We start from the raw sequence: 55,817 nt of genomic DNA, 5'->3' as shown, positions 1-55,817 counted from the left end.
CCCCGCCGCACCTCGCCCACGTCCGCCACCGGCCAGGCCCGGGCACTCCGACGTCGCACGGCACGCCCGGATAACCGCTTGCCCGCCGGACCGCCGCTCAGCAGAATGCGGCGGATGAGCGACATCCCCGAACGGTGGAGCAAGGCCGGCATCCACCCCGACATGTGGGCGGACCCCGGCGAGGACCCCCGCACCAACGACGAAGCCGGCCCGGACGGCGAGCTGGCGACGCTGCAGGAATACCTGAAGAGCTACCGGCTCACGCTGCGGATGAAGTGCGAGGGGCTGGATCCGGAGCAACTGGCGCGCCGGTCGGTGCCGCCGTCGACCATGTCCTTGCTGGGCCTCGTCCGCCATCTCGCCGAGGTGGAGCGTGACTGGCGCAACTGGATCGTGCCGGACGACCCGGCGCCCAGGCTGTACGGGGAGAAGGACGGCGACTTCGACGGAGCCCTCCCGGAGCGGGAGCTGGTCGAGAGCGCCTTCGCCGACCTCGCCCGCGAACAGGCGGCGACCGACGCCGCGCTGGCCGCGTATCCGGACCTGGGTGTGCGCATCGAACACGACAACACCTCCGTCAGGGAGCTGTGGGTTCACCGGATCGAGGAGTACGCCCGCCACTGCGGACACGCCGACCTGCTGCGCGAATGCGTCGACGGCCGGGTGGGGCAATAACGAGGGGACCGTCGCCGGGTGCCCCGCCTCCGAGACCATGAGCGACCCGCTGGCCAGGAGGCGGAGCCCGCCATGACCTGGGCCGATGGGTCGCCGGGAATTCACTGGATACCCGGGGTGGACGCTGTATCGTGCGTCTCGGGCGATCCCTTTTCGGGGATCGTGTGCGCGTACGCATATGTGGCTCGAACCGTATTTGCCCGGAAATAACGCCATCGATTGAGCGACGGCCTGTAGCGACGACCTTGGGGAGCTTCGTGGCGAATCTTGTGGAGTCGGTCGAGTCGATGGAGCAGCTCGCGCTGGTCTGGCGTGCCTTCGTGCTGGACCGGGACTCCGAGGCGGATGTGAGAGACCTCCCCGGCATCGCCGTCCGCTGGGCCGACAGCCCGTTCGCGTTCTGGAACTGCGTCACGTTGACGGAGGTCGGCGTGGACACGAGGCTCATGGAGCGGCGTCTGCGGGAGGCGACGGACGTCATGCGCGCCAAGAAGCATCCCGGGTTCCTGTGGATCTTCGAGGACCTCCTCGACAGCGACGCGCGCGCGTCGCTGGAGGCGGCGGCGGAGCAGGCGGGCCTCGCGTACGCCTTCGCCGGCACCGGCATGGCGGGAGACCTCCTTCCCGTCCCCGAGCCGGCCCACCCCGACCTGACCTTCGTGCGGGTGACCACCGACGAGCACGTGCGGGCCTATGCGGATCTGAACTCACGCGCCTACGGGTTCCCCCTGCAGAACGGCCGCGACGGGCTCGAAGGCTCCACGCTGTGGACCAACCAGGCGTACGCCTACCTGGGCGTGCGGGACGGCGTTCCGGTGACGTGCGCCGCGACCGTGGAAGCGGAAGGCCGGCTCTTCGTCGCGCTCGTCGCCACCGACCCGACGTGGCAGCGCAGAGGCTACGGCGAGGCGGTGACGCGGAAGGCGCTGTACGAGGGCGCGCGGGCCACCGGACTGACCCGCGCCACCCTGCACGCGACCGTCGCCGGAGCGCAGGTGTATCCGCGCATCGGCTTCACGCCGAACTCACCGATGCACTTCTTCGGCCTGAAAGGTTGACCCCACCGGCGCCGTCACCTGCTTTTTCTGGCCCGTCCGTCACCTGCTTTTTCTCGCCCGTCCTTTCCGTGGCGCTTTGTGTCGCTTGGCGACGCCGGCGGCAGGTGGCCGGCCGGGGTGGCGCGCCCCCGCCCGTCCATGCCATGCTCACTGTTATAGAACTCTCTTCAGAGTTATAGAACGAGGTGAGCGTGGCATGCGCGAGATGTCCGTCCCGGCGACCGGGACGATGGACGAGCCCCGGGCGCGGGGCAGGTTCGGCGCGTACGGCGGGCGGTACGCGCCCGAGTCCCTGGTGGAGGCGTGCCGGGAGGTGGACGAGGCGTTCCGGGAGGCACGGGCCGATCCGGGCTTCCGCGGCGCCCTGGCCGAACTGCTCGCCCTGCACGCCGGGAGGCCGACGCCGCTCACACCGGCCCGGCGGCTGTCGCAGGAGCTGGGCGTGCGGCTGTACCTGAAGCGTGAGGACCTCACCCACACGGGTTCACACAAGATCAACAATGTGCTGGGCCAGGCCCTGCTCGCCGCGCGGATGGGACGGCGCAGGCTGATCGCCGAAACGGGGGCGGGCCAGCACGGGGTGGCCACCGCGACCGCGGCCGCGCTGCTCGGGCTCGAGGCCACGGTCTTCATGGGCGAGCGCGACATCGAGCGGCAGGCGCTGAACGTCTTCCGCATGCGGATGCTGGGCGCCGAGGTGGTCCCGGTCACCACGGGCAGCCGCACGCTCAAGGACGCGACCAGCGAGGCCATGCGGCACTGGGTGGGCGCCACCGGCGACTCCCACTACTGCGTCGGCTCGGTCATCGGGCCGGATCCGTACCCGTGGATGGTCAGGGAGTTCCAGCGGGTCATCGGCGACGAGGCCCGCGGGCAGTGCGCCGCCGAGCTGGCGACCGGCGTGCCGGACCACGTGGTCGCCTGCGTCGGCGGCGGCTCCAACGCGGCCGGCACGTTCGCCGGCTTCGCCGACACCTCGGCGCGCCTGGTCGGGGTCGAGGCGGAGGGCGGGGCCGGGGCGGCCCGGGGCCGGCCCGGTGTCCTGCACGGCTGCCGCTCGCTCTTCCTGCAGGACGGCGACGGGCAGATCGTCGAGGCGCACTCCATCGCCGCCGGGCTCGACTACCCGGGGGTCGGTCCGGAGCACGCCCACCTGCGCGAGCTGGGCCGGGCCCGGTACGTCACGGTGACCGACGAGGAGGCCGTCACCGCGGCGGTGCGGCTGGCGCGCGCCGAGGGCATCGTCCCGGCGCTCGAATCGGCGCACGCCCTCGCCTGGGTGATCCGCGCGGCGGGCGCCGGCGAACTCCCGGCCGGATCGACGGTGCTGATGACGCTGTCCGGCCGGGGCGACAAGGACATCTCCACCCTGAAGGAGCTGGTGTGACGAACATCCTCGCCCCGGGCACGGTCGAACGCCACCTGCGTGCCCGCCGGGACACCGGTCGAGGTCTGCTCATGCCGTACGTCACCGGGGGAGTCACGCCCGGCTGGACGCGGTACCTGCACGCGTTCGCCGAAGCCGGCGCGGACGCGATCGAGGTCGGCCTGCCGTTCTCCGATCCCACGCTCGACGGCGTCACCATCCAGCAGGCGAGCGAGACCGCGCTGGCCAGGGGGGCGAGCACCCGCCGGATCCTCGCCGACCTGGCCGAGGCGGGGGAGCCGCGCGTGCCCCTGGTCGCCAGCACCTACTACAACCTGGTGCTGCACGACGGGCCCGCGGCGTTCTGCGCCGCGCTGCGCCGGGCCGGCGTCAGCGGCCTGATCGTGCCCGACCTGCCGGTGCACGAGGCGGACGAGCTGACGGACGTGGCCGCCGCGGCCGGGGTCGACCTGGCCCTGCTGGCGGCACCGTCGACGCCGCAGCCGAGGCTGGAGGAGATCTCGCGCCGTAGCCGCGGATTCGTCTACGCGGTGTCGCTGATGGGCACCACCGGCGAGCGGGCCGCCCTCCCCGCCTCCGCTGCCGACCTCGCCGCGCGGCTCAGAAGCAGCACCGACCTGCCGGTCTTGCTAGGATTTGGCATTTCCACGCCTGACCAGGTGCGGGAGGCCCGCCGGCACTGCGACGGCGTGGTGGTCGGCGCCGCGGTCATGCGGCGGGTGCTCGACGGGGCGGGGCCGGACGACCTGCGGGCCTTCCTCGCGACCCTGCGACGGGCCCTCGACCAGGAGTGACGCATCACGATGACCGACGCCGGGCACGAGGCGAGATACCGCGCCATCGCCGCCGACCTCGCCGCGAAGATCCGGTCCGGACACTACGCCCCCGGCGAGGCCCTGCCCCCGCAACGGGAGCTGAGCGCCTCCTACGGGGTGACCCTCATGACGCTGCGCCAGGCGTTGCGGGAGCTCAGTGACGAGAAGCTGATCGTGCAGCGGCCCGGCAAGGGCACGTTCGTGGCCCCGCCCCACCTGGCGTACGAGCTCGGCTCGCTCCGCAGCCTGGCCGACGACCTGCGGGACCAGGGTCACGACGTGCGCACCGTGGTGGCCGGGCGGGCGATACGCCGGGCCCCCGCCGGGATCGCGGCGGAGCTGCGGCTGCGTCCCGGCGACACCGCCCTGCGGCTGGAGCGGGTCCGTGAGTTCGCCGGCCGTCCCGCCGTGCACCAGGTGTCCTGGGTCCGCCGGCCGGTGGCCGACCAGATCCGCGACCGCGACTTCACCGCCGTCTCCCTCTACACGGCGCTCGCCGAAGCGGGAGTGGCGGTCGCCCGCGCGTCGGAGGTGGTCCGGCCCGGCCTGCTCGACCCCGCCGCCGCGCGCCGCCTGCACGAGCCGGAGGGCAGCGCCGTGCTCGTCAGCACCCGGATCACCTACACGCCCGACGCCGTCCCCGTCGTCTCCGACCATGCCACCATCCTGGGCACCATGATGGAGATCCGCACCGAACGCGCCGCGACCGGCCTGTCCCTCGCCTGGCGCGCCACCAGCTGAGCAGTTCGACATGGTGATGCGGGACCACCGGCACGAGGTCGTCAGCCCGGATCCGGCTGGGGACGCAGCTGGAGTTCGGGGGACCCCGCGCGGTCGAGCTCCAGGATCACCACCTCGTTGGCGCCCGCCCGCAGCAGCGGCCACGGAACGTACAGCGTCCGCTGCGGACCCCTGTCCCAGTAGCGGCCGAGCAGGAAGCCGTTGACCCACACGTACCCCTTGCCCCACCCGGGCAGGGCGAGGAAGCCGTCGGCGGGCCCGGTCACGTCGAGCGTGCCGCGGAAGAAGGCGGGCACCCGCGCACCCACTCCCGCCTCGTACGGAAGGGCGGGCAGCTCCTGCAGCGGGATCGGCCTCGCCGTCACGCCGTGCAGGTACTGCCGGTCGTGCAGGGGAGGCTCCAGGAGCCCCTTCCGCTCACCGAGGGCGGGGCCGTAGTTCGTCCTGCCCATCGACTCCACCAGCAGCTCCAGCGTCGCCGGACCGGGCACCTCCAGCAGCGGCTCCTCGCCGTCGCGCTCCAGCACCGCGGCGAGCTCGCCGTCCACGTACAGGTGGGCGCGGTCATGCACGCCGCCCACCCGAAGCCGGTACGGCCTTCGCGGGCCCGGCACCTCCACCTGGTACAGGACCAGACCGTGGACCAGGCCGAGGTCCTCGAACGACGGCGGCAGGGCGGAGGTCACCGCGGGTCCGGCCACGTCGTCGAGGACGTCGAACAGCGGCACGGACTCCTCCAGCGGCAGCACCGAGGGCGGGAGCGCCGGAGGCGGTTCGGGAACCTCCGGTGGCGACGGGTTGTATCGGGACAGGATCTCGCGGAAGCGCCAGAACTTCTCCGTCGGGGCGCCGCGCTCGTCGATCGGGGCGCCGTAGTCGTACGAGGTGACCGTGGCCCGGTACTCCCCGCGGGCCAGTTCCCCTTCCCGGTTGGCGCCGGCGCCGGTGCCGAAGCTGGTGCCGCCGTGCGCCATGTAGAGGTTCACCGAAGCGCCCGCGGCCAGGATCCGCTCCAGGCAGTCGGCCGCGTCGGCGGCGTCGCGGGTGACGTGCTCGTGCCCCCAGTGGTCGAACCAGCCGCACCAGAACTCCATGCACATCAGCGGGTCCCCGGGCCGATGCTCGCGCAACGCGGCGAAGGCGGCCTCGGGATCGCTGCCGAAGTTCACGGTCGCCAGCACGCCGGGAACGGTACCGCCGGTCAGGTAGAAGTCGTCGGCGCCGTCGGAGGTGAACAGGGGGACGTCGATGCCGCGCGCCACCAGGTCGTCGGCCAGCCGGCGCAGGTAGACGGCGTCGCTGCCGTAGGAGCCGTACTCGTTCTCGACCTGCACCATGATGACGTTGCCGCCCCTGGTGACCTGCCGCTCGACAACCAGAGGGATGACCTCGTCGAAGAAACGCTCGACGTGGGACAGGTAGGCCGCGTCCCGGGTCCGCACCCGGAGGCCGAGCTCGGCGGTCAGCCACGAGGGCAGGCCGCCGTTGTCCCACTCCGCGCAGATGTACGGCCCCGGCCTGACGATGGCGAGCAGGTCCTCCTCCGCCGCGGCGTCGAGAAAGGCGGCCAGCTCGTCCAGTCCGCGGAACTCTCCCACGCGGGGTTCGTGGAGGTTCCACGGCACGTAGGTCTCCACCGTGTTGAGCCCCATCGCCCTCAGCATCCTCAGCCGGTGCTGCCATTGCCCGGGCATGACGCGGAAGTAGTGCAGGGCCCCCGACAGCACCCTGAACTCCTCGCCGTCGAGACGGAAAGCGCCGCCGTCCACCGTCAGACGTCGCACCCGGCCCTGCCCGGCGTCACCCACCGCTACCTGCCCCGACCGGTTCCGGGGCGGCCCACGCGGACCGTACCGGCGCGGAACGTGTCCTGGGTGGGAACGGCCATGAGGCCGCTCGCCACCGGCGCGGCCGCGAGCGCGGCCAGGCGTCGATGAAGGCGCATGTTTCCTCTCTTGGGGGAGTCCAGGGTCGCGGGCGTCAGGCGGAGATCGACAAGGTGTCCGGCTCGACCGGATGCTCGAACGGCAGCCCCCGCGCGTAACGGGACAGTTCGTCGAGCGCGAGATCCGCCATGCGGGTCAGCTCGCCGCCCAGGGAGCCGGCGATGTGCGGGGTGACGAGGACGTTCGGCAGGTCGTACAGCGGCGATCCGGGAGGGAGGAACTCGGGCTCGGTGTGGTCGAGCACCGCGTACAGCCGTCCGGAGGCCAGCTCGGCGGTGAGCGCGGCCTGGTCGACCAGGGCCGCCCGCGCGGTGTTGATGAGCGTCGCGCCGTCGCGCATGGCCGCCAGCCGTCCGGCGTGCATCAGGTGGCGGGTCTCCGGCAGGTCGGGCGCGTGCAGGCTGACCACGTCGGAGACGGCCACGAGCTCGTCGAGGCCGACCCGGCGCGCGCCGAGGTCCTCCTCCAGGTACGGATCGCTGACCAGCACCTCGAAGGCGAACGGCTGCAGCAGCTCGATCACCCGCCGCCCGATCCTGGACGCGCCGACCACCCCGATCGTGCGCCGGTAGTTGCCGAAGCCCGGGAAGCGGGCCTCCCAGTCGTCGCTGGTTCTTGCCGCCCGGTAGGCACGGGCGATGTCGATCACCCGCTTGTTGGCGAACAGGATCGCCGCGAGCGTGAACTCGGCGACCGGCTCGGCGTTGGCCGCCGCCGCCGAGGACACCGCGATGCCGCGCCGCCAGCAGGCGTCGGTGACGTGGTGCTTGACCGAGCCGGCCGCGTGCACGATGGCGCGCAGACCGGGCGCCCGGTCCAGCACCTCGGCGGTGACGGGCGGGCAGCCCCAGGAGGTGAACAGGACCTCCGTGCGCGACAGGTCCGCGCGGGCGAAGTCGTCGACGATCTGGTGGACGTCGGCGATCCGGGCCAGCCGGCCGCGCACCGCCCCCCGGACGATCCGCTCGGCGACCTGGGCGCTCATGGCGACGACGGTCGCGGGCCTTGTCATGGTCTTCCCCCGGTCTTCGCTCACTTGACGCTGCCCGCCGTCATCCCGGCCTTCCAGAACCGCTGCAGGAACAGGAACGCCACCAGCAGCGGCACCACCGACAGCAGAGACCCGGTGATCACGAGGCCGTGGAACTCGGGGAAGGCGTTGCCCTGCTTCTCCCAGGCGAACAGGCCCAGGCTCAGCGGGTAGAGGTTCTGGTCGTTCAGCATGACCAGGGGCAGGAAGAAGTTGTTCCAGATGGCGGTGAACTGGAACAGGAAGATCGTCACGTAGGCGGGCAGCAGCATCGGCATCGCCACCGACGCGAACGTCCGCAGCTCGCCCGCGCCGTCCGACCTCGCCGCCTCCAGCACCTCGCCGGGCACGTACCCGGCCGACAGCACGCGGGCCAGGTAGACGCCGAACGGGTGCACCAGGACCGGCACGAACACCGACCAGAACGTGTTGACCAGCCCGGTCCGCGAGGCCAGCAGGTAGAGCGGCACCGCGGTGGCCGTCGTCGGGACGAGCACGCCGAGCAGCACCGCGCCGAACATCTTCTCCTTGCCGAGCCAGTGGTACTTGTCGAAGGCGTACCCACAGGCGACCGTGATCAGCGAGCTCACCGCCGCGCCCACGCCCGCGTACAGCACGCTGTTGAGGTACCAGCGGAGGAACACCCCGTCGCCCTCGCGCAGTACGGACTCGACGTTGGCGAGCAGGTTGAACTCGCCGAAGGCGAACCCGGGCGTCGCGTACAGGTCGGGCAGCGACTTGGTGGCGGCGAACAGCAGCCAGCTCAGCGGCAGCAGTGTGTAGAGGGCGGAAAGGACGAGCAGGGTGTTGACCGCCGTGCGCGACATCCACCTCATCGCCGGTTACCCCACTTCGTGACGGCGTACGACAACACGGCCGCGAGCAGCGCGAGCAGGATCGACGCGGCGCCGGCCTGCCCGATGTCGTTGTTGCCGAACGCCTGGTTATAGGCGTACATGTTGGGCGTCCAGGTGCTGACGATGCCGTCGCTGACGTTGTCCAGCACGGTCGGCTCGGTGAACAGCTGCAACGAGCCGATGATCGTGAACAGCACCGTGGTGACCACCGCGCCGCGGATCATGGGGATCTTGACGCTCCACGCGATCCGCGCCGTGCCCGCGCCGTCCATCCGGGCGGCTTCGACCACCTCGGCGGGGATGGCCTGCAACGCGGCGAAGTAGATGATCATGTTGTAGCCGATCCACTCCCACAGCGCGATGTTGACCACCGCGCCGAGGACGTTGCGGCCGTCCAGGAAGTCGGCCTCGCCCAGCAGGTCCACGATCGGGCTGATGCCCGGAAGGTACAGATAGAGCCAGATCAGCCCGGCGATGACGCCCGGCACGATGTGCGGCATGAACAGCGCGGCCTGGAAGAACCTGCCGAACCTGGCCAGCCCCGAGTCCAGCAGCAGCGCCAGCGTGAGCGCCCCGCCGATCATCAGCGGGATGTACAGCACGCAGTACCCGAGGATCACCAGGAAGCCGTCGGTGAACGCCCGGTCCTTCAGCGTGTCGAGGTAGTTGCCGAGCCCGACGAAAACGGTCTCCGCGCCGCCGAACCCCAGCCCCGACGACTTCTCGGCGAACAGGCTGAGGTACACCGCGTACGCCAGCGGCGCCACGATGACCGCCAGGAACAGCGCGAAGAACGGCCCGACGAACAGCAGGATCGCGCCGCGCCTGCGCCACGCGTCCCCGCCGTCCGCCCGCGCCCGTGTCTCCACAGTGGTGGTCGTCATCTCCGCGCCTACTGCTGGGCGACGTTCAGCCCGCGACCCTTGATCTCCTCGACCGTGGCCGTCTGAACCGTGTCGAGCACGGCCGGGATCGTGGTCTGGCCGGCGCCGACCTTGCCGAGCGCGTCCTTGAACGCGGTCAGCGTCTGCACCATGCTCGGCCCCCACGTCCAGCCGGGCTGGATGCTCCGGTACGCCTCGGAGAACAGCGCGTAGATGTCCTGGTCCTTGTAGAAGCCGGCGTCGAAGCTCTTGGCCGCGACCGGCACGAGATCGGCGACGGCCGGGAAGCCGCTGGAGGTTCCGGAGGACAGGCGGGCGGTCCACGCCTCCTTCGAGCCGGTCAGCCACTTGATGACCTCGACGGCCGCCTTGGTGTTCTTCGACCCCTTGCTCACGCCGAACGTGGTGCCGCCGAGCATCCCGCTCGCGGGGGTGCCCCAGTGGGGGACGGGGGCGATGGCCCACTTGCCGGCCTGGCCGGCGTGGTTGCCCTTCATGACGCCCGCGCCCCAGTTGGCGCCGACGTAGCCCCAGAGCGTGTCGTCCTCGAAGGCGGCGTTCCACTCCTGGCTGAAGGACGGCTGCACCTTCACCAGGTCGTCCTTGACCAGGCTCTGCCAGTACTCGGCGACCTTCTTGCTGGGCGCGTCGTTGATCGTCACCTTCCAGGCGTCGCCCTCGGTGCCGAACCACCTGCCGCCGGCCTGCCACGACAGCGCGGCCAGAACGCTCGGGTCGTCGGGGAAGAACGTCGCGATGCGCGCCTCGCCGTCGGCCTTCTTCACCTTCTCGGCGGCTTTCCTGAAGTCGTCCCAGGTCTTCGGCACCTCGATGGCGTGCTTGTCGAACAGGTCCTTGCGGTAGAAGAACACCTGGGGGGCGGCGTCCATGGGCAGCGCCCACGCCTTGCCGCCGAGCTCCACGAGGCTGAAGACGCTGGCCGGGTACGCGGACTTGACGTCGGCGACCTCGGAGGAGAGGTCCTGCAGCGCGCCCTGGTTCACGAAGTCGGGCAGTTGCGGGTACTCCACGGACATGACGTCGGGCGCGTTGCCCGCCTTGACGGCGTTGGAGAACTTCGCGTAGCCGCCCGCGTTGCCGGAGGGGATCTCCTCGTAGGTGATCTGGACGTCCTTGTGCGTCTTGTTGAAGGCGTCCACGACCTCCTGGGTGCCCTTGGCCCAGCCCCAGAACGTCACCTGGACGGGCTTGCCCGCCTGTCCCGCCTGCTGCTGTGCCTGCTCTCCGCCACCGCACGCGGCGGCGAACAGGCTCACGGCGGCCAGGACTCCGGCGATGCCGGCACTCTTGCGTCCCATCGATTGCTCCTCATCGCGCTTCGATCGAGATCGATCGAGACAGTATCATTCGCTCATACTCGATCGTCTGTCTAGGGTCGGAGGGCAAATCGATCAGTAACGAAATGAACGCGTAAACCGCCGCGCCCTGGAACGCGCGCTCGGCGAGGGCCGGCCGGGGCGTCAGCGCAGGGCGGTCGTGGACTCCCGGACGCGCAGCTCGGGCAGCAGTTCGACCTGGCGGGCCGGATACTCGGGCCCCTCCTCGATCCGGCTGACCAGCAGGTCGACGGCGCACTGCCCGACCGCTCTCTTGGGCGGCGCGACAGCTGTCAACGGCGGGTCGCTCAGCGCCGCGACCTCGTCGTCGTAGGCCACGATCGACACCTCGCCCGGGATCCGCACCCCGGCCGCCCGCAGGTGCTGCACCAGCAGGAGCGTGTCCTCGTCGTTGTGCACGAGCAGCGCCGTGACGCCGCCCCTGATGGCCGCCACCACCTCGGCCACCTGCTCACGGGTGGGCCCCTCCTGCGCCATGCCCAGGTGCGCCGGCTCCTCCAGCCCCAGGTCGCGCACGGCGGAGACGAACCCGTGGCGCACCCGCGGGGCCGTCGGGCTGACCCGCGACACCATGGCCAGCCTCCGGTGGCCGAGCCCGGCCAGGTGGCTGGTGCCGAGGTAGGCGCCATGGGCGTGGTGGGAGGCCGCTGCGTCCAGCAGCGAGGCCGGGCCGCCCAGCTCGGCCCGCCGCTCGACCAGCACCGCCGGCACCTCCAGCTCCGCCAGCCAGGCTTCGTGCGAGGCGTCGGGCTGTCTGCTGGGCGTCAGCAGCAGCCCCTCGATGCCGCCGTCCACGAGCTGTTTGACCTGCGTGCGGTCCTCGTCGTCGTCATAGCAGGAGACGCCCAGCACCAGCCGCGCCCCCAGCCGCTCCGCCCGCTCGCGGGCCCCCCTGATGACGGCGGGGAAGTAGTAGGAGGCCGAGGGGACCAGCATGCCGATGGCCAGCGAGCGCCTCGGGGAGGCCTCCGGCACGGTGTCCGGCCTGGTGATGCCCCCGTGTACGCGCTTGACGAGCCCCTGCGCCGCGAGCTGCTCGACGTCCCTGCGCAGGGTGACCATGGAGACGTTCAGCCGGTCGACCAGTTCGGCCAGGCGGACCGAGCCGCGCTCGCGCACCTCATGCAGGATTAGTTCATGGCGTTGCTCGGCGAACACGGCGGCTCCTTCTGGCTCGATGGAGCAATCCTAGCGGCAGCGCTTTCGATTGTGAACGAATACTTTCGTTCAATCAGAGCACCGGGGTGCGGCACGAAGCCGGTGCCTGCGGCATCACCATTCGGCCGCCTCGATCATTCCGGTTCTTCCACCCGCCTGCTGATCTGGTCGATCCGGCGGATCCGGCCGTCCGGCGCCAGCCGGCCGAACATGTAGATCTCCGCCACGAAGGTCCTGCCCCTGCGCAACCTGGTGCGCAGGGTCCACCGGGCGGCGATCCGGTCGCCCGAGACCAGCGCCTCGTGGATCTCGGCACCGGCCCACTCGTCGGAGGCCAGCGCCTCTTTGTCGACGTTCCTGCGGACAGGGCGGACGTGATCGATCATGCGCTGCCGGTCGATCACGAGCCCGTCGTTGCGGTACTCGAAGTCCGGGACGAAGTAGCGGTCGAGGATCGCGCCGGGGTCCTCGTCGGAGGCAGCCATGTCCCGGGTGTAAGTGATCAGAAAGTCGGCGAGGTCACGCTCGGAATTGATGCCCATGATGCTTCCTTGGTGGGAGAAGGTCGATGTTCGGACGTACCCGACGCGCCGTCGAGCGTTCCTACGCGGCGAGTGCGGCGGTGATGTCGGCCTCGATGTGGCTGACGGCGGCCATGGCGCCGTAGGCCAGCAGGAACACTGTGCAGTGGTCGCTGAGGCGCCGGTCGGTCGCGCGCCAGGCGGCGACCTGTTCGTCGGTCACCGCCTCGGGCGCCAGCCCCGCCAGGATCGCCACCTTCGCCCCCGCTCGCTCCTGCTCCGTCAGCGCCGTCAGCGGCCGGTCCACCCAGTCACCGGCGGCGCGGCGGCGGCCGCGGTGCTCGGCCATCGTCGTGGCCACCGCCCGCGCGGTGGCGGACGTGAGCAGCCCGGCGCCCTGCGCGGCGGTGGCGGCGAGGGCGGCGTACGCCGTGCCGATCGGCAGGCCGCCGGCCCACGCCGGCTCCTTGCCCGCAGGCAGCCCGTCCAACAGCGGCAGGGTGGCACCCGGGCGCAGGTCCTGGTCCAGGTCACGCAGGACCGGGGCGCCCTCGAACGGCGGTTCGTCGTCGGCGGCCATGCTGCCCGGGGTGAGCCCGGCGGGCAGCATGGCCGCCGCCACCCGGTTGATGAAGTGCGTGAACAGCGCCGTACCGACATACTCGGCGGTGCCGTCGCCGGAGAACGGCGCCTCCACCTGGTCACCTCCGGTGGCGACCGCCCAGCGGAGCAGGGCCGCCTGGCTCGGATCGGCAGGCCGGCCGCCACGCTCGACGGCGTCGGCGAGGTCCGGCCGCCCGAGGAGGCGCAGCACGGCCAGGAAGGCCTGGACGTCGTACTCCAGGTCGTTGGCCTGGGCCACGCCCAGTGCCACCAGGGCCTTGTCCAGTGCCGGGACACCGCCGGCCAGCTGGGCCTCGCGCATCAGCGACCAGCCGGCCGCCATCAGCTCAGGGGACGGGGACATCATCATCACGGCCGGGCCGATGCTGCTGAACTCGGCGTTGACCTGTGCGTAGACCTCGGCCACCAGGCCATGGGCGCGGTTCGGGGAAACGGGGATGACGTGGCGTACCAATGACGGCATGGATCGTGCCCTTCGACGGGTGGTGTGCGATCGCGGTCCCGATCGTGCCGCCCGTGCCGGCCGCCGTCGTCGTACGACCGAAGACGGTTCGCGCTACTCCCGCCGCCGTACGTCCCCCCACGGCTACGGCACCGGAAGTGCCCACATGGCGCGGCCGTCGCATCACGATGGCAAGGCAGATCGACACGTCACTGCGGAAGAGCCGCATCTCACCGGCAACGCACCCGGGGGGCAGCACGCGACGCACGCGCACGCAACAGCCAGTGACGGTGCTGTCCACGCCGGCCAGCAGGTTACACGACCGCATTCTCGGCGGACAGACCTGGCACGGTGGCCAGGTGGCGCCTGCGCCTGGGCAGGCCGAAGGTCGGGTGCGAGGTGGACCAGAGCGCTGTCTTGATGATGCCCTCCTTGACCCGTGCGGGTTTCCAGCCGCCCTCGTACTTCGGCTTCGGCTGTCCTCGGTCATCGAACGTCTGCAGGATCCCGTCCCGCCGCCCGAGGCTGATGTGGTTGTAGGTGTAGACCAGCTTGGTCCTGGTGACCTCGCGGCCGGTGAGTCGTGCCACGATCGCCTGGATGGCCTGATTGCCGGTGTACCCCGCCGAAGCGCAGGACATCGGGAGCGGCCGGCCGTTGTCGCCGACGGCACAGACGCTGTCGCCGATGGCGTAGACGTTCGGGTGCGAAACCGACCGCATGGTGCGATCGACGACGACCTGACCGTTCCTCGTGACCTCCAGTCCGGCGGCGGCGGCAATGGGGCTGACCGCGAACCCGGCCGTCCACGCGGTCGCGTCGGAGGCCAGGGCGGTGCCGTCGGAGCACAGCACCCGGGTCGCTTCGACGGCTTCGACGCTGGTGTGCTCCACGACGGTGACGCCCAGCCGGTCGCAGGCCCGGCGCAGGTGGCGGCGGGCTCCGGCGGCGAGCCGGGCGCCAAGCTCGCCGCGGGCGACCAGCGTCACCGACAGGCCTGGCCGGGACTCGGCGATCTCGGTGGCGGTCTCGATGCCGGTCCACCCGTCGCCGACGACCACCACGTTCCCGCCTTCGCGCCGCCTGTCCAGGGTGTCCAGGCGCTCGCGCAGGCGCAGCGCCGACGGCCGGGCGGCGACGTCGAAGGCGTGCTCGGCCACGCCGGGGACGCCGTGGTCGGCGCCCTGGCTGCCGAGCGCGTAGACAAGCGTGTCGTAGCCGAGCTCGCCGCCGTTGGCCACGGTGGCGACCTGGCGCTCGGGGTCGAGGGCGGTGACACGGTCCAGGCACAGCCGTATCCCCGTGTTCGCGAAGACGTCGGCGAGCTGCGGAGCCTTCACGTCCTGGCCGGCCACGAGCTGGTGCATCCGCATGCGCTGGACGAAGTACGGCACGGCGTTGACGACGGTGATCTCGGTGTCCGCCCGGGACAGCCGGCGGGCCAGGTTCCCGGCCACGTAGGCGCCGGCATAGCCGGCGCCGAGGACGACGATGCGGTGTTTCATGTGGTGCTCCTGTCCTTTGCTTTCGGTGAGTTGAGCGGGACGGGGTGAGGGCGTAGCCCTCTCTTGGCGCGAGCGCGTGGTCCGTCCGAGGCGCGCCTACTCCCGCAGGATGGACAGGGCTCGCGAGGGGCAGAGGGTGACGGCGTGCCGCGCCCGTGCCGCGGTCTCGTCGTCGGGGCGGTCGGTCAGCAGGACCACGATGCCGTCGTCGCCCTGGTCGAACACGGCCGGGACGGTCAGGACGCACTGGCCGGAGCCGACGCAGAGGCCGGTGTCCGCTTTGATCCGCATCAGGCCCTCCTCACCAGGTGACCGGGAGCTCGTGCACGCCGTAGATGACGGCGTCGCTCTTGAACGGCAGCTCGTCGACCGGTGCGGCGAGCCGCAGGGTCGGGATGCGGCGGAACAGCGTGTCGAAGACGATCTGCAGCTCCATCCGGGCCAGGTTCTGGCCGAGGCACTGGTGCGGGCCGAACCCGAAGGCGACGTGGTGGCGGGCACCGCGTTCGACGTCCAGCTCGGCCGGGTCCTCGAACGCCGCCGGGTCCCAGTTGGCCGACAGGATCGAAACGATGACGCCCTCGCCGGCTTTGATGCGCGCCCCGCCGATCTGCACGTCCTCGGTCGCCAGCCGGGAGGTGACCCCGTCGGCGATGGAGAAGAAGCGCAGCAGCTCCTCCACGGCCATGGGCGTCCTGTCCGGGTCGGCCTTGACCAGGGCCAGTTGGTCGGGATGGGTGAGCAGCCCGACCACGCCGAGCGAGATCATGTTCGCCGTGGTCTCGTGCCCGGCGGTCAGCAGCAGGAAGGCCAGGCCCACCAGGGCCGCGTGGTCGAGCGCGCCTTCCTGGCGCTGCCGGGCGATCTGCCGGCCGAACAGGTCGTCGCCGGGTTCGGACTCCTTGCGAGTGATCAGGTCGTCGATGTAGGCGCGCAGTTCGGCGAGGGCTCGCCGGCGGTCTTCCGGCGACGTCCGGCTGACCATCATGGCGGTGCGGCTCTGGAAGAAGTCGTGGTCGGTGTAGGGGACGCCGAGCAGTTCGCAGATGACCAGTGACGGCACCGGCAGGGACAGCGCCCGCACCAGGTCGACCGGCCGCCGGCCGGTGGCGAGCATGTCGTCGACGAAGCGGTCGACGATCTCCTGGATCCGCGGGCGCAGCCCGGCCAGCCGCCTCACGGTGAACTCGCCGATCACCGGACGGCGGGCCGCGGAGTGTTCGGCGCCGTCCATGCCGAGCATCAGCGGCGGCTGGCTGCGGAGCTGCCGCAGGGTCTCCGCGTCGAGGGTGAAGAGCGGGAAGCCGTCCCTGCGCCTGTCGGAGGAGAAACGGGAGTCGGCGAGAACGGCACGGGCCTGGTCATGCCCGGACACCCACCACGCCTCGCCGTCGCCGGCCAGACGGATCTTGCTGATCGGCGCCCGCGCGCGCAGCCGCTCGTACTCGGCGGGCGGGGCGAACGGGCAGCCACGTTCGACCGGCAGTTCCACATCGGCCGACTCGCCGGTGACGCTTTCCATCATCGATGACCTCCAGTGATAGACCTGACTGACGTGCAGTGCCCGCCGGTGACCTCGCCCACGTAACTCGTACCGGCCACCCCCGACCTGCCGGGCTGTCCCCGCACAGGACGACGACGTCCTCCTTCCGGGCCACATCCAGACCCCGAGCCGACCAGGGACCGCCGAGCGGTGCCCGGAGGGCCGTCAACCTCGCGGGGTCGCCGGCGCGTAGGAGTGGGGGGGTGCGGCCGTCCGCACATGTCGCGCCCCGACAGCGGGGCCGCGGCGTGCGCGCAGGCCGCCGGCCAGGCACAGCATCGCCCCGACCGTGAGCCAGGCCGCGAGGACGGTGACGGGGTGGGTGGCGCCATGGCCGTCGAAGAAGGCGGTGGAGCGCAGCAGCTGGCCGCCGGCCCCGGGCGGCAGCAGCTGACCGAGGACGCCGGACCAGCCGGGCAGCATCTCGGGAGCGGTCGCGGTACCCGACAGGGGATTGCCGATGAGCATCATGGTGACGGCACCGAGTCCGAAGCCGACGAGTCCGAACAGTGCCTCCAATCCGAGGATGCTGAGGGCGGTGGCCGCGATGGTCAGGGCGATGGCGCCGCTGTTGGCCCAGTAGGAGCCGGTGAGCGAGCCGAGCCAGAACTGCAGGATCGCTGCCGCGGCCAGGCCGCCGGTGATCGCGAAGGCGAGCGCTCCGGTGACCCTCCGGGCGGTGCCGCTGACGAGTCTGGTCAGCAGCAGCACGGCGAGCAGTCCGGCCATGACGAGGGGCAGGGCTCCGGCGGCCAGACCGGCGCCACGCGGGTCGTCGGCCGGCAGCGCGGCGAGATCGCGGACGGCGGCCGCCGGACCGGCGCCGGGCGCCTGCGCCTGGCCGAGCGCGGCCGCGACGCCCTGCAGGGTCTGGGCGACCGCTGCGCTGCCGGCGGAGGCGATGATGACCTGCGGGGTGCCGGAGCTGACGTCGATCGCCCCGTACACCTCCCGGTCGCGGATCAATCGTTCGGCGGCCGCGGTGTCGGCGACCTCGGTGATCTCGAAGCCGTCCGGCAGGCGTAGGTCCAGAGCGGTGCGGATGCGCTCGGCCGCGGCGGCCGGCCCGGCGACGGCGATCGGCACATCGTGCACCGACGCACGCACCGACGGCCAGGCGAAGGCGATGAGCATCACGGAGACGATCGCGGTGAGAAGGACGACTGCCCTGGCCACCGTCGACCAGGGCGACGGTGGCGTGGCGGCTGCCGGGGCGGCTTGAGCGGCCATGGCTACTCCTCCAGAAGAACGGGTGAGGCACGTGGTGACCGGGCGAGCCGGTACGCGCTTGCCCGATGGCGGGACGTCTCCCCGTGCTCGACTTTCACCACCTGATGACTTCATCGGTGTTGAATTCTACGGTAGAGCAATTCCACATGGTTGAATAGCCCCATGGCCGACGAACGTGGAAGACGACCGGGAAACCCGCAGACCAGGCAGGAGATCCTGGAGGCGGCGATGGAGTCCTTCAAGGCACATGGTTACGGCGGCACGACGATCAGGGGCGTGGCGCGGGCGGCAGGGGTCGATCCCGCCCTCGTGATGCACTTCTTCGGCAACAAGGACGGGCTGTTCAGTGCCGCGATCAACACCAGCCTGCCGGTCGCGCTGCTGGTCGGGGCCTTCGACGGCGACGAGGCGCACATCGGCGAACGGCTCGTGACGAAATACCTGGAGGTGTGGGAGGACCCGGCGCACGGCCCCGACCTCTCGGCCGTGCTGCACGCCGCCGCCGCCACGCCGGCGGCGGCCGAGCTGCTGAAGGAGCTGACGAGCCGAGAGCTGCTCGGCCCGGTCACTCGCCGCCTGTCCGGCGACCACGCCGAGATCCGCGCCCTGCTGACCGCCTCGCAACTGCTCGGCCTGGCCATGATCCGCTACATGCTCAAGGTGGACCCGCTGGCCTCGATGTCCGCCGGCCAGGTGGTGGCCGTGGTCGCGCCCACCGTCCAGCGCTACCTGACCGGCCCGCTCTCCCTGGACGAGATCGCGGGCACGGGGCGGCCGGGGTGACGGAGGAGATCGTGTGACGGGCTGTCCGTCGGCCCGGCTGGTCAGGGTCGATCGGGACGGCGGGTCAGCCGGTCGGGTCGTTGCGCAGGAGCACCCGCAGATCGGCGACCGGCTGGACTCCGGGAACCGGCGGGCGCCCGTCGATCACGAGGCTGGGCACGCTGGTGACGCCGTGCTGCGCCGCGCGGCGCCGGTCGGCGTGGACGTCGCCGGCGTAGTCGTCGCCGTCCAGGACCGCGCGTACGTCCTCGGTGTCCAGCCCGGCCTCGCCGCCCAGCCGCTGCAGGACCCGCGGGTCGGCCACGTTGTCCCCAGCGGTGTGGTACGCGTGCAGCAGCAGCTCCATCATGTGGTCGGCGCGGCCGTGGTCGGCGGCGAGCTTGACGAGGCGGTGCGCGTCGAAGGTGTTCACCGGGCGGGCCAGGTGGAGGTTCAGCTCCAGGCCTTCGGCCGCGCCGAGCGACCGGATCCGGGCGATGCGGACGGGCGCCTGCTCGCCCCACCAGCCGGTCATGGCCTCCGCGGCGGTCGGGCCCGGGGTCCGGCTCTCGTCCGGCGCCAGCTCGTAGCCGCGCCAGACGATCTCGATGCTGTCGCGGCCGGGCTGCCCGGCCAGGGCGGCCGTCAGGCGTCTCTTGCCGATGTAGCACCAGGGGCACAGCACATCGGCGTACATCTCGAGCTTCATGAACGTGGTCCCTCGCTCGCCCTCGAAGCCATCAAGGTGTGGTCGATGGTCGAGCGGAAACCTGAATCCGTGCTCACGGGCACACTCCTCACAAGGCCGGATGCGGGGGCGATGCCCCGGCCGCCATCATGCAAGCTCAACCACAGTTGAGATCAACCGTCTGTGCGGAGGGAGTGGCTTCGGGAGGCCGTACCGAGCCGGACGTCAAGGGGTAGGCGCGACGGCGTCGCGCGGCTCGGGGGTCGGCGACGGGGACGGCGCGGGGGCGGGTGACCGGCGCGAGAGCAGGTATCCCGTCAGGGCGGCGAGCAGGCCGGCCAGGCCGGCCGCCGCGAAGCCGCCCGCCGGCACGGACGCGTCGATCGCCAATCCCACGACGGGGGAGCCGAGCGCGAAGCCCGCGCTCAGCGCCGAGGACTGCAGGCCGGTGGCCTCGCCTCGCACGCCGGCCGGCGCCAGCCGGCTCACCGCGTCGGAGATCGTGGAGAGCGTGGGTGCGGTGAGCAGCCCGGCGGCGATGACGGCCGCACAGAGCCAAGGCCAGTCACGGGCGAGTCCGGCGGGAACCGTCGCCAGCCCGAGCAGGCCGAGCAGCAGCCACGTGGGCAGCGGCCGGGCCAGCGTTCCGTACACCAGGCCGCCCACGACGGACGTCACCCCGAGCACGGCGACGACCATGGCCGCCCACGAGACCTGACCCGCTTCCTCCAGGGTGGCGATGATGGCCAGGTCGATGCCGGCGAGCAGCATCGTGGCGCCGAACCCCATCGTCAGAACGGCGGCCATGCGCGTCCCCAGCCACTCCCGGCGCCGGGGCCGGTCCGCCGCGTCGCCGCCCGCCTCGTCCTCGGCCCGCAGCGGCGGGTCGAGCAGGGCGATCCCCGCCCCGCCGGCGACGATCGCGGCGCCCACGCCCCATGCCACCACGCCGGGGGACAGCGTCGCCGCGCACAGGATCACCACCGCCGGGCCCACCATGTACGACAGCTCGCCCGCCACCGCCTCCAGCGCGAACGCCGCCCGCCGCTGCCCCGCCGTCGTCATGGCGGCGATCGCCTGCCTGGTCACCGGTTGGACCGGCACCATCAGCAGACCGGCGGCGAAGGAGGCACCCAGCAGGATCGCGTAGGGCAGCACAGGCACGGTCAGCCAGAACACGATCTGCGGCACCACCGTGGCCAGCAGCACGGTGCGCAGGCCGCGCCGGTCGATCATCCGGCCCAGCAGCGGCCCGCCCAGCGCGACACCGGCGGTGAGCGCCGCCGCCACGCCTCCCGCCGCCGCGTAGCTCATGTCGAGGGCGAGCACGACGTACATCGTCAGCGCCGTCACGTCCGCCGTGATCGCGGCACGAGCGAGCAGCGAGATGCCGAGCAGGGGCGTCATCCCCGGCACCGCGAGCACCTGTCGAAAACTGGTCACCGGTCTGACGCTAGGTCGCCCCCCTGGCCATAGGAAGTCGTCAATCAGTTGGACCAGGCATAATGAATGCTTATGGCACGCGATCTCGAGACCGCGCTGCTGCGGTCGTTCGTCACGGCCGTACGAGCGGGCAGCATCAGCCGGGCGGCGGCGGCGCTCGGCCATACCCAGCCCGCGCTCAGCCAGCAGTTGCGCAAGCTCGAAAGGGCCGTCGGCAGTCCGCTGCTGCACCGGGCGCCGTCCGGCGTCTCGCCGACCCGGGCGGGCGAGGAGCTGCTGCCCTACGCCGAGCGCATTCTCGCGCTGTCGGCACAGGCGCTCGCCCAGACAGGGCGGGCGCTCACGGGGCACTGCGGCGTGGGGCTCCTGGAGGATCTCGCCGCTTCGCGCCTTCCGCAGGCGCTCGCCGACCTCGCGCGGCTGCACCCCGACGCGACGCTGGAGGTGCTCAGCCTGTCCAGCGCCACGATGCGGGAGGCCTATGACACGGGCCGTGTCCAGCTCGTCCTCGACGAGATCCCGGATCTTCCCTGGCCGCCGCGCTGGACGGTGCGTCTGCCGCTGGTCTGGGCGATGGGGCAGGGGGTCGCCGCCGACGCCGATCCGCTGCCGGTCGTGCTGTTCTCGAACGCGTGCGCCTGGCGGACGTCGGTGCTGGAAACGCTGGAAGGCGCCGGGCGCCGCTGGCGGGTGGCGTTCGAGAGCAACAGCCTCGTCGGCGTGCTCGCCGCGCTCCGGGCCGGGCTCGGGGTCGCGGCGCTCATGCCCGCCAACCTCGAGCCGGCCATGGCCTGCCACGACGCGGACGCCTTGCCTGCTCTGCCGGACGTCGAACTCGGCCTTGCCCGCCACCCCGGCACCGAAGGCGACGCGCTCGTCGACGCCGTGGAGACCGCCCTGCGACGGATGCTGTGAGCCGCGGTGACGTCTCACGCAGTACCTGATCAGGGGAGGCGGATGCGCGGGGGAATAGGATCGGCGGCATGGCAACGCGGCTGGTTCAGATTGCGATGAACGCTCGGGACGACTCCGTGGTCGGCCGGTTCTGGGCGGAGGCGCTCGGCTGGGGCGTCACCAGTGAGGGACCCGGCGTGACCAACGTCGAACCCGTGGACTTCGCCTACCCTGACCCGTCCGCCGTCTGCGTCGACGTCCTTCGCGTCCCCGAACCCAAAACGGTGAAGAACCGCGTGCACGTCGACCTCGCCACCACCTCCGCGGCCCATCAGGCGGAGCTGGTCGCGCGCCTTCGGGACCTCGGCGCGACGCCGGCCGACGTGGGCCAGGGGGACGTGCCGTGGACGGTCCTGGCCGACCCGGAGGGCAACGAGTTCTGCGTGCTGGAGCCCCGGCCGATCTATCAGGACACCGGGCCGATGGCCGCGGTGGTGGTCGACTGCGTGGATCCGCGGGCCATGGCCAGGTTCTGGGGCGAGGCGATGGACTGGGCCCTGCACGAGGTGACCGACGATCACGCGGTGCTGCGCTCCGCCAAGGGCGTCGGCCCGTACCTCGAGTTTCTCCGCTCGCCCGACGTGAAGACCGTGAAGAACCGCACCCATCTCGACCTCCGGCCGTACCCCGGTGACGATCATGCGGCGGAGGCGGCCAGGCTGCGGGCTCTCGGCGCCACCGACGTGGACCTGGGCCAGGGCGACGTGCCGTGGACGGTCCTGGCCGACCCGGAGGGCAACGAGTTCTGCCTCCTCACCCCGGCCTGACACCGCGCCCCCGGGCTCCGCTCGGGGCCGCCGAGGATGTCCTGTCAGTGGTGGTGGCCGCGCCGGCCGAGGGTCTGTACGGGCGTCGCGCCGGGGCGGGTCCACTGCGGCACGGGGCGGCTGGTCGCGCCCCAGGTGGCGTTCCCGTCCGCGTCCGAGCGCCAGTACCAGCACGGATGGCGACCCTCGGGCCATCCGTCGGGGTTGTCCTCCCACGCCTCGCCGCGGCCGTACGGCGTCATGTCGAGCAGGCCGAAAGACCCGTTGACCGGCTCGTTGCCACGGCCCGTCGTGGAGTAGGTGAGGAACACGCGGTCGCCGTCGCGCAGGAAGCAGGTGATGGACCCCATACTGCCGCCGACCGGCGCGTCCACGTCACGCACCGAGTACCAGGGCTGGGTGTAGCCCATGAAGTCCACGTAGGAGGCCACCTCGTCCCACCGGCCCGAGGTCAGGACGGCGAACGAGACGCCGCGCGCGTTGAGGTAGACGGCGTCCTTCAGGTGCCAGGCCGCGGTGGTGCAGCCCTCGCACTGACCCTGGTGCGGCGCGCCGTCGTACCACATGTGCTTGTAGACGACGAGCTCGTCGCGGCCCTGGAACAGGTCCAGGAACGGGACCGGGCCGCCGGGTCCGACGACCTCGACCGTCCCGTCGAGCTCCACCATCGGCAGCCGGCGGCGGGCCGCGGCGAGGGCGTCGCCCTGGCGGGTGTGGGCCTTCTCGCGGACCAGAAGCTCGTCACGGGCGGCCTGCCAGGTCGCCAGGTCGACGATGGCCGGCCGGCCGGGCAGCGCGGTGGCCGGGTCATGTGGGGTGGCCGTCATGGTGTCCTCCGTGGCCTCTCGTGGGGGGCGGTGTCGTACGACGCCCTGTGCGAGAAGAGACCCGCGACCCGGCCGGAACTCATCGCCGCGACCACGACGGCGTATCGGCGCGGCCCCTCGGAGCCGGCCGCTCCGCCACCTCGGTCGGGTGGTCAGCGCCGGGGCGGGCCGAATACCGCGATCGCGTCGTCGTCGTGCGGCTCGAGCAGGGCCTCGGCGCCGTTCTCGAGGCTCCGGGCCGCGTCCGTCGCGCGGGGGAGCATGGTCTTCTCATAGGTGGCGACGGCTTCGCCGACCGTGGCGGAGCCGGCCAGCGCGAGGGCGAGTTCGCAGGCGTCGAGCATGGCCAGGTTGGCGCCGACGCCGAGCGGGGGCATGAGGTGGGCGGCGTCACCGAGCAGGGTCACGGTCGGGGAGTGTTCCCAGGTGTGCGGGACAGGCAGAGCGTACAGCGGGCGATCGAGGTACGGTCCGTCGTTGTCGGCGATCATCCGCAGCATGGGGGTCGACCAGCCGGAGAAGGTGTCGAGCAGCCGGGCACGGATCCCGGCGGTGTCGTCGACGCGCAGACCGCTCGCGCTGATCCAGTCGGCGGGCAGGCGCTGAATGATGTAGACCCGGATGTGGTCGCCGCTGTTGCGCTGGGCGAACAGAGCGCGGGCGCCGTCGGCCGCGGTGGCGCTGCCCTGGCCGACGAGCGCGGCGAGGTCGGGGTGCGCGTGCTCGACGTCCTGGAACCAGGCCTCCAGGAAGCTGACCCCGGTGTACCGCGGCGCGGCCGGCGAAACAGCCGGGCGGACTCGGGAGAACGCGCCGTCGGCACCGATGACCAGGTCCGTCTCGACGGTCGTGCCATCGAGGAAGTGCACCCGCCGTGGCCCGTCGACCGGGCCACTGATCTTCTCGACGGCGTGGCCCCACCGCACGGTCCCGGGCTCCAGCGAGTCGAGCAGCAGATCGCGCAACTGGCCCCGATCGATCTCGGGCTTGTGGAGCTCGCCTTCGGCCGGGACGTGGTGGCCCACGATCCGGCCCCTCGAATCCAGCAGACGCATCTCCTGTCCCTCCGGACGTGCCAGCCGGAAGAACCCGTCGATCAGGCCGGCCTCGCGCAGGGCGAGTTGCCCGTCGTCGGCACGCAGGTCGAGGGTGCCGCCCTGGTTGCGCGCCGCCGGGTGCGGGTCGCGATCGTAGACCATCACGGGGATGCCGTGCCGCTGCAGGATGCGGGCACAGGTGAGGCCGCCGGGGCCTGCTCCGACGATGCTGATCCTCGCGGCGGCCGGTGCTGGTGAGTTCATGGAGGGGTTCCCTACTCGTTCATGACGGTGTGCGGGTCGCGGCGGGATCGCGGACGTGACTGACCGGGGCGCGTGGGGCTCGTCCCTCGGGGACCCCAGAGCTGGAGGCGACCCCCGCAGGCCCAGAAAAGCAGAACCAGTTAAAAAGTGCAACCAGTCCACTTATTTGCCGTGTCCGCGTTCTGGATAGGGTGGGGGCATGGACACGTCACCTGTCGTCGGTCGCCGTGAACGGAAGAAGGCGGCCACGCGACAAGCGATCGCCGACGCCGCCCTGCGGCTGTTCCTGGAGCGCGGCTACGACCGGGTGAGCATCAGGGACATCGCCGAAGCGGCCGATGTGTCGACCACAACGCTGTTCAAGCACTTCCCGAGCAAGGAGGCACTGGTCTTCGACCGGGACGAGGACCGGGAGGCGGGACTGATCGCCGCGGTGCGCGGACGCCCCGCCGGCCAGAGCGTCGTCGAGGCGCTCCGCCGGCACGTCCTCGAATCCTGGCTCCCGGTCGCGACCCATCCGCTACGGGCCGGATTCACCGACCTCGTGGACTCCACGCCTGCGCTGCAGGAGTACGCCGAGCGTATGTGGACCCGGCACACCGCCGCGCTCAGTACAGCCATCGCCGATGACGCCGGCGTCAGTCACGACAACATCGTCTGCCGCGCACTCGCCCGGTTCGTTCTGGACATACCGGCACTCACCCGTGGCCGGCAGGATCCTCGGACGGCCGTCGAGGAGATCTTCGACCTCCTCGCACACGGCTGGCGCCCGCCCGGCCGATGACCGCAGGGTCCGTGCGGGGAGGGGACACCGCCGACCTCGTGTCTAGCTTTTTGGTGAAATGACGGCGCATCGGCCGACATGTAGGGGATGTTCGATCGTCCCCGACAGAGGAGGCCGGCCATGGGGACCGCCCGTGGATGATGACCGGAAGACCCGGTTCGAGGCCGTCTACGCACAGACATATGAGCAGATCCTCGGATACGCGGTACGCCGCTGCGATGCGCCGGAGGACGCCGCCGACGTGGTGGCCGAGACGTTCGCCATCGCCTGGCGGCGCGTGGACGCGCTCCCGCCGGGCGAGCAGGCCCGGCTCTGGCTGTACGGCGTGGCACGCAACGTCCTGGCCAACCACCGCCGCGGCGCGGCCAGGACGCGGTCGGCGGTGCTCGAGGCCGACGTGGCCGACCTGTACTCCCACACCCCCGACAGCGTCCTCGAGCTGAGCGCCATAGCGGTGGCGTTCCGCCGGCTGCCCGAGGCCGACCGTGAGCTGTTGTCACTGGTCGCCTGGGAAGGGCTGGACGCGGGCCAGATCGCCCGGGTCCTCGGCTGCTCGCGCAACGCCGCGCGCATCCGCCTCTACCGGGCGCGCAGGCGCTTCTCCAAGGCGCTCGCGGGTGCGGGCGTCACCGTTCACATCCCCGTGGAGTCGACATGAACGAGCTGAGGCAGCTCGCCAGGGTCCGTGACGAGGACCTGGCAGGCCGGGCGTCCGGCGCGGGGGCGCGTACGCTGCTGGCGGCCATCACCGCCACCGGCGATCCCGGCGCCGTCCGGGAACGCGGCGCGCGGCCGCGGCGCCGCCGGGCCAGGCGTCTTCTCGCCGGCGCGCTCGTCACGGCGGCGGTCGTGAGCGCGGTCGCCGCCGGTCCCGGCCTGCTGGGCGAACGCGTGGGGACGGCCACGTCGTTCGCCAACGCGGCGATGGAGATCGAGTTGCGGGGCGACTACTGGGTCGCCGAGGTGCGCGACCCGTTCGCCCGGCACCACGAGTACGCGGAGGCGTTCCGGGCCGTGGGGCTGGACATCGACATGCGGCTCCTGCCCGTCTCGCCCAGCCAGGTGGGCCGGATCGTGCGGATGGGCTTCAGCGGTGGCCAGGGCCGGAGCAAGGGCATCGGCGGCGACCGGGAACCGGCCGGCTGCACGTTCGGGCAGGGGGAGTGCCGGCTCAAGGTGACGGTCGGCCGCGACTTCACCGGCAAGGGCGTCCTGTACCTGGGGCGGGCGGCCCGGCCGGGGGAGAGGTACCAGTCGTCCGGCGCGGCGACCCGGAAGGGGGAGATGCTGGCGGGCTTCCGGGTGGACGAGCGCCCGGTCGGGGAGGTCGTCGCGGAGGCCCGCCTGCGCGGCCTGCGCGTCGTCTTCCAGGTCATCGACCCGAACGAGGACGGCAACGGCTACGGCGTCGACCCGCGTGCGCGCCACGAGCCGGTGGCGGACGACTGGATCGTCTGGGAGGCCGAGGCCGAGCAGCCCGGCGTCGTCCGCCTGCTGGTCACCGAGAAGCGCCTGGCCAAGAACCCCGTCTACGGCGGCCCCAAGCCCCCGGAACTGACCGGCGGCTGACCGAGGACGGCCCGAGTGCCGCCGCGGCGCCGGCGGCCCGGCGGCGCGTGGCGGCCCCGCGTGCCCTGGCAGCTCGACGACCCGGCAGGACAGGCGTCGAGGCCGTCCGGGCCATCCGCGACGACATCCGCTCCCGCGTCTCCAGGCTGCTGGGCGAACCGCTGCCCGGCTGACCGGCCCGGAGGGTCGCCTTCCCGTACGGGGAGGCCGGCCGCGCACTTCACCGGAGGCCGGGCGCGGCCAGGCCGGCCGGCTGCTCGTGAGCCGGGCGGCGCGAGCGTCTCAGTCGCAGGCAGGCTGCGCGGAACAGTTCTCGGGTGGGCAGCACGCCTGCAGGCTGACCTGCAGATCGGCCAAGGCCCTGCCGATCCGGGCGGGGTCGGCGCGGTAGTGGACGGTCTTCCATTCCCGGCGCGCGACCAGTACCCCGCCGTCGCGCAGTGTGGCCAGGTGGGTGGAGGCGGCCGACTGTGCCAGCCCCATGCGCTCGGCCACCTCGTTGACGGTGAGCTCGATCCCGCCGGCGAACAGCATCAGGATCCGCTGGCGCGTATCGCTGGCCATCGCCTTGAGAAACCCGCGTGCCGCCTCGGTCAGCTCGATCCCGTCCGTGCTCATGGTCATAGCATCACCCCACCCCCATCATATTGTCATTTCTAGATTTGAGGATATGATGTGTGGCGTGGACATCATCGTCATCGGCGGCGGCCAGTCCGGCCTGGCCGCCGCCCGAACGCTGCTGGACGCCGGCCTGACGCCCGTGCTGCTGGAAGCGACAGAGCAGGCGACCGGCTCGTGGCCGCGCTACTACGACAGCCTCACCCTGTTCTCCCCGGCCCGTTACAGCTCGCTGCCCGGCATGGCCTTCCCTGGTGATCCCGACCGTTACCCGCACCGCGACGAGGTCGTCGACTACCTCGCCCGCTACGCCCGCGCCCTCCGCCGCTCAGGCGCGGAGATCCGTACCGGTGCCCGCGTCGTCGCCGTCGAAGCAGGCGGGAAGACCAACGACGGCGGATTCGTGGTTCGCCTGGCCGACGGCACCACGCTCAGCGCGCCCGGCGTGATCAGTGCCGGCGGATCCTTCGCCAACCCGTACCTACCGCGCCTGGAAGGCCAGGCCGGCTTCACGGGGCGGATCCTGCACGCCGCCGCCTACACCAGCCCCGAGCCGTATGCGGGCAAGCAGATCATCGTGGTCGGCGCTGGCAACTCCGCCGTCCAGATCGCCCACGAACTCGCCCGGCTCGCCACGGTGACGCTGGCCACCCGCGAGCCGATCCGCTTCGTCGACCAGCGCCCGCTCGGCAAGGACCTGCACTTCTGGTTCGGCGTCACCGGCTTCGACCGGCTGCCCGCCCGGCTGGTCAAGACCACGCCCACCGTGCCCGTCCTGGACGAGGGCATCTACCGCCAAGCACTGCGCGACGGGCGCCTGAAGCGACGCCCCATGTTCACCCGCCTCGACGGCGACACCGTGGTGTGGGCCGACGGCAGCCGCCGGCCCGTCGACGTCGTGCTGCTGGCCACCGGATACCGGCCCCACCTGCCCTACCTTGACGGGCTCGGCGCCCTCGACGAGCGCGGCCACCCACGCCACGACCGGGGACTTTCCACCACCCATCCCGGACTGGGCTTCCTCGGCCTGGAATGGCAGCGCAACCCGGCCTCCAACACTCTGCGCGGAGTCGGCCGCGACGCCCGCCACCTGGTCCGCAGGCTGCGGAGCCGCCTCGGCGCACGCCGATCTCGGGTCGGGGTGTAGCGGTGGACGGCTCACCTGCGGCGTCACTGGGAGTACGGGGCACCATCCCTGATCACGGCGGGAGGTCGCGCCAGCGTTCGGCCGACGCCAGAGCGTCCAGGCTGATCCGCTCCAGGAACGCACCGCCCCTGGCCAGGCGGCGTCCCACGGGCGTGTCGAGCCCGAGCGTCCGCCCCGCCGCCTTCGTGATCTCCGCCGCCGCGAGCGTCTGCCGCGCGCTGATCACCGTCGAGTGGTACCAGGCGTCGTCGTCGACCACGTAGATGTCGCGCCGCCGCTGCGGATCACGTTCGCGCCTGACCAGCCCCTGCCGCATCAGGTAGCCCACCGCCATGGAGATCGAGGCGGGACTGACCTTCAGCCCGCGCGCCAGCTCGGCCGCGGTGAGCCTGCCCTCCTCGCTCAGCCACAACCCGATGAGCACGCGCGCCACCATCTTCGGCAGGCCCATCCCGACCGCCAGCTCGACGGCTCCCTCTTCCACCTCCAAGGCCGTGCGGTCCTGGGGTTCGGGTGAACGTGCCGGGGTGCCGCGCCGTGCCCGCCGCGCCGCTGCGTGGTGCGCACGCTCGGGGCGGTAGTCGCTGGGACCGCCGTTGCGGCCGACCTCGCGGCTGATCGTCGAGGTCGGCCGGTCCAGCCGCCTGGCGATCTCGGCGTAGGAGCGGCCTTCGGCGAGGCCGGTCGCGATGCGCTGGCGCTCCTGCCGGGTCAACCTTCCTTCTGGCATGACGCCAGTATTGCGTTCGGTGCCAGACAATGCAACGTATCGTTGCATTCAGCCTCAGCGCCAACGCATCAATTTATTGGCTTCGACCTGGATTAAAGCGTATCGATTGATTGACGAAATTTTTGAAAGCAACGTAGCTTTCAATCATGTCAAACGCTAACTATGGCGTGGAGCCGGTCACTTTGTCCCTGGACCGTGCACCCGCGTGCCCCTTCGATCCCGCCCCTTCGCTCATCGCCCTGCGCGCAGAGCAGCCGATCGCCCGCCTGGCCGCGCCCGAGGGCGCCCCCGGCGTCTGGATGATCACCGGATACGACCTGGTTCGCCAGGTCCTCGCCGACCCGCGGTTCAGCTCCCGCTACGAGACCCACTACCACCCCCTGGCGGGCGGGCACCTGCCGCCCGCCCCCGTCGGTGACCTGACCGGCATGGACGCACCCCAGCACACCCGCTTACGCAGGCTGCTGGCCGGCAAGTTCACCGTCCGCAGGATGAACCTGCTCACCGAGCGGGTCACCGAGATCACCCGTGAGCGGCTCGACGCGATGGAGCGGCAGGGGCCGCCCGCCGACCTCGTCGAGACCTTCACGCAGCCGGTTCCAGCGCTGATGATCTGTGAGCTGCTCGGCGTGCCGTACGAGGACCGCGACCGGCTCCAGAGCTTCACCCGGGCCCTGTCGGACACCGCAGGCGCGCAGTACGCCGCCTTCGTCGAGCTCGGCGCCTACCTGCTGGAGCTCGCGCTCGCCAAGCGGGCCGAGCCGACCGACGACCTGCTCAGCGATCTGGCCACCGGCGGCGAACTGACCGACGAGGAGCTCGGCGGCGTGGCCGCGTTCCTGCTCGGCGCCGGGCTCGACACCACCGCCAACATGCTCGCGCTCGGCACCTTCGCCCTGCTGCGCAACCCGGCCCAGCTCGCCGCCCTGCGCGGCGACCCCGACCTGGTCGCCGGCGCCGTGGAGGAGCTGCTGCGTTACCTGTCCGTCGCCGCCACCGGCATGCGCGGCGTGCTGGAGGACGCGGAACTCGGCGGCAGGCAGCTCAAGGCGGGCGACACGGTCATCATCGCGATCAACGCCGCCAACAGGGACCCGGCCAGGTTCGCAGACCCCGACGTGCTCGATCTGCGCCGCTCGGCCGCCGGACATCTGGCCTTCGGCCACGGCGTCCACCAGTGCCTCGGTCAGCAGCTCGCCCGCGTCGAGATGCGCGTCGCGTTTCCCGCCCTGCTCACGCGCTTCCCGACGCTGCGGCTCGCCGTACCGGCTGAGGACCTGTCGCTGCGCACCGACCCCTCGCAGGTGTACGGCGTGCACAGCCTGCCCGTCACCTGGGACCAGCGGTGACGGCGACGCGGGCCTTCGTCTCGGTGACGGGGCTGCGCAAGTCCTACGGCGCCCACCGCGTCCTGGACGGCATCGACCTCACCATCCCGCAGGGCACCGTCTTCTCGCTGCTCGGCCCCAACGGCGCCGGCAAGACCACCACAGTGCAGATCCTGTCCACCCTGACCAAGGCCGACGCCGGCGAGATCTGGGTGGCCGGGCACGACCTGGCCAAGGAACCCGACAAGGTGCGTGCCACGATCGGCGTCACCGGCCAGTTCTCCGCGGTCGACAGCTTCCTCACCGGCGAGGAGAACCTGCGACTCATGGCCGACCTGCTCCACCTCGGCCGCGCCGAGGGCCGCAGGCGCGTCCGCGAACTGCTGGAGCGCTTCGACCTCACCGACGCCGCGCGCAAGCCCGCAGTCACCTACTCGGGCGGCATGCGCCGCCGGCTCGACCTCGCCATGACCCTCGTCGGCACTCCCAAGCTCATCTTCCTCGACGAACCGACCACCGGCCTGGACCCGCGCAGCCGCCGCACCATGTGGCAGATCGTCCGCGACCTCGTCCAGCAGGACGGCGTCACCATCTTCCTGACCACCCAATACCTGGAGGAGGCCGACGAACTCGCCGACCGTATCGCCCTGCTCAGCCAGGGCCGGCTGGTGGCCGAAGGCACCCCCGAGAAGCTCAAGCGCATGGTCCCCGGCGGCCACATCGTCGTGCGCTTCGCCGACCCCGACGGTTACCTCAGGGCGGCCTCCCACCTGAGGGCCACCTCACGCGACGAGGAGTCCCTCACGGTGCAGATCCCCGACACCGGCGTCAGCACGCTGCGCAAACTCCTGGAATGGCTCGACGCACAGGCCATCGACGTCGCTGAACTGTCGGTGCACACACCCGACCTGGACGACGTCTTCCTCGCCCTGACCGAGGAGTCCTCCCGATGAGAGCGATCACCGACTCCGCGACCATGCTGCGCCGCCAGATCAGGCACATGTGGCGTTACCCCACACTGATCCTCACCTACGCGGGCGTCCCAGTGGTGCTCCTGCTGCTGTTCGTCTACGTCCTCGGCGGCATCATGGGCGCCGGGATCGGCGGCGACCGCGCCGCCTACGCCGCTTACATCACCCCCGGCATCATGATCATGACGATCGCAAGCGCCGCGCAGGGGACAGCGATCTCGGTTGCCATGGACATGACCGAGGGCATCGTCGCCAGATTCAAGACCATGGCCATCGCCCGCGTCTCGGTCCTGACCGGGCACGTGCTCGGCGCGCTGGTCCAGAACTTCATCGCGATCACGGCGGTGACGCTGACGGCCCTGCTGATCGGCTTCCGCCCCGCCGCCTCCGCGCTGGACTGGCTCGGGGTAATCGGCGTGCTGGCGATGTTCACCTTCGCCATCACCTGGCTGTCGGCCGCGCTGGGCATGGTCACCAAGAACGTGGCCACGGCCAGCAACCTGCCGATGCCGCTGATGCTGCTGCCGTTCCTGGGCAGCGGCGTGGTCCCGCCGGAGTCGATGCCCGGCCCGCTGCGCTGGTTCGCCGAACACCAGCCGTTCACACCGGTCATCGAAACCCTGCGCGCGCTACTGGCCGGGCAGCCCGCGGGATCCAGCTTCGCAGCGGCGGCACTGTGGAGCGCGGCCATCGCGCTGGGCGGATACCTGTGGGCACGCAGGCTCTACAACCGGTGAGGACAGACGTGTTCAAACGCATTCTTCCAGCACTCGGCCTGCTGGTTCTCGCGCCGCTGGTCGGCGAGTACCTGCTGGGCAACATCGCCATCAACGCCCTACCGGTGATCATCGGGCTGATTCCGCTCTACGGCGGTGGCGCGCTGCTGATCCGTGAGGTCGCCCGCCGGTGGCGGCTGGGGTGGCCGGGGATCATCCTGCTCGGGCTCGCCTATGCCGTGATCGAGGAGGGCCTGCTCACCCGGTCGCTGTTCGATCCCGACTATGTCGGGCTGCGGCTGCTCGACTACGGGTTCATCCCGGCACTGGGCATCGGCGCCTACTGGACCGTGTTCGTCCTGGCCATCCACGGGGTGTGGAGCATCGCGGTGCCGATCTCGATGGTGGAGGCGGGCTCGCGCCGGCCGGACACGCCCTGGCTCGGCAGGGCCGGCCTCACCGGGGCAGCCGTCCTGTTCGTGCTGGGCGGCGCGGTGCCCATGGCCCTGGCTCCGGCCGGCTACCCGTTGTCGGCCGCTCAGATCGCCTGGACGCTGATCACAGCCGTCACCTTGATCACCGCCGCGTTCCTGTCCGCTCGATTCCGCCGCCCTCTCCTCCCGGCCGCACCGGCCGGCCCGTGGACCGTCTTCGCGATCACCATCGCGGCCGGGCTGGCGTTCTGGCACCCCAGCTTGCTCGCCATGGCGGGAATCAAGCTGGAGTCCATCGTGCCCGCGTGGATCACAGTCGGTTTCTACCTCGCGCTCTACGCCACGATGACGCTGCTCGTCCTGCGCTGGTCCCGGCGCACGGGCTGGGGACCCTGGCACAGGTTCGCCCTGAGCGCTGCCGGCCTGGTCACCTACGCATGGCACGGCTTCCCCCAGCCGCCAAGTTTCCCGGCGCCCGCGCATGTGGACCTCATGGGCAACGCGGTCTTCGCACTGGCCGCTCTCGGGCTGCTCGCCTTCGTGGTGGTACGGCTCCGCCGCACCGCTCCGCCACCTTGATCGCTCGGTGCCTGGTTCTCTCCCCACCGCGGAGGAAGCCGGAGTCCGCAGTTCAGGTCGGATGGCTCAGAACGAGCGCACCGGTGACCGCCTGGCTCGTCCTCACCTACACGGGTCCGCTGGCCGTGCCGTCCAGCGACTACGCGGCGAGGGTCGACCCCGGCACGCTGGTGCTCACCGTCGTCGTGGTGTTCGCAGTCAACAGCCTGCTCGAAGAGGTCTTCTACCGGGGCTGGCTGCAGACCCGATGGGAGCACGTCATCGGCCGCCGGCCCGCCATCGTCCTGACGTCCCTGCTGTGGGCGGCCTGGCATGTCGGCATCCAAGGCACGGGGCACCTTCCCGCAGATCTGCCCTCGGCCATCGTCAACCAAGGAGTGCTGGGGCTGACGCCGGTCAAGCCATCTGACCTGGGCGGGCCCGGCCGGCGAGGGGTGTGCCCGCCGGCGCCGCCACAGGTGGGCTCACGGGTCGCCGCCCTCCGCCGCGCGCGCGGCCGTGGCCCGCCGCAACAGCGCGAGCACCTGCTCGTCGGTGGTCTGGGTGAAGTCGGCGTACCAGACGCCGATGGCCCACAGGTCGGCAGGCGTCTCCAGGCAGATCACCTCGTCGGCGTCCGCGCGCAGGCTCGCGATCGTGTCCGGCGCTCCGACGGGCACTGCCAGGATCACTCGCGCGGCTCCCCGCGCCCGGGCCACCAGGCAGGCGGCGCGGGCCGTGCCACCGGTGGCGATGCCGTCGTCCACGATGAGGACCGTCCGTCCGGCCAGCTCGACCGGCGCTCGGTCACCACGGAAGCGGCGCGCACGGGCCAGGACCTCGGCCCGTTCGCGCTTCTCGGCGGCAGCGATCTGCTCCTCGGTCACATGCGCCATCCGGACGACACCGGGACTGATCACACGTACGCCGCCCTCTCCGACCGCGCCGAACCCCAGTTCGGGCTGGAACGGAACCCCGAGCTTGCGGACCACGATCACATCCAGCGGTGCGCCCAGCGCCTGGGCGACTTCGAAGGCCACGGCCACGCCGCCCCTGGGCAACCCGAGGACGACCACGTTCTTCTCGGTGACGAGCCCGGCCAGCCGCTCGGCCAGCCGCACACCCGCATCATGACGATCAGCGAACACGTGGCACACCTGCCTCGGACATCACTGCACTGACCTGCACGTTCGCACCCCCTTGGACGTGGACCGACGCGCGGCGCACCGGTTCTGCTTCCCGCGCCTGGCGCCGATCTCGGACTTCACGGCAAAGAAGCCGTCCGCGAGCCGCCGAGATCTGGTCGATCCTCCGCCCTCCGCCGGCCACCTGATCCGGCTCCATGCCGGTGAGGTCATGCGGACGTTCCCAGGACGCTCCGGACCGCTGCGCCGGCCCCCGTCGGCAGGTGATCACCGATGTGTGGCGAAACCTTCGAAGCGCGCTTCAGCGCTGGGCATGGGAGAGCGCGAGTTTCCGGAGGAAGGCCGCGTTGGACGGTGACGTGCGCACGCCATCGAGGATCCCGGTGAGCGCCTGCTCCCGGTTCAGACCGGCGAGCACCTGCCTGAGCCTCCACACGATCTCCCGCTCCTCGCGGGTGAGGAGCATCTCCTCTCTGCGCGTACCGGAGGAGGAGACGTCCACGGCGGGGAACATGCGCTGCTCGGCGAGAGCCCTGTCGAGCCGCAACTCCATGTTGCCGGTGCTCTTGAACTCCTCGAAGAGGTAGTCGTCCATCCGCGACCCGGTCTCGACCAGCGCCGTCGCCAGGATGGTCAACGACCCGCCCTCCTCCGTCGCCCGGGCCGCGCCGAACAGTTGTTTCGGCCGCTGCGCGGCATACGCGTCGATGCCGCCCGTCAGCGTCCTGCCGCCTTTGGGGGCGACGACGTTGTACGCCCGGCCGAGCCGGGTCAAGGAGTCCAGGAGGACGACGACGTGCCGGCCGCGCTCGACGAGCCGTTTGGCCCGCTCGACCGCCAGTTCGGCGAGCGCCGTATGGTCGCGTTCCGCCTGGTCGAACGTGGAGGCGATGACCTCGCCGCGCACCTGCCGGCGGAAGTCGGTCACCTCCTCGGGACGCTCGCCGACGAGCACCACCATGAGGTGGACGGCGGGATGGTTCGTCGCGATCGCGTCAGCGACGGCCTTGAGCGCCATGGTCTTGCCGGTCTTCGGCGGCGCGGCGATCAGGCCGCGCTGCCCGAGTCCGACCGGGGTGACGAGGTCGATCAGGCGGGTGGTCGACGATTCCGTCTCCAGCAGCAGGCGACGCCGGGGATGGACGGGCGTCAGGTCGGCGAAGTGCCGCCGCGGCCCGCCCGGGTCCAGATGGTCGATCGACATCACCTCGGCGGGCTTGCCGTGGGGCCGGCGCAGTGTCGCCGTGATCAGGTCGCCCGCGCGCAGGTCGAGGGCTTTCACGTGTACGGCGGGCAGGCGGACGTCGTGCTCGCCGGGGAGGTAGCCGTTCGTCCTGAGGTAGGCCCGGTCGTCGCGGATGTCGACCAGCCCGGTGACCTCGCTCTCGGCAACCGGGCCCTTCGGGGCTGCCGGGGCGGCGGTCGTGATGGTTCTCTTCGAACGTCTGTCGGTGGTGATGGTCATGGTGTGTCCTTGGGACGGCAGTGGGTGTTGGAGAGTGCGCGTGGTTCGGCCCGATGGGCATGACGCGATGAAGTCCCGGCAGGCGGCGGTCGGTCGACGCACAGGCAAGGTGTATGACGACACGTCCGGTTGCCGAACGGGGAGCGACGCCCTCAGGAACGGGCGACAACGGAATGCCGGCGCTCAGCGGCGGCGGGAAAAGGGCTTCGAATCGACGGGATCAGATCGACCAGTTCGATGAGCCACTTGCACGATAACACCATTCCGGGGCCCGAGCGCAACACCGGGCCCGCCCGTTCCACCAAGCCCGCGCAGGGAAGTCCTGCCCGCCCGGCCCCACGGATGTCGAAGGGGCCGAGCCGGGCGAACCTTCACCGCCACCAGCCGTCCGCCGGGAGAGCTCCGGGTTGCGAACGACGTCGCTCCGCCCAGCTGGACCTGAACGGCCCTCGTCAGGCGTTCAGCGACCTCCGCACGGCGGCCTCCACCAGCTCGTGGATCTCCTGTTCGGTGAAGATGTCGGGCAGGGTCAGCCGCTCCACGATGAGCCAGTTCAGAGCGAGGTAGAGGAGCACCACCGAGGTCGAGTCGCCGGGCAGGCCCGAGGCGGCGTGGTAGCCGATGTTGGCGTCGATGTCCTCGCGGATGCGCTTGGTCAGCACGGCGCGCAGCTCGGGCCGCCGGGTGGACTCCAGCCGTAGCTCGAGCAGGGCCAGGTAACCGGAGTTGAAGGCGGCGACCCGATCCACGAGTTCGTGCATGAGCTCGGCATAGCGGGCTTCGTCCTGCACGCCCTCCTGGCTGCGGGCGATCGCGGCCTCGTCGGGCAGCAACCGCTCGTAGATGCGCCCGCCGACCTGGGTGAACAGGTCGTCGCGGTTGGCGAAGTAGTTGGAGGCCGTGCCCGGGGGCACGGCGGCCTCCACGTCGACGGCCCGGAAGGTCAGCCCTCGTGCCCCCTCCCTGGCCAGCACCTCGATGGCCGCGTCGATCAGGGCCTGTCGCCGCTCGGGATTTCTCCGCACTTGACACCACTCCGTCTGTAGTACTACGTTCTAACCACTCCACACAGAGTACTACATCAGGAGTTGATCGGTATGCGAAAGCTTGTCTACTACGTCGCCGTCTCGCTCGACGGCTATATCGCGGGCCCCAATGCCGAGTTCGACTTCTACCCCGTGTCGGACCAGATGGCCGCCTGGATCAACGCCCGCTATCCGGAGACGCTCCCCACCCACGTCCGTAAGCTCGTCGGCCTCGACGGTGAGCCCAACAAGGTCTTCGACACCCTGGTGATGGGCCGCGGCACCTACGAGCCGGCCCTGGACGTGCCCACCACCAGCCCGTACGCCCACCTGCGCCAGTACGTCGTCTCCAGCACGCTGACGATCGACGACCCCACGGTGCAGGTGGAGTCCGGCGACCCGATCGAGCTCGTCCGGCGCCTGAAGGCCGAGGACACCGGCATGGACATCTACCTCTGCGGTGGCGGCAGGCTCGCCGCCTCACTGCTCCCGGAGATCGACGAGATCATCCTCAAGAGCTACCCCGTGGTGGCGGGCGCGGGGATCCCCATGTTCTCCGGACAGTTCCGCCCCACGCTGTTCACGCCCACCCGGCGCGAGTCCTTCGACAACGGCACCCAGGTCACCTGGCTCACCAGAGCCTAGAACCGCAAGGAGGAAGCATTGCAGATCAAACTCCCTACCTCGATCACTCAGGCGAAGGCCGGCCACCAGGCCCGGTCGTCGCACCGGAACGAGCACCCGGCCCGCGACGTCAAGCCCACGGGCCGGCCCCACCTCTCCCGCCGCCCGACCGCGGCCCCCCGCCGCGGCGGATACTGAGCGGACCGGCGCGCCCCACCCCCGAGGCGCGACGGCTGGACGAACCCGCACCGGCTCCGCGGGGGAGCCGGCGGGTCATCGCCTCGAGCGGCTGCCCGCGTGCCGGGTCGTCCAGGTCGCCCGCCGCAGGACCCCTAGTGAGGAGCGGCACCCCGCGGGGGAGCCACGCGCTCGAGCTTGGTCCAGCCGGTCCAGCCGCGCTGCTTCAGCAGCTCGATCAGCCGACGGGCCGGCGGCACGGTGTCGAACGCCAGCGTGTCCATCACCTTGACGAGCGGTGACTCGAGGTCGATGTCGTCGACATAGTCCTCGCCCTTCTCCTCGGCCATCCGCGTGATGCAGGCGGCCAGCTTGTCGGCCGCCTCGGCCAGCCGCGGGTCGTCGGGGGGCCGGGCAAGGGCCTGGCCCAGGGTGAGGAAGAAGTCGACCAGCCGCGGATCGGCGAGCTGCTCGCGCTTGCGCGCCATCCACTCCGGGACCCGCTCGGGTGAGTGGGCGGCCAACAGGATCCAGCCGTCGCGCTCGGCCTGCACGATCCGCTCGTCGACCCCGAGCCCCCGCAGCCGGTCGAGGTACTCGACCACCTCGGAGGGCAGCACCAGGCTGTCCCCGGCGGCGAGCCGGGCGATCCGCTCTCGGTGCCGCTGCCGCTGCCGGATCTCCGCCCGCAGCCGCCTGTCGATGTCCGCGACCGCCGCGGCGAACTCCTCCTCACCGGCCTCCAACAGCTCCCGCACCCGCGCCAGCGGGACCCCGGCCTCGGCCAGGATCCGGATCTTGATCAGTTCGACCGCGGCGCCGGCGTCGTACCTGCGGTAGCCGGAACGGTCCCGCTCCGGCTCCGGCAGCAGCCCCTTGGCGTGGTAGTGCCGCACCGCGCGCACCGTCACTCCGGCGTACGACGCCAGCTCGCCGATGGTCAGCATCGGACCAGTCTCGCAGGGTCGCTAGGAGGTGGCCCGGCCGGCTGAGCCGCCGGCGCTCCGGATGCGCTGGGCGATCTCCGCGGCGTGGGTGAAGACCAGCCCGTGATCGGCGTCGATCCACGACGTGGCGATGTGCGGCTGCTCGCGAACGAGCCGCTCGACACCGGCACGCCAGATCTGGTTGAACCGCGCCGCGTGCCCCTCATCGCTGTCGCCGGCCATCGAGGTCGACATGATAAGGCTGATGGGCCGGTCGATCCTCCTGTACCGGTCGAGGATCGTGGACCGGACCACGTCGATCTCGACATTCAGCTCCAGGATCTCCTGGGCGGTGAGCGACACCTGGCGCGCGGTGTCCCGCCGGGCCGCCTGCTGCGTCGCCAGCTCCTCCCACATGGCGCGGAACTCCGGCAGGACGGCCTCGGTGATGAACGGTTCGGGCACCGGGTTCGCGCCGTCGATGACGACCAGCCCGGCAACCGCGCCGGGATGCTCGGAGGCATAGTGCACGGCCAGGTCCGCGCCGAGCGAGTAGCCCACCAGGACGGGCGCGTCGGCCGATCCCGGATCTGCCGGGTTCGTCATCACGGCGGTCAGGTCACTGAGGAACGCCTCGAAGGAGTAGTCGCCGGCGGCCGAGGCGAGGCCGTGGCCCCGCAGGTCGAACGTCACCACGTCGTGGTCACGCCGCAGCAGCTCGGCCAGGTCGTGCAGGTCGGCCTGTGTCGAGTTCAGCCCCGGGCACAGGACCAGCGGTCGTCCACGACCCCCGCGGGACACCGGGATCGTGACGCCGTCGTGGTGGATCGTGAAGTGCTGCAAGGTCCCGTCGCCTCTCTCGAACCGCTCCTCATCGCTGCCATGGTCGCCATGCGACGTGCGCAGCTCGGCGGCCTCGGCCGCACCGGTTTTCGTGGTCATGCCGCCATGGTGAGAGGTTGACCCTGCGTCAGGGTCAACCCGCCCGGCCGAGCTGGCCGCCACCCGCGCCGCACCGGCGGATCACTGGGACCGCTCACCGTCCTCGCCCTCGCGCACCCGGTCGAGAGGGCGTCGGCGTGTCAGGTAGCCGCGTCGCCGGTGATCAGGGCTGCGCGCAGCCGTTCGTACGTCGGAGCCAACCGGCGCAGGCCGGCCGCCAGCGCCGGATCGTCGCCCGACACGACCGGACCCTGCAGGCTGCCGACGATGCGGGCCTGCTCGGCGGCGACGGCCGCGCCCGCGTCAAGACCGAGGGACGACAGGCAGGCCGCCAGGTCGTTGTGGCGGCGGGCGCCGACCCGCACCGCGAACGCCTGCCACACCGTCCTGATCTCGGGCTCCAACCCCGCCTCCACCAGGTGGGCCGTCCGCTCGGCGGCTTCCGCCTGCCCCAGCGTGCCGGGAGGGACCTCCACGTCCGTCCGGCCTGCCAGCCAGGCCAGTCCGGCGGGCAGGGAGCGCCGCAACGCCTCCTCCACACCGACCCGCTCCCGCCGGGTGAACCCGTGCCGCATCCGGAACGGCCGCTGCAGGTAGGCGATCAGCTCCCCGTGCCACGCCTCGGCGAAGGCGGCGACCGGCAGCGTGGCGTACGGGTAGCCCTGCGGGTCGTGCACGAGCACGGTGTCGTCGCCCACCTCCAGCACCACCACGTAGTGGTCGGCGCCGACCGCCTTGCCCGACCCGGGCTGGTAGGACAGCAGGCCGAGGTCGAGCGGTCCGGCCAGCACGGGGCCGTCCTGGCAGGCGCGGCGCAGCCGGTCGAGCGCCGCCGTGGCCGTTCCCCCGTCGAGGCGCTCGCACTCCCAGCCGAGCAGGCCGATCGCGGCGTCGAGCCCGATCTCGGGGTCCCAGCCGAACGGGTCGAACAGCGGAAGGCGCCCGCCGATCAGTTGCATCCCGAACGGGGAGCCCGTCAGGACCTCGATCACGGCCGGAGGCGGCGCCTCGCCGCCGAGGATCATCGCGAGCGAGTTGGCATAGCAGTACGGCCCGGAGCCGACGTAGGTGACAGACATGGCCCGTACCGTGCCGCCTGACACGATGGCAGAGTCAAGCCGCTCATGGCCGCGTCCACCACCGGCCCGCCCGCCCGGCCGGCTTCACGATTGACTTCACATGCAAATATGGGGCTATCATCGCCGCATGGCGATTGATGGTGATGCCGGCCGCTGCGTGAGTGCCGACATCGCCGCCGGCATCCCCCCGGCGGCGGCCCTGTTCCGCTCCCTGGCCGACGAGAACCGGCTGCGCATCGTGGCCCGGCTCGCGCGCGGCGAGGCCCGGGTGGTCGACCTGGTCGGCGAGCTCGGGCTGGCCCAGTCCACGGTCTCCAAGCACCTGGCCTGCCTGCGCGACTGCGACCTGGTCGACTACCGGGCCGAAGGCCGCCAGTCCTTCTACTCCCTGACCCGCCCCGAGCTGATGGACCTGCTCGCCTCGGCTGAGCAGCTGCTGGCCGCCACCGGCCACGCCGTGGTGCTCTGCCCCGCCCACGACACCCGGCACGGGGCAGCCGGCGCGCGCAGCGCTCCGGAGGCCGAGTTCGATCACCTCCTCGAACGTCTCGACCGGCGGACAGGCGGGAAGACGGTGTCATGACCCCGCTCGACCCGCCCGCCCAGGACCGGCGCACCGCACTGCGGCGCCGCATCCGGCTGCTGGTCGCGGCCACCATCACCTACAACGTGGTCGAGGCGGTGGTGGCCATCACCGCCGGCACCGTCGCCTCCTCGGCCGCCCTGATCGGCTTCGGCCTCGACTCCGTCGTCGAGGTCGCCTCCGCCGCCGCCGTGGCCTGGCAGTTCTCCGCCACCGACCACGAGAGGCGGGAAAGGACCGCGCTGCGGGTCATCGCGATCTCGTTCTTCGCGCTGGCCGCCTATGTCACCTTCGACGCCGTCCGCGCCCTGCTGGGCGTCGGCGAGGCCGAGCACTCCGCCCCCGGCCTGATCCTGGCCGCCCTCTCGCTGGCGATCATGCCCTTCCTCTCGTACGCCCAGCGCCGCGCCGGCCGCGAGCTCGGCTCCGCCTCCGCGGTCGCCGACTCCAGGCAGACCCTGCTGTGCACGTACCTGTCCGGCGTGCTGCTGGTCGGGCTGGCGCTGAACAGCCTGTTCGGCTGGTCCTGGGCCGACCCGATCGCCGCCCTGGTCATCGCCGCCGTCGCGGTCAAGGAAGGCCGTGAGGCCTGGCGCGGAGACGCCTGCTGCGCCGTCCCCCTGTCCGGCGGCGCCGGGTCCGGCGCGGTGAACGAGGGCGACGGCTGCGCGGACGGCTGCTGCTCGGCCGCCACCGCTACCAGGGCAGCGGGCCGTCCTCGCTGAAGAAACCGGCGGTCGGGCCGTCCGCGCCGAGCGTGGCCAGGCGCACCACGACCGCGGCGCCCTGCGCGGGGGTGAGGTGCCCGGTGTGGTTGTTGCTCTCGGTGTTGACGAAACCGGGGGCGGCGGCGTTGACGAGGATGCCGTCCTTGCGCAGCTCGTTGGCGTACTGCACGGTCAGCGCGTTCAGCGTGGCCTTGGACGGCGTGTAGGCGGCCGACGGCAGCAGCGCCGCGAAGGGACCGTCCGGGTCGCTGGTGAGGGTCAGCGACCCGGCATGACTGCTGACGTTGACGATGCGCGCCGCCGGGGACCGCCGCAACAGCGGCAGCATGGCGTTGATGACGGCGATCACCCCGAAGACGTTGGTCTCGAACACGGCCCGGACCATGTCCAGGTCGACGGAGCTGGGGATCTGGTCGACGGCGTCCTGGGGTGCGACCTGCCCGGAGCCGGTGATGCCGGCGTTGTTGATCAGCACGTCCAGGTGCCCGAAGCGCTCCTCGACCAGCCTGGCGGCTTCCCGGACGGTGGCAGGGGCGGTGACGTCCAGGGCGAGCGCGTGCGCGTCGCCGCCCGCCGCGCGGACCGCCGCGGCGGCCTCCTCGCCGCGCCGCGGGTCCCTGGCGCCGACCAGGACCGTCATGCCCAGCGCGGCGAGCTGCTCGGCGATCGCGCGGCCGATCCCCTTGTTCGCCCCGGTGACCAAGGCCACCTTCCGCTGTGTGGTGTGCTCGTTCATGGCCAAGCTCCTGTTCTGGAGAGTCCGTCTCGTGGAGTCGCGCGCCGCGCGGATCGTTCGCGCGGCGTCCCGACGCACAACAGATGCCGCCGGCCCGGCCCCTGTGACGGCCCGGCCATGTGACATGCGTCACCGGCTGCGGGTGTCACACAGCTGTGGGGCCCGACGCGAACACGGTGCTCGGCGCCAAAGGTGGGAAGCGCGCGGATGAATGGCCGGACAGCGCCGTGGAACAACGGTTGGCCGCTGGCCGGAAGCAGGCGGAGAATGGCGGGTCTTTTTATTTTTCCGCTCGTCGGGTGTTCCTACGATTCGACGTGCCGCACACAAAAAGGGCGGCACAAGTGACGAGCAGCGAAGGATGCCGATGAACCGGAAGAAAATCACCGCCATCGCGGGCGGACTGTTCGCCGCGATGCTGTCGCTGACCACCCCGGCGGCCGCGGCCGAAGCCGTCACCGCGTACAACTACAAGATCCAGTACCTGGTGGCGGAACCCGACGACTCCATGGAGACCTCGTGCGTGCAGCGCCGGATCGAACTGGCCGCAGGCAACTACGACTGGGCGCAGTTCTTCAACGGCGGGGCGGACGTCATGCGGCCGAACATGTATCTCGGTGCGGGCTGGTACACCTGGACCGACTGTCTCGACCCCAACGGCAGTGACGCCTACGACTACTTCCACACCACCACGTTGGATCCGGACAATCCGAGCTGGGAGACGGCGACCATCTCCGGACCCTGGTGGCTCGCCGACTCCAAGAACGTCGGCTGGGGCTCGCGCCTGGCCCCGCTCTTCCTCTCGTCGACGGCGGAGGAGAAGGCGCCGGACGGCCTGACCGACCTGTCGCCGCAGGTCGAGTCGCGCGCCGGATAGCCGTTCAGCGGCGGGTCGTGCAACCGTGAATTCTCTCCCCGCACGACCCGCCCGCCGAACTCGGTATTCGACGGAATCTGCGGCGATAAGCCCGGGGTGGGATGCCGTGGCGTTTGGTGAATTGCTGGCGGAAAACCGCGACGGTGTTGTATCCGACCTGCCGGGAGACCTCCTCGATGGACAGGTTCGTCACCTCCAGCAGCTCGCTGGCGCGCTCCAGGCGTTGGGCCAGCAGCCACGAATAGGGGGTGGCCCCGGTGACGGCCTTGAAACGCCGGCTGAAGGTGCGCTCGCTCATGAGAGCCCGGTCGGCCAGCTCCCCGATCGAGACCGGCCGGTCGAGGTTGGACAGCAGCCAGTCGATGACGGCGCCGAGGGACGGCTCACCGCTGCCGGGGACGGGCAGGTCGCGGTACTGGACCTGATCGCCCTCCCGGTGCGGCGCCGTGACCATCTCACGGGCGACGGCGTTGGCCACGGTGGCGCCGTGTTCCCGGCGCAGCAGATGCATGCACACATCGACGCAGGCCGCCCCGCCGGCTCCGGTGACCAGGCGCCCCTCGTCGACGTAGAGCGCTTGCGGCACCACGTTCACCCGGGGGAAGCGGGTGGCGAAGTCGTCGGTCAGGGTCCAGTGCGTGGTGGCCCGGCGCCCGTCCAGCAGCCGGGCGTCGGCCAGCAGGTACACCCCGGCGGAGAACGCGACGATGATCGCCCCGCGCCGGTGGGCGGCCCGCAGCGCCGCGGACACCGCCGGGGACGGCCGGGGGACCGGCCCGTCACCGGGCGGCACCATGATCAGGTCCGCCTCTGCCAGCCTGTCCAGCCCGTGTGTCACCCGCAGTGGCAGCCCCAGATCGGTCCGCACCATGCCCGGCGTCTCAGCGCACACCACGAACCGGAACGCCGGCAGCCCGAGATGCGCCCGATCGGTGAAGCCCCCGCCGATCGCGCCCAGTGCGAAGGCGCTCACGCCGTCCATGGCGAGCGCAGCGATGGAACGAAACGGCGCTTCCGCGCGACCAGTCCACGGCATTCGAAGACCGCCTTTCTCCCACACCAGGGACAGGGGCCGGACACTGCTCACCAGATCGCGGCCAGGCCGAGCCGGCCTGGCCGCGTCGCGCGCCTCAGAGGGAGAAGGGGTCGCGGCCCGAGGCGACGGCCGAGAACATCGCGGACCCGAACGTGCCGTACAGGTGCCGCTGCAGGGCCGGTCCGAAGCTCACCCGCGCGACGCCGAGCGCCGCGAGCTCGGCCGGCGTCAGCCGCCCGCCCCCGTACCCCACGTTGACGGGCCCGGGAACGCCCTCGACCAGGGCCCGGATCACGTCCGGGTCCCCGGCCCCGATCGGGTAGACACAGTCGGCGCCGGCCGCGAGGTAGCGGGCGCCGCGGTCGAGCGTGCTCGCGAGCTGCTCCTCGGGAGTCCCGGCCCGGCGCAGGAACGAGTCCGTGCGCGCGTTGATCACCAGGTCCACGCCGAGGGAGACCGCCGCGTCACGCACCGCGGACAGGAAGTCCGCCTGCTCGGCGGCGTCGATCATGTCACCGCGCGCCGGGTGGGAATCCTCCAGGTTCAACCCGGCGGCCCCGGTCTCGGCGAACCGTTCGACCAGCTCGGCCGGCGCGAGCCCGTACCCGCGCTCGAAGTCGACCGTCACCGGCACGCGCACCGCGCGGACGATCCGTCCGGCCGCGGCCAGCACCTCATCGACGGGAGCCCGCTCACCGTCGTCGTGACCGAGCACCGCGGCGGTGGCGGCGCTGCTCGTGGCAACGGCGGGGAAACCGGCCGCCTCGACCATCCGGGCCGAGGCGGCGTCCCAGGCGTTGGGCAGCACGAGCGGGGCGCCGGGCACGTGCAACCCGCGCAGGCCGGCGACCTTCTCCAGGGGCGCGGCGGCATCGCTGACCGTCGAACGGGACATGTCACTCATGATGATCTCCCTCTCTCGGGTGACTTCGGCTGACGCGGTTCCGGTGTGGGCGGGATGGTGCTCGCCGCCGGCGGCGGTGCGACCACGGCGGCCGGCCGCCTGCCCGGCATGCCGAGCGCGACGAGCATGCCGATGAACGCGAGCGCGGTGACCGCACCCATGCCCGCCGCGAACCCCGCACCGAATTCCTCGGGCGAGGCGTAGCCGCCCGCCCCCGAGAAGACGGCGACCGCGACCGCGACACCGAACACCCCGCCGAAGATCCGCAGCGTCATGAACGCGCCGGACGCCTGGCCCATCTCGTGCGGGCGCACCGCGCCGACCACCGCCTTCTGCGCCGCGGGCATGGCCATGGTCAGCCCGGCCGACCCGACGATCAGCGCGGGCAGCAGCTCGAGGTAGCCGGCGCCGGTGCCGGCGACGAGGGCGATCCACCCCATGCCGAGCGTCTGGAGCAGCAGGCCGCCGACCACGAACGTCCGCTCGCCGACCTTGTCGGCCAGCCGCCCGGCGATCGGCGCGCAGACCATCAGCGTCGCCGTCCACGGCATCAGGCGCAGGCCGGCGACGAGCGGCCCGTCGCCGTGCACCGTCTGGAAGTACTGCGCGAGGAAGAACATCGTGCCGTACAGCGAGGCGAACAGGAGGAAGTTGGCCGGGTTGGCCGTGGCGAACGCCCGCGCCCGGAAGAACCGCATCGGCAACATCGGCGCCTCGGCCCGCCGTTCCCACAGCACGAACGCGACCACCAGCGCGACACCGAGCACCAGCGCCGCCAGGACCTCCCCACTGGCCCAGCCTGCCGCGTTCCCGCGCACCAGAGCCCACACGACACCGAACGCGCCGAGCGTCACGAGCACGACCCCGCCCAGGTCGAACCGCCTGTCCGGCCCCCTGCTCTCCTCGACGCGCAGCATCGTGAGCACGATCGCGACCACCCCGATCGGCAGGTTCAGCCAGAAGACCCACTGCCAGGCCAGCCCCTCGGCGATGACGCCGCCGACGAAGGGCCCGCTGAACGTCGCCAGGCCCGTGACGCCCAGGTACAGTCCCATCGCCCTGCCCCGCTGCTGCGGCGGGAACAGCGCGCTGACCAGGGTGAGCGACAGCGGCAGCACCATCGCGGCGCCCACGCCCTGCAGTGCCCGGGACACGATCAGCGCGCCGATGCCGGTGGAGAGCGCGCAGGCCACCGAGGCGACGGTGAACACCGCCAGCCCGGCGGCGAACACGCGGCGGCGGCCGTACCGGTCGCCCCAGGCCGCGCCCGTCGGCAGCAGCACCGCGAGCGTCAGGTTGTAGGCGGTGACCACCCACTCGAGCGCCTCGACCGAGGCCGAAAGGTCCTGCCGGATCGTGCTCAGCGCCGTCGTCACGACCAGGCTGTCCAGGGCCATCATGAACGACGCCAGCGAGGCCAGCCCCAGCCCCCATGCCTGCTTCGAGTTCATCCTCGTCTCCCTGCGCTTCGTGCCGCGCGGCCGGTCAGACACCGCGCAGCGACCGGGGGAGGCCGAACATCGGCAGAAGCGAGTTGTCGTGGAAGCGCGTCAGCGCGGAAATGCGTTCCCCGGCCAGGGTCAGCACGAGCAGTCCGTGCGCGTGCAGGAGCGGCGTCCCCGGGTCACGGACATAGCAGCCGAACGCCGGCTGGCCGTTCGCCCGGGTGGGGATCAGCACGTACCGCCGGCCGCCGCGCAGCGCGACCGTGGCCAGGAAGTGGCCGATGGCGTCCGGGCCCTGATACTCGAGGGGGATCGGCGGCATGGTCAGCCACGCGTCGTTCCTCAGCATGGCGACGATCGCGTCCACGTCGCCCGCCTGCAGCGCGCGGCTGAAAGCATCGACGATGCGGCGCTCCTGCGGCGAGTCCGGCAGGGGAGTGCTCTCCCGGCCCGAATCCGGCAGCTCGCGCGCCAGCACGGCGCGCGCCCGTTTCAGCGCCATGGCGACGGCGTTCTCGGTCGTGTCCAGCATGGCCGCCACCTCGGCGGCCCGGAACCCCAGGACGTCGCGCAGCACCAGCACGGCCCGCTGCCTCGCCGGCAACCGTTGCAGCGCCGCCAGGAACGCCAGCGACACCGACTCCCGCACCTCGTACCGGGCCTCCGGCCCCGGCAGCCGGTCGGCGATCTCGTCGATCAGCGCATCGGGGTACGGCTCCAGCCAGCTCGGCTCCTCCCGGCGATGCGACGGCTCGGGCATCGGGATCTCCGTCCGGTAGGCGGCCGCGTGCTGCGGGCGGCGGGCGCCGGCCCGCAGAGCGTTCAGACAGCGGTTGGTCGCGATCCGGTAGAGCCACGTGCGCAGCGATGCGCGTCCCTCGTAGTCGCCGATGCCGCGCCAGGCCGCCAGCAGCGTCTCCTGCAGCACGTCCTCGGCGTCCTGCACCGAGCCGAGGATGCGGTAGCAGTGCACCTGAAGCTCGCGCCGGTACGGCTCGACGAGCCTCCGGAACGCCTCACCGTCCCCTCCTCGCGCCCGCTGCAGCGCGTCCGGATCGGTGTCCCCGGCCGGTGGTGTCCCTCGCATGTCGGCTCCTGGTGTTCTCTTGGCATCCCTGTCTCGCATGGATGGACACCGCCGGGGCCGGAAACCGGTCGGTCGGCGCGCGATTCCTCTCAGCAGTGGCCACGTTCACCGTCAGCGCGCGATCCGGCACGGACCACACCGACGACGAGCGACCACCGCCCGCGGGGAGGTCGGACAGCCGTTCGAACTGGCCGTCGCGGGCCGCGGCCAGGAAGGCCCGAACCACCTCGCGCTGTCGTCGTACGGCGGCTGCCGACCCACTGAACCGAGCAGGGCGACCAGGCTCGCCAGGAGATCCCGGACCTCTCCCGGCGACCCCTCCCGAACCTGGTGCTCCTGCCGCGCTACCAGCAGCGCATGTCCGTCGAGGTGTCGTACGTCCCGTGCAGGTCGACGATCACCCCTGTGGAGGTGCCGTCCCCGGGGGTGCCGGGCTCGTCGGACGGCGTCCAGCCGGCGACCTCATAGTCGCCGAGGTCTCCGTCGGGGTCCTCGATCCTGGCCTGGCGATAGTGGTTCAGCACCTCTGGGACGGGCCGGTCCGTGGAGAGTTCGAAGCGGATGGTGTACCAGCAGTCGCCGGAGTCGCCGCTCACCTCGACCTGCGGGGCGAAGGACCCGAAGCCCGTTCCGGGCGGGAGAGAGGACTCCTGGATGCGGTCCACCATGCGCGCCAGCCGGTGGTCATTGATCCACACTGGCGCGATGACCATCGCCGCGAGCAGCAGGGGCGGCGCCGACAGCAGGGCCAGACAGCCGATTCGGCGAGCCGTCCGTGAACGTCCGGACTCCCGCGGTGGTGCGGCTGCGAGCGGGCCCTGGGGGATCGTCATGGCTCACATGATCGCAGTCGGCGGGAGCGTATCCGGCGTTAGATCATGTCATGTCGGATGTGGTTGGATTGGCGCGCACCTTCGCGCCGGAACGGCTCGCGTCCACCAGGCCGACGGCGCGCCTGCCAGTGAGGAACGACACGATGAGCACCCAGCACGCCTTTCCCCTGCGGCCCCGTGCGATTCACGTGCCCGACGAGGTCCTCGATGACCTGCGCGCCCGCCTCGCGTCGACCCGTCCGCCGCTGGACGAGGGCAACGAGGACTGGTCCTACGGCGTCCCCGGCGGCTATCTCGGCGAGCTGGTCGCCTACTGGCGGGACGGCTACGACTGGCGCAAGGCCGAGGCCGCCATCAACGTCCACGAGCACTACGAGGTGAGCGTCGCCGGCGTCCCGGTGCACTTCATGCGCAAGCCTGGCCGCGGCCCCCGTCCGATCCCGTTGATTCTCACCCACGGCTGGCCGTGGACGTTCTGGCACTGGTCGAAGGTGATCGACCCGCTCGCCGACCCGGCCGCGTTCGGCGGTGACCCCGCCGACGCCTTCGACGTCATCGTGCCGTCCCTGCCCGGCTTCGGCTTCCCCGGCCCGCTCACCGGCTTTCCGGACGTCAACTTCTGGAAGGTCTCCGACCTCTGGCACACCCTGATGACCGAGATGCTGGGGTACGAGAAGTACGCCGCCGGGGGCTGCGACATCGGCGGGATCGTCTCCAGCCAGCTCGGCCACAAGTACGCCGACGAGCTGTACGGCATCCACATCGGCTCCGGACTGCCGCTCGACTTCTTCACCGGCCCCCGGGCCTGGGACTTCGCCCGGAACCGGCCTCTCACCGACGACCAGCCCGCCGATGTCCACGCCCGGATCGTCGAGCTGGACCACCGCTGGGCGTCCCACCTCGCCGTGCACATGCTCGACGGCGCCACCCTGGCCCACGGGCTGAGCGACTCACCCGCCGGACTGCTCGCGTGGCTGCTGGAGCGCTGGAACGCCTGGAGCGACAACGGCGGCGACGTCGAATCCGTCTTCACCAAGGACGACCTGCTCACCCACGCCATGATCTACTGGGTGAACAACTCCATCGCCACGTCGATGCGCTACTACGCCAACGCCAACCGCTACCCCTGGGCCCCCGCCCACGACCGCACCCCGGTCGTGCAGGCCCCGGTCGGCCTCACCTTCGTCACCTTCGAGAACCCGCCCGGCATCCACACCGCCACCGAGCGCGTCGAGGCGTTCAGGAGCGGCCCGCAGGGCGCCCTTTTCAACCACGTCAACGTCAACGCCCACGACCACGGCGGCCACTTCATCCCCTGGGAGAACCCGGACGCCTGGGTGGACGACCTGCGCCGCACCTTCCGGGGCCGCAGGCCCTGAACGACCTTCGGCAAGCCCCGCTCCCCGGTTCGAAGGCACCGCACTCAGGTGGACGACCAGCTCCGGCCCGGACCGAGCCATCGAGCCCGAGAAAGCCCCCACCCGAACGAGATCGCCCTGCCCATGATCGATGAGGTCCTGCCGGGCCGGGTCGCCTGCGTCGAGTCCTTCGGCGACGTGCCCGGCGCCGTGCTGCTCGGCGAGGAGGCGGCACTCGTCGCCAACGCCGTGGACCGGCGACGCGCCGAGTTCGCCACGGGACGGCACTGTGCCCGCGCCGCCCTCGCCCGGCTCGGCTTCCCGCCCGCCCCCGTCCTGGCCGACGAGCGCGGCGCCCCTGTCTGGCCGTCCGGCGTCGTCGGATCCATCACCCACTGCGCCGGATACCGGGCGGCGGCCGTGTCCGTGGACGTGCTCAGCGTCGGCATCGACGCGGAACCGTGCCGGCCGCTTCCCGACGGCGTCCTGGAGGCGATCTCCCTGCCCCGGGAGCGCGAGATGCTCGCTCGCCTCGGCGACGCGCAGCCGTGGGACCGTCTGCTGTTCAGCGCCAAGGAGAGCGTCTACAAGGCGTGGTACCCGCTGGCGCGACGCCTGCTCGGGTTCGAGGACGCCCTCGTCGACATCGACGCCGGCGGCACGTTCTCCGCGCGGCTGCTCGTGCCGGGGCCGCGGGTCGGCGACGTCGAACTGCGGGCGTTCGCGGGCCGATGGCTGGCCGCCGGCGGGCTGCTGGTCACCGGCGTCACGGTTTCCTGACTCACGGGCCGGTCCCGACCGCTCACAACGGGCGGAGGTGAGAAAAGCGGTCAGGCGTGATGAGGCACTCGCGGTGATCGACGATTACGAGCGAGTAACCGCCCCATTCTTTTTCGCAGGTCATAGCGGGTTTCGGGAATTCGTGGACGCGAATGAAAAAGCGCGGATTTTACCTCTTTCATCCCGGGTGTGCCTAGTATGCGGGCAGTTGCGGATCTCACATCGCAGTCAACAATGATCGCCGAAAACAGTTGCGGTACCGAGAATGGTCCTGCTTAGGATGGGGCCGACGTTGTGCCCATCGGGGACATGTCGCTCGAATTCATTGCCTTGAGGGGGACCGCTCTCTGGTGACTGGTGACGGGGGACAGGGTAAGGCGGCGGTCGTCGGCATGGCCTGCCGCCTGCCGAAAGCGGCAGACCTGGCGGCGTTCTGGACGCTGCTGCGTGATGGCGTGGACGCTGTGGCGGACATGCCGCCCGAGCGGTGGGACGCCGAGCCAGGCTTCGCGGGCGCGCCGGCGTACACACGGCGCGGCGGCTGGCTGGAGCACGTCGACCGGTTCGACGCGGACTTCTTCGGCATCCCGGCCCGGCAGGCCGCGACCATGGACCCGCGCCAGCGGCTGCTCCTCGAACTGAGCTGGGAGGCGCTGGAGGACGCCCGGGTGGTGCCCGAACGCTGCCGCGGCAGCCGTACCGGCGTGTTCGTCGGGGCGATGTGGGACGACTACGCCGCCCTCGCCCAGCGGTACGCCGCAGGGGCCAGGTCGCCGTACGAGATGAGCGGCCTGCACCGCGCGCTGCTCGCGAACCGGCTCTCCTACCTCCTCCGATTACGGGGACCCAGCCTCGTCGTGGACACCGGGCAGTCGTCGTCGCTCGTCGCCGTCCATCTCGCGGTCGAGAGCCTGTTACGCGGCGAATGCGACATGGCTCTGGTGGGCGGGGTGAACCTGGTGCTCGATCCGGGCAGCGCGGCCGTCTCGGCGGCGTTCGGCGGGCTGTCGCCCAGCGGCCGCTCCGCCACGTTCGACGCCGACGCCGACGGATACGCGCGCGGCGAGGGCGGCGGAGTGGTGGTGCTCAAACCGCTCGAAACGGCACTCGCCGACGGCGACCGGATCTACGGGGTGATCCTGGGGGGCGCGGTCAACAACGACGGCGGTGGCGACACGCTCACCACCCCCGACCAGGAGGCGCAGCAGGACGTCGTCCGGCGGGCCCACGCCTCGGCCGGGATCCGCGCCGACGACGTGCAGCATGTCGAGTTACACGGCACCGGAACCTTCGTCGGCGATCCCATCGAGGCCAGGGCGTTGGGGACGGTCTTCAGCCGGGGCGATCCCACCGCGTTACGCGTCGGATCGGTCAAGACAGCCATCGGGCATCTCGAAGGGGCCGCCGGGATGGCGGGCCTCATCAAGACGATCCTGTGCATCAGCAACAGGCGGCTCGTTCCCAGCCTCCACTTCAGGACTCCCAACCCGCGCATCCCCCTGGACGAGCTGGGCTTACGCGTTCAGACCGAGACGGGGCCCTGGCCCGAGCCGGACCGTCCGCTGATCGCGGGAGTGAGCTCATTCGGGATGGGCGGCACGAACTGCCACCTCGTCGTCGCCGAACCGCCCGCCCCCCACGCCGCGCCGCCGGATCCCGACCCCGGCGAGGACACAGTCTCCCGGCCGATCCCGTGGCCGCTGTCAGGACGGAACCGGCAGGCACTGCGCGACCAGGCCCGGCGACTTCTCGACCGGCTCCGCGAGCACCCCGCACGCACCCTCGACATCGGCCTCTCCCTGGCCACGACACGCACCGCCTTCGAGCACCGGGCCGTACTCCTGTCCACCGACCGCGCCGGGTTCGAGCGCGGACTCACCGCCCTCGCCGCCGGACAGCCCGCCCCCGGCCTCGTGGAAGGCGCCACCGGACCGCGGGACGGGGTCGCCTTCGTCTTCCCCGGGCAGGGATCGCAGTGGACCGGCATGGCGGTGCCGCTCCTGGAGAGCTCACCGGTCTTCCGCGAGCACATGAACGCGTGCGCCGACGCCTTCGCGCCCTACCTCGACCGGCCGCTGCTGGACACCCTCGACGACCCCGCCACCTTGCGGCACTCCGACCTCGTCCAGCCCGCGCTGTTCGCGGTGATGGTGTCGCTCGCCGCCCTCTGGGAGTCCTACGGGGTGCGGCCGTCGGCGGTCGTCGGGCACAGCCAGGGGGAGGTCGCCGCCGCCTGTGTCGCGGGCGCCCTCACCCTGCCTGACGCCGCGCGCATCGTCGCCCTGCGCAGCCGCCTGCTGATGCGGCTCGCCCGTCGCGGCGGCATGCTCTCGATCGCGCTTGCGGCCGAGGAGGTCGTGAAGCACCTGCCGGGCGGCCTGACGGTCGCCGCCGTGAACGGGCCCGGCTCCACCGTGGTCTCCGGCGACCTCGACGCGCTGACGGCACTGCAGGAGCGGTACGACGCGGACGGGGTGCGCGCCCGCCGGGTGGCGATCGACTACGCCTCGCACTCCCACCAGGTCGAGGTCATCCGCGCGGAGATGCTGGACGCGCTCGCCCCGACGCGTCCCGCACCCGGCCGGGTGCCGTTCCACTCCACCGTCAAGGGCGGACCGCTGGCCGGTGAGGAGCTGACCGCCGAGTACTGGTACCGCAACCTTCGGCACCAGGTCCGCTTCGCCGAGGCCGTACGGACGATCGACTGCGGGATCTTCGTCGAGGTGAGCCCGAACCCGGTCCTCACCGGAGCGGTGCGGGACACCGTTCCGGAGGCGGCGGTACTGGGAACACTGCGCCGGGACGAGGGCGGGTTGGACCGCTTTCTCACCTCGCTCTCCGAGGCGTACGCCGCCGGGGCCGCGGTCGCCTGGGACCGCTGCTTCGCGGGGACCGACGCCCGGGCGGTCGACCTGCCCACATACCCGTTCCAGCGGAAACGGCACTGGCTCGACACCAGCGCGCGCGTCGTGGAGCCGCCCGCGACGAAGCGGGACGAGCCCGAGCGGGTCGCCGAGGAGGCACCCCCGGATCCCGCCGAACTGGTGCGGGCCCAGGTGGCGGCGTTGCTCGGGCACCACGACCCCGGCGCGGTGGACATGACTGCGACCTTCACGGACCTCGGGCTGGACTCTCCGCTGATCGTCGAGCTGAGCGGCCGGCTCGCCGCCGCCACCGGGCTGCGGTTGCCGGTCGCCGTGATGTTCAACCATCCCACGCCCGCGCTCCTGGCCGAGCACCTGCGCGCGCGGCTGCGGCCGCCCGACCCGCTGAGCACGATGCTCGACCGGTTGGCCGAGGCGCTCGAAGAACCACCCGCCGACCCGGCCAGGCGCGCGGAGCTGGCCGACCGGCTGGCCGCGCTGTCCCGGCAGGCCGCGGCGCCGGCCGGGACACCACCTGAGGACGGGGTCGCCGGCCGGCTGCGAACGGCTTCGGTGGACGAACTTCTCAGCTTCATCGACGGGGAACTCGGATGACGCACGGCGGGACGGACTCGGGGGGCGGCCGGATGACGGACAACGACCAGCTCGTGGAGTACTTGCGGCGGGTGACCGTCGAACTGCACGAGACACGACGGCGGCTGCGGGAGGCCGAGGAGCGCGACCACGAGCCGATCGCGATCGTGGGGATGGCGTGCCGGTATCCGGGCGGGGTCTCCTCGCCGGAGGACCTGTGGGAGCTGGTCGCTTCCGGTGGGGACGCGATCGGAGAGTTCCCGGCCGATCGGGGGTGGGATCTGGGGGCGTTGTTCGACCCTGATCCGGAGCGGCCGGGTCGTTCGTACGTGCGTGAGGGCGGGTTCCTGTACGACGCGGGTGACTTCGACGCCGACTTCTTCGGGATCTCGCCGCGTGAGGCACTGGCGATGGATCCGCAGCAGCGGTTGCTGCTGGAGACGTCGTGGGAGGCGCTGGAGCGGGCCGGGCTGGATCCCCATGCGTTGCGCGCCACCCGCACGGGCGTCTTCTTCGGCGCCGTCCCGCAGGACTACGCCGCTCCTCTGCACGCCGCGCCGGAGGGGTTCGAGGGCCACATGCTGACAGGCACGACGCCGAGCGTCGCGTCGGGGCGGGTGGCGTACACGTTCGGGCTGGAGGGGCCTGCCGTCACGGTGGACACGGCGTGTTCGTCGTCGCTGGTGGCGTTGCATCTGGCCGTTCAGTCGCTGCGCCGGGGCGAGTGCACGCTGGCGCTGGCGGGTGGGGTCACCGTCATGGCTAACCCCGGCATGTTCGTGGAGTTCAGTCGTCAGCGGGGGCTGGCTGCGGACGGCCGGTGCAAGCCGTTCGCTGAGGGGGCGGACGGGACGGGGTGGTCGGAGGGTGTCGGGGTGCTGGTGCTGGAGCGCCTGTCGGAGGCGAGGCGTCACGGGCGGCGGGTGCTGGCGGTGGTGCGCGGGAGTGCGGTGAATCAGGATGGTGCGTCGAACGGGTTGACGGCGCCGAACGGTCCTTCGCAGGAGCGGGTGATCGCTCAGGCGCTGGCCGGTGCGGGGTTGTCGGCTGATGATGTGGACGTGGTCGAGGCGCACGGCACGGGGACCGCGCTGGGGGATCCGATCGAGGCGCAGGCGTTGATCGCCGCTTACGGCCGGGGGCGGAGGCGGCCGTTGTGGTTGGGGTCGGTGAAGTCGAACATCGGCCACACGCAGGCGGCTGCGGGTGTGGCGGGTGTGATCAAGATGGTGCAGGCC

Annotated in this window: 54 protein-coding genes and 1 pseudogene; 25 read left to right on the top strand and 30 right to left on the bottom strand. The window is 71.6% G+C overall.

Going from position 1 to position 55,817, the window contains the following annotated elements:
* Positions 1–114 precede the first annotated feature (114 nt).
* From CXR44_RS33575 to CXR44_RS33555, 5 genes are all read left to right on the top strand, one after another.
* Positions 115–675: a DinB family protein gene (locus CXR44_RS33575; protein ID WP_101790206.1), complete on the top strand. Its 561-nt coding sequence runs from the start codon at positions 115–117 to the stop codon at positions 673–675.
* 257 nt (positions 676–932) lie between these two features.
* Positions 933–1,733 carry a GNAT family N-acetyltransferase gene (locus CXR44_RS33570; RefSeq protein ID WP_180903834.1) on the top strand — a complete coding sequence of 267 codons (801 nt, stop codon included), beginning with the start codon at positions 933–935 and terminating at the stop codon, positions 1,731–1,733.
* A gap of 205 nt (positions 1,734–1,938) precedes the next feature.
* Complete coding sequence (trpB, locus tag CXR44_RS33565) at positions 1,939–3,120, top strand: tryptophan synthase subunit beta (protein WP_219602169.1); 1,182 nt, start codon at positions 1,939–1,941, stop codon at positions 3,118–3,120.
* Entirely contained in the window at positions 3,117–3,914 is a 798-nt protein-coding gene (gene trpA / locus CXR44_RS33560) for a tryptophan synthase subunit alpha (protein WP_101790171.1), read from the top strand. The genes trpB and trpA overlap by 4 nt, the downstream gene beginning before the upstream one ends.
* Positions 3,915–3,923: 9 nt before the next feature.
* Entirely contained in the window at positions 3,924–4,676 is a 753-nt protein-coding gene (locus CXR44_RS33555) for a GntR family transcriptional regulator (RefSeq protein WP_101790170.1), read from the top strand.
* 41 nt (positions 4,677–4,717) lie between these two features.
* On the opposite strand, the gene CXR44_RS33550 is transcribed toward CXR44_RS33555, so the two are convergent.
* From CXR44_RS33550 to CXR44_RS33495, 12 genes are all read right to left on the bottom strand, one after another.
* Positions 4,718–6,460: a glycoside hydrolase family 35 protein gene (locus CXR44_RS33550; RefSeq protein WP_101790204.1), complete on the bottom strand. Its 1,743-nt coding sequence runs from the start codon at positions 6,458–6,460 to the stop codon at positions 4,718–4,720.
* A 196-nt stretch (positions 6,461–6,656) separates the two neighbouring features.
* Entirely contained in the window at positions 6,657–7,634 is a 978-nt protein-coding gene (locus CXR44_RS33545) for a hydroxyacid dehydrogenase (protein WP_101790203.1), read from the bottom strand.
* Between the two features lie 20 nt (positions 7,635–7,654).
* Positions 7,655–8,479, bottom strand: coding sequence for a carbohydrate ABC transporter permease (locus CXR44_RS33540; RefSeq protein WP_101790169.1), 825 nt, complete (start codon positions 8,477–8,479; stop codon positions 7,655–7,657).
* Between the two features lie 5 nt (positions 8,480–8,484).
* Positions 8,485–9,393, bottom strand: coding sequence for a carbohydrate ABC transporter permease (locus CXR44_RS33535; RefSeq protein WP_101790168.1), 909 nt, complete (start codon positions 9,391–9,393; stop codon positions 8,485–8,487).
* 8 nt (positions 9,394–9,401) lie between these two features.
* A complete protein-coding gene (locus CXR44_RS33530) occupies positions 9,402–10,712 on the bottom strand; it encodes an ABC transporter substrate-binding protein (protein ID WP_101790167.1) in 1,311 nt (436 codons plus the stop codon).
* A gap of 162 nt (positions 10,713–10,874) precedes the next feature.
* Positions 10,875–11,909, bottom strand: a complete 1,035-nt coding sequence (locus tag CXR44_RS33525; protein ID WP_219602153.1) for a substrate-binding domain-containing protein — start codon at positions 11,907–11,909, stop codon at positions 10,875–10,877.
* A gap of 134 nt (positions 11,910–12,043) precedes the next feature.
* Complete coding sequence (locus tag CXR44_RS33520; RefSeq protein WP_101790166.1) at positions 12,044–12,451, bottom strand: hypothetical protein; 408 nt, start codon at positions 12,449–12,451, stop codon at positions 12,044–12,046.
* Positions 12,452–12,512: 61 nt separating this feature from the next.
* A complete protein-coding gene (locus CXR44_RS33515) occupies positions 12,513–13,517 on the bottom strand; it encodes a carboxymuconolactone decarboxylase family protein (RefSeq protein WP_144070182.1) in 1,005 nt (334 codons plus the stop codon).
* A gap of 293 nt (positions 13,518–13,810) precedes the next feature.
* Positions 13,811–15,001, bottom strand: coding sequence for an NAD(P)/FAD-dependent oxidoreductase (locus CXR44_RS33510; protein ID WP_101790164.1), 1,191 nt, complete (start codon positions 14,999–15,001; stop codon positions 13,811–13,813).
* Between the two features lie 96 nt (positions 15,002–15,097).
* Complete coding sequence (locus CXR44_RS33505; protein ID WP_101790163.1) at positions 15,098–15,292, bottom strand: ferredoxin; 195 nt, start codon at positions 15,290–15,292, stop codon at positions 15,098–15,100.
* A 10-nt stretch (positions 15,293–15,302) separates the two neighbouring features.
* Positions 15,303–16,526 carry a cytochrome P450 gene (locus CXR44_RS33500; RefSeq protein WP_101790162.1) on the bottom strand — a complete coding sequence of 408 codons (1,224 nt, stop codon included), beginning with the start codon at positions 16,524–16,526 and terminating at the stop codon, positions 15,303–15,305.
* 183 nt (positions 16,527–16,709) lie between these two features.
* Positions 16,710–17,774 carry a hypothetical protein gene (locus CXR44_RS33495; protein ID WP_219602145.1) on the bottom strand — a complete coding sequence of 355 codons (1,065 nt, stop codon included), beginning with the start codon at positions 17,772–17,774 and terminating at the stop codon, positions 16,710–16,712.
* Positions 17,775–17,936: 162 nt separating this feature from the next.
* Between CXR44_RS33495 and CXR44_RS33490 the strand changes: the two genes are divergently transcribed.
* Positions 17,937–18,557: a TetR/AcrR family transcriptional regulator gene (locus CXR44_RS33490; protein ID WP_101790161.1), complete on the top strand. Its 621-nt coding sequence runs from the start codon at positions 17,937–17,939 to the stop codon at positions 18,555–18,557.
* A 64-nt stretch (positions 18,558–18,621) separates the two neighbouring features.
* Here CXR44_RS33490 and CXR44_RS33485 read toward each other — a convergent pair whose 3' ends face one another.
* Positions 18,622–19,245, bottom strand: a complete 624-nt coding sequence (locus tag CXR44_RS33485) for a DsbA family oxidoreductase (RefSeq protein ID WP_101790160.1) — start codon at positions 19,243–19,245, stop codon at positions 18,622–18,624.
* Positions 19,246–19,449: 204 nt separating this feature from the next.
* Positions 19,450–20,667: an MFS transporter gene (locus CXR44_RS33480; protein ID WP_219602143.1), complete on the bottom strand. Its 1,218-nt coding sequence runs from the start codon at positions 20,665–20,667 to the stop codon at positions 19,450–19,452.
* 72 nt (positions 20,668–20,739) lie between these two features.
* On the opposite strand from CXR44_RS33480, the gene CXR44_RS33475 reads away from it, so the two are divergent.
* Together CXR44_RS33475 and CXR44_RS33470 are read left to right on the top strand one after the other, a co-directional pair.
* Positions 20,740–21,582, top strand: a complete 843-nt coding sequence (locus CXR44_RS33475; RefSeq protein WP_180903833.1) for a LysR family transcriptional regulator — start codon at positions 20,740–20,742, stop codon at positions 21,580–21,582.
* Between the two features lie 68 nt (positions 21,583–21,650).
* Positions 21,651–22,388 (top strand): VOC family protein, encoded by a 738-nt coding sequence (locus tag CXR44_RS33470; RefSeq protein WP_101790158.1) that lies wholly within the window; start codon positions 21,651–21,653, stop codon positions 22,386–22,388.
* A 44-nt stretch (positions 22,389–22,432) separates the two neighbouring features.
* On the opposite strand, the gene CXR44_RS33465 is transcribed toward CXR44_RS33470, so the two are convergent.
* Together CXR44_RS33465 and CXR44_RS33460 are read right to left on the bottom strand one after the other, a co-directional pair.
* Positions 22,433–23,215: a DUF899 domain-containing protein gene (locus tag CXR44_RS33465; protein WP_101790157.1), complete on the bottom strand. Its 783-nt coding sequence runs from the start codon at positions 23,213–23,215 to the stop codon at positions 22,433–22,435.
* 152 nt (positions 23,216–23,367) lie between these two features.
* Complete coding sequence (locus CXR44_RS33460) at positions 23,368–24,516, bottom strand: FAD-dependent oxidoreductase (RefSeq protein ID WP_101790156.1); 1,149 nt, start codon at positions 24,514–24,516, stop codon at positions 23,368–23,370.
* Between the two features lie 199 nt (positions 24,517–24,715).
* Here CXR44_RS33460 and CXR44_RS33455 point away from each other — a divergent pair, with 199 nt between their 5' ends.
* The 3 genes from CXR44_RS33455 to CXR44_RS33445 all read left to right on the top strand — a co-directional run bounded on the left by CXR44_RS33455 (position 24,716) and on the right by CXR44_RS33445 (position 26,869).
* A complete protein-coding gene (locus CXR44_RS33455) occupies positions 24,716–25,300 on the top strand; it encodes a TetR/AcrR family transcriptional regulator (RefSeq protein ID WP_101790155.1) in 585 nt (194 codons plus the stop codon).
* 133 nt (positions 25,301–25,433) lie between these two features.
* Positions 25,434–25,958, top strand: a complete 525-nt coding sequence (locus CXR44_RS33450) for an RNA polymerase sigma factor (RefSeq protein WP_101790154.1) — start codon at positions 25,434–25,436, stop codon at positions 25,956–25,958.
* On the top strand, positions 25,955–26,869 hold the full coding sequence (locus CXR44_RS33445; RefSeq protein ID WP_101790153.1) for a hypothetical protein: 915 nt from the start codon (positions 25,955–25,957) through the stop codon (positions 26,867–26,869). Before CXR44_RS33450 ends, CXR44_RS33445 begins: the two co-directional genes overlap by 4 nt.
* A 282-nt stretch (positions 26,870–27,151) precedes the next feature.
* On the opposite strand, the gene CXR44_RS33440 is transcribed toward CXR44_RS33445, so the two are convergent.
* A complete protein-coding gene (locus CXR44_RS33440; protein ID WP_101790152.1) occupies positions 27,152–27,493 on the bottom strand; it encodes an ArsR/SmtB family transcription factor in 342 nt (113 codons plus the stop codon).
* Between the two features lie 49 nt (positions 27,494–27,542).
* Here CXR44_RS33440 and CXR44_RS33435 point away from each other — a divergent pair, with 49 nt between their 5' ends.
* Complete coding sequence (locus CXR44_RS33435) at positions 27,543–28,634, top strand: flavin-containing monooxygenase (protein WP_101790151.1); 1,092 nt, start codon at positions 27,543–27,545, stop codon at positions 28,632–28,634.
* 52 nt (positions 28,635–28,686) lie between these two features.
* Here CXR44_RS33435 and CXR44_RS33430 read toward each other — a convergent pair whose 3' ends face one another.
* A complete protein-coding gene (locus CXR44_RS33430) occupies positions 28,687–29,364 on the bottom strand; it encodes a GbsR/MarR family transcriptional regulator (protein WP_245899741.1) in 678 nt (225 codons plus the stop codon).
* 146 nt (positions 29,365–29,510) lie between these two features.
* Between CXR44_RS33430 and CXR44_RS33425 the strand changes: the two genes are divergently transcribed.
* The 5 genes and pseudogenes from CXR44_RS33425 to CXR44_RS41380 form a co-directional block, all read left to right on the top strand.
* Entirely contained in the window at positions 29,511–30,713 is a 1,203-nt protein-coding gene (locus CXR44_RS33425) for a cytochrome P450 (protein ID WP_101790149.1), read from the top strand.
* Positions 30,710–31,645, top strand: coding sequence for an ATP-binding cassette domain-containing protein (locus tag CXR44_RS33420; RefSeq protein ID WP_101790148.1), 936 nt, complete (start codon positions 30,710–30,712; stop codon positions 31,643–31,645). The genes CXR44_RS33425 and CXR44_RS33420 overlap by 4 nt, the downstream gene beginning before the upstream one ends.
* Positions 31,642–32,400: an ABC transporter permease gene (locus tag CXR44_RS33415; protein WP_101790147.1), complete on the top strand. Its 759-nt coding sequence runs from the start codon at positions 31,642–31,644 to the stop codon at positions 32,398–32,400. The genes CXR44_RS33420 and CXR44_RS33415 overlap by 4 nt, the downstream gene beginning before the upstream one ends.
* Before the next feature lie 8 nt (positions 32,401–32,408).
* Positions 32,409–33,392: a hypothetical protein gene (locus CXR44_RS41385; RefSeq protein WP_245899739.1), complete on the top strand. Its 984-nt coding sequence runs from the start codon at positions 32,409–32,411 to the stop codon at positions 33,390–33,392.
* Between the two features lie 83 nt (positions 33,393–33,475).
* Positions 33,476–33,718, top strand: a pseudogene (locus tag CXR44_RS41380) (lysostaphin resistance A-like protein); the annotation flags it as partial.
* Positions 33,719–33,856: 138 nt separating this feature from the next.
* On the opposite strand, the gene CXR44_RS41375 reads toward CXR44_RS41380, so the two are convergent.
* From CXR44_RS41375 to CXR44_RS33395, 3 genes are all read right to left on the bottom strand, one after another.
* Entirely contained in the window at positions 33,857–34,519 is a 663-nt protein-coding gene (locus tag CXR44_RS41375) for a phosphoribosyltransferase (RefSeq protein ID WP_180903832.1), read from the bottom strand.
* 298 nt (positions 34,520–34,817) lie between these two features.
* Positions 34,818–35,981 carry a transcription termination factor Rho gene (gene rho / locus CXR44_RS33400; RefSeq protein ID WP_101790145.1) on the bottom strand — a complete coding sequence of 388 codons (1,164 nt, stop codon included), beginning with the start codon at positions 35,979–35,981 and terminating at the stop codon, positions 34,818–34,820.
* A 452-nt stretch (positions 35,982–36,433) separates the two neighbouring features.
* Positions 36,434–37,006, bottom strand: a complete 573-nt coding sequence (locus CXR44_RS33395; RefSeq protein WP_101790144.1) for a TetR/AcrR family transcriptional regulator — start codon at positions 37,004–37,006, stop codon at positions 36,434–36,436.
* Positions 37,007–37,078: 72 nt separating this feature from the next.
* On the opposite strand from CXR44_RS33395, the gene CXR44_RS33390 reads away from it, so the two are divergent.
* Positions 37,079–37,651: a dihydrofolate reductase family protein gene (locus tag CXR44_RS33390; protein ID WP_101790143.1), complete on the top strand. Its 573-nt coding sequence runs from the start codon at positions 37,079–37,081 to the stop codon at positions 37,649–37,651.
* 311 nt (positions 37,652–37,962) lie between these two features.
* Here CXR44_RS33390 and CXR44_RS33385 read toward each other — a convergent pair whose 3' ends face one another.
* From CXR44_RS33385 to CXR44_RS33375, 3 genes are all read right to left on the bottom strand, one after another.
* Positions 37,963–38,754: a MerR family transcriptional regulator gene (locus tag CXR44_RS33385; protein WP_101790142.1), complete on the bottom strand. Its 792-nt coding sequence runs from the start codon at positions 38,752–38,754 to the stop codon at positions 37,963–37,965.
* A 21-nt stretch (positions 38,755–38,775) separates the two neighbouring features.
* A complete protein-coding gene (locus CXR44_RS33380; protein WP_101790141.1) occupies positions 38,776–39,675 on the bottom strand; it encodes an alpha/beta fold hydrolase in 900 nt (299 codons plus the stop codon).
* 140 nt (positions 39,676–39,815) lie between these two features.
* The gene (locus CXR44_RS33375; RefSeq protein WP_101790140.1) at positions 39,816–40,754 is read right to left on the bottom strand and encodes a cysteine peptidase family C39 domain-containing protein; all 939 of its coding nucleotides are present in this window, start codon (positions 40,752–40,754) and stop codon (positions 39,816–39,818) included.
* 127 nt (positions 40,755–40,881) lie between these two features.
* Here CXR44_RS33375 and CXR44_RS33370 point away from each other — a divergent pair, with 127 nt between their 5' ends.
* Positions 40,882–41,337 carry an ArsR/SmtB family transcription factor gene (locus tag CXR44_RS33370; RefSeq protein WP_245899737.1) on the top strand — a complete coding sequence of 152 codons (456 nt, stop codon included), beginning with the start codon at positions 40,882–40,884 and terminating at the stop codon, positions 41,335–41,337.
* A complete protein-coding gene (locus tag CXR44_RS33365; RefSeq protein ID WP_219602140.1) occupies positions 41,334–42,062 on the top strand; it encodes a cation efflux transmembrane domain-containing protein in 729 nt (242 codons plus the stop codon). The genes CXR44_RS33370 and CXR44_RS33365 overlap by 4 nt, the downstream gene beginning before the upstream one ends.
* Here the strand turns inward: CXR44_RS33365 and CXR44_RS33360 are convergent.
* Entirely contained in the window at positions 42,034–42,801 is a 768-nt protein-coding gene (locus CXR44_RS33360; RefSeq protein WP_101790139.1) for an SDR family NAD(P)-dependent oxidoreductase, read from the bottom strand. The genes CXR44_RS33365 and CXR44_RS33360 overlap by 29 nt on opposite strands.
* Positions 42,802–43,168: 367 nt before the next feature.
* Here CXR44_RS33360 and CXR44_RS33355 point away from each other — a divergent pair, with 367 nt between their 5' ends.
* Complete coding sequence (locus tag CXR44_RS33355) at positions 43,169–43,678, top strand: hypothetical protein (protein ID WP_101790138.1); 510 nt, start codon at positions 43,169–43,171, stop codon at positions 43,676–43,678.
* A 4-nt stretch (positions 43,679–43,682) separates the two neighbouring features.
* Here the strand turns inward: CXR44_RS33355 and CXR44_RS33350 are convergent, their stop codons facing one another.
* From CXR44_RS33350 to CXR44_RS33325, 5 genes are all read right to left on the bottom strand, one after another.
* Positions 43,683–44,651: a GlxA family transcriptional regulator gene (locus tag CXR44_RS33350; RefSeq protein ID WP_219602138.1), complete on the bottom strand. Its 969-nt coding sequence runs from the start codon at positions 44,649–44,651 to the stop codon at positions 43,683–43,685.
* A 157-nt stretch (positions 44,652–44,808) separates the two neighbouring features.
* Positions 44,809–45,618 carry an isocitrate lyase/PEP mutase family protein gene (locus CXR44_RS33345; protein ID WP_245899735.1) on the bottom strand — a complete coding sequence of 270 codons (810 nt, stop codon included), beginning with the start codon at positions 45,616–45,618 and terminating at the stop codon, positions 44,809–44,811.
* Positions 45,615–47,069, bottom strand: coding sequence for a DHA2 family efflux MFS transporter permease subunit (locus CXR44_RS33340; protein ID WP_101790135.1), 1,455 nt, complete (start codon positions 47,067–47,069; stop codon positions 45,615–45,617). The genes CXR44_RS33345 and CXR44_RS33340 overlap by 4 nt, the downstream gene beginning before the upstream one ends.
* A gap of 34 nt (positions 47,070–47,103) precedes the next feature.
* The gene (locus CXR44_RS33335) at positions 47,104–48,150 is read right to left on the bottom strand and encodes a sigma-70 family RNA polymerase sigma factor (protein ID WP_101790134.1); all 1,047 of its coding nucleotides are present in this window, start codon (positions 48,148–48,150) and stop codon (positions 47,104–47,106) included.
* A 344-nt stretch (positions 48,151–48,494) separates the two neighbouring features.
* Positions 48,495–48,983, bottom strand: a complete 489-nt coding sequence (locus tag CXR44_RS33325; RefSeq protein WP_101790132.1) for a hypothetical protein — start codon at positions 48,981–48,983, stop codon at positions 48,495–48,497.
* 143 nt (positions 48,984–49,126) lie between these two features.
* On the opposite strand from CXR44_RS33325, the gene CXR44_RS33320 reads away from it, so the two are divergent.
* The 4 genes from CXR44_RS33320 to CXR44_RS40315 form a co-directional block, all read left to right on the top strand.
* The gene (locus CXR44_RS33320) at positions 49,127–50,362 is read left to right on the top strand and encodes an epoxide hydrolase family protein (RefSeq protein WP_101790131.1); all 1,236 of its coding nucleotides are present in this window, start codon (positions 49,127–49,129) and stop codon (positions 50,360–50,362) included.
* 123 nt (positions 50,363–50,485) lie between these two features.
* Positions 50,486–51,121, top strand: coding sequence for a 4'-phosphopantetheinyl transferase family protein (locus tag CXR44_RS33315; protein ID WP_101790130.1), 636 nt, complete (start codon positions 50,486–50,488; stop codon positions 51,119–51,121).
* Between the two features lie 350 nt (positions 51,122–51,471).
* Positions 51,472–54,600 (top strand): type I polyketide synthase, encoded by a 3,129-nt coding sequence (locus CXR44_RS33305; protein ID WP_144070181.1) that lies wholly within the window; start codon positions 51,472–51,474, stop codon positions 54,598–54,600.
* A 32-nt stretch (positions 54,601–54,632) separates the two neighbouring features.
* Positions 54,633–55,817 (top strand): beta-ketoacyl synthase N-terminal-like domain-containing protein (locus CXR44_RS40315; protein ID WP_219602136.1); only part of this gene is annotated, 1,185 nt, incomplete at its 3' end.

This window comes from Nonomuraea indica (assembly GCF_002850745.1).
GTDB classification, from domain to species: Bacteria; Actinomycetota; Actinomycetes; order Streptosporangiales; family Streptosporangiaceae; genus Nonomuraea; species Nonomuraea indica.
This window is presented reverse-complemented; position numbering and strand designations above follow the sequence as displayed.

Excerpts from the sequence above, each read along its gene's own strand:
- CXR44_RS33495 (WP_219602145.1), bottom strand. The coding sequence starts at position 17,774 with ATGGCCGCTCAAGCCGCCCCGGCAGCCGCCACGCCACCGTCGCCCTGG.
- CXR44_RS33370 (WP_245899737.1), top strand. The coding sequence starts at position 40,882 with ATGGCGATTGATGGTGATGCCGGCCGCTGCGTGAGTGCCGACATCGCC.
- CXR44_RS33535 (WP_101790168.1), bottom strand. The coding sequence starts at position 9,393 with ATGACGACCACCACTGTGGAGACACGGGCGCGGGCGGACGGCGGGGAC.
- CXR44_RS33365 (WP_219602140.1), top strand. The coding sequence starts at position 41,334 with ATGACCCCGCTCGACCCGCCCGCCCAGGACCGGCGCACCGCACTGCGG.
- CXR44_RS33555 (WP_101790170.1), top strand. The coding sequence starts at position 3,924 with ATGACCGACGCCGGGCACGAGGCGAGATACCGCGCCATCGCCGCCGAC.
- trpB (WP_219602169.1), top strand. The coding sequence starts at position 1,939 with ATGTCCGTCCCGGCGACCGGGACGATGGACGAGCCCCGGGCGCGGGGC.
- CXR44_RS33515 (WP_144070182.1), bottom strand. The coding sequence starts at position 13,517 with ATGCCGTCATTGGTACGCCACGTCATCCCCGTTTCCCCGAACCGCGCC.
- CXR44_RS33345 (WP_245899735.1), bottom strand. The coding sequence starts at position 45,618 with ATGAGTGACATGTCCCGTTCGACGGTCAGCGATGCCGCCGCGCCCCTG.
- CXR44_RS33320 (WP_101790131.1), top strand. The coding sequence starts at position 49,127 with ATGAGCACCCAGCACGCCTTTCCCCTGCGGCCCCGTGCGATTCACGTG.
- CXR44_RS33575 (WP_101790206.1), top strand. The coding sequence starts at position 115 with ATGAGCGACATCCCCGAACGGTGGAGCAAGGCCGGCATCCACCCCGAC.
- CXR44_RS33470 (WP_101790158.1), top strand. The coding sequence starts at position 21,651 with ATGGCAACGCGGCTGGTTCAGATTGCGATGAACGCTCGGGACGACTCC.
- CXR44_RS33385 (WP_101790142.1), bottom strand. The coding sequence starts at position 38,754 with ATGCTGACCATCGGCGAGCTGGCGTCGTACGCCGGAGTGACGGTGCGC.
- CXR44_RS33415 (WP_101790147.1), top strand. The coding sequence starts at position 31,642 with ATGAGAGCGATCACCGACTCCGCGACCATGCTGCGCCGCCAGATCAGG.
- CXR44_RS33375 (WP_101790140.1), bottom strand. The coding sequence starts at position 40,754 with ATGTCTGTCACCTACGTCGGCTCCGGGCCGTACTGCTATGCCAACTCG.
- CXR44_RS33455 (WP_101790155.1), top strand. The coding sequence starts at position 24,716 with ATGGACACGTCACCTGTCGTCGGTCGCCGTGAACGGAAGAAGGCGGCC.
- CXR44_RS33425 (WP_101790149.1), top strand. The coding sequence starts at position 29,511 with ATGTCAAACGCTAACTATGGCGTGGAGCCGGTCACTTTGTCCCTGGAC.
- CXR44_RS33530 (WP_101790167.1), bottom strand. The coding sequence starts at position 10,712 with ATGGGACGCAAGAGTGCCGGCATCGCCGGAGTCCTGGCCGCCGTGAGC.
- CXR44_RS33500 (WP_101790162.1), bottom strand. The coding sequence starts at position 16,526 with ATGATGGAAAGCGTCACCGGCGAGTCGGCCGATGTGGAACTGCCGGTC.
- CXR44_RS33490 (WP_101790161.1), top strand. The coding sequence starts at position 17,937 with ATGGCCGACGAACGTGGAAGACGACCGGGAAACCCGCAGACCAGGCAG.
- CXR44_RS33510 (WP_101790164.1), bottom strand. The coding sequence starts at position 15,001 with ATGAAACACCGCATCGTCGTCCTCGGCGCCGGCTATGCCGGCGCCTAC.
- CXR44_RS33540 (WP_101790169.1), bottom strand. The coding sequence starts at position 8,479 with ATGTCGCGCACGGCGGTCAACACCCTGCTCGTCCTTTCCGCCCTCTAC.
- rho (WP_101790145.1), bottom strand. The coding sequence starts at position 35,981 with ATGACCATCACCACCGACAGACGTTCGAAGAGAACCATCACGACCGCC.
- CXR44_RS33440 (WP_101790152.1), bottom strand. The coding sequence starts at position 27,493 with ATGACCATGAGCACGGACGGGATCGAGCTGACCGAGGCGGCACGCGGG.
- CXR44_RS33485 (WP_101790160.1), bottom strand. The coding sequence starts at position 19,245 with ATGAAGCTCGAGATGTACGCCGATGTGCTGTGCCCCTGGTGCTACATC.
- CXR44_RS33380 (WP_101790141.1), bottom strand. The coding sequence starts at position 39,675 with ATGACCACGAAAACCGGTGCGGCCGAGGCCGCCGAGCTGCGCACGTCG.
- CXR44_RS33465 (WP_101790157.1), bottom strand. The coding sequence starts at position 23,215 with ATGACGGCCACCCCACATGACCCGGCCACCGCGCTGCCCGGCCGGCCG.
- CXR44_RS33315 (WP_101790130.1), top strand. The coding sequence starts at position 50,486 with ATGATCGATGAGGTCCTGCCGGGCCGGGTCGCCTGCGTCGAGTCCTTC.
- CXR44_RS33505 (WP_101790163.1), bottom strand. The coding sequence starts at position 15,292 with ATGCGGATCAAAGCGGACACCGGCCTCTGCGTCGGCTCCGGCCAGTGC.
- CXR44_RS33360 (WP_101790139.1), bottom strand. The coding sequence starts at position 42,801 with ATGAACGAGCACACCACACAGCGGAAGGTGGCCTTGGTCACCGGGGCG.
- CXR44_RS33430 (WP_245899741.1), bottom strand. The coding sequence starts at position 29,364 with ATGCCAGAAGGAAGGTTGACCCGGCAGGAGCGCCAGCGCATCGCGACC.
- CXR44_RS33545 (WP_101790203.1), bottom strand. The coding sequence starts at position 7,634 with ATGACAAGGCCCGCGACCGTCGTCGCCATGAGCGCCCAGGTCGCCGAG.
- CXR44_RS33460 (WP_101790156.1), bottom strand. The coding sequence starts at position 24,516 with ATGAACTCACCAGCACCGGCCGCCGCGAGGATCAGCATCGTCGGAGCA.
- CXR44_RS33325 (WP_101790132.1), bottom strand. The coding sequence starts at position 48,983 with ATGACGATCCCCCAGGGCCCGCTCGCAGCCGCACCACCGCGGGAGTCC.
- CXR44_RS33355 (WP_101790138.1), top strand. The coding sequence starts at position 43,169 with ATGAACCGGAAGAAAATCACCGCCATCGCGGGCGGACTGTTCGCCGCG.
- CXR44_RS33445 (WP_101790153.1), top strand. The coding sequence starts at position 25,955 with ATGAACGAGCTGAGGCAGCTCGCCAGGGTCCGTGACGAGGACCTGGCA.
- CXR44_RS33335 (WP_101790134.1), bottom strand. The coding sequence starts at position 48,150 with ATGCGAGGGACACCACCGGCCGGGGACACCGATCCGGACGCGCTGCAG.
- CXR44_RS33435 (WP_101790151.1), top strand. The coding sequence starts at position 27,543 with ATGTGTGGCGTGGACATCATCGTCATCGGCGGCGGCCAGTCCGGCCTG.
- CXR44_RS33520 (WP_101790166.1), bottom strand. The coding sequence starts at position 12,451 with ATGGGCATCAATTCCGAGCGTGACCTCGCCGACTTTCTGATCACTTAC.
- CXR44_RS33475 (WP_180903833.1), top strand. The coding sequence starts at position 20,740 with ATGGCACGCGATCTCGAGACCGCGCTGCTGCGGTCGTTCGTCACGGCC.
- CXR44_RS33390 (WP_101790143.1), top strand. The coding sequence starts at position 37,079 with ATGCGAAAGCTTGTCTACTACGTCGCCGTCTCGCTCGACGGCTATATC.
- CXR44_RS33340 (WP_101790135.1), bottom strand. The coding sequence starts at position 47,069 with ATGAACTCGAAGCAGGCATGGGGGCTGGGGCTGGCCTCGCTGGCGTCG.